47 protein-coding genes (2 of these 47 cut by a window edge) are annotated in these 57,671 nt (G+C 57.1%); 12 read left to right on the plus strand and 35 right to left on the minus strand.

Translation table 11 applies throughout. The annotated features are described in order from the left end of the window. Positions 1–293: the 3' portion of an Rv3235 family protein gene (locus IDL90_RS11905; RefSeq protein ID WP_223175172.1), read on the plus strand. The gene continues 214 nt to the left of window position 1, outside the view; 293 of the gene's 507 nt are visible here — the last part of the coding sequence; its start codon lies off the left edge, out of view; the stop codon is at positions 291–293. 70 nt (positions 294–363) lie between these two features. Here IDL90_RS11905 and secA read toward each other — a convergent pair whose 3' ends face one another. The 6 genes from secA to mtrA form a co-directional block, all read right to left on the minus strand. Then, the gene (gene secA, locus IDL90_RS10030; RefSeq protein WP_182141835.1) at positions 364–3,240 is read right to left on the minus strand and encodes a preprotein translocase subunit SecA; all 2,877 of its coding nucleotides are present in this window, start codon (positions 3,238–3,240) and stop codon (positions 364–366) included. 168 nt (positions 3,241–3,408) lie between these two features. Then, positions 3,409–4,068: a ribosome hibernation-promoting factor, HPF/YfiA family gene (gene hpf, locus IDL90_RS10035; protein WP_182141834.1), complete on the minus strand. Its 660-nt coding sequence runs from the start codon at positions 4,066–4,068 to the stop codon at positions 3,409–3,411. Between the two features lie 209 nt (positions 4,069–4,277). Then, positions 4,278–4,964 carry a phosphoribosyltransferase family protein gene (locus IDL90_RS10040; RefSeq protein ID WP_182141833.1) on the minus strand — a complete coding sequence of 229 codons (687 nt, stop codon included), beginning with the start codon at positions 4,962–4,964 and terminating at the stop codon, positions 4,278–4,280. Between the two features lie 99 nt (positions 4,965–5,063). Further along, a complete protein-coding gene (locus tag IDL90_RS10045) occupies positions 5,064–6,737 on the minus strand; it encodes a GerMN domain-containing protein (protein ID WP_187994408.1) in 1,674 nt (557 codons plus the stop codon). Beyond that, the gene (gene mtrB / locus IDL90_RS10050; RefSeq protein ID WP_262509022.1) at positions 6,734–8,344 is read right to left on the minus strand and encodes an MtrAB system histidine kinase MtrB; all 1,611 of its coding nucleotides are present in this window, start codon (positions 8,342–8,344) and stop codon (positions 6,734–6,736) included. Before mtrB ends, IDL90_RS10045 begins: the two co-directional genes overlap by 4 nt. Beyond that, positions 8,341–9,021 carry an MtrAB system response regulator MtrA gene (gene mtrA, locus IDL90_RS10055; RefSeq protein WP_187994409.1) on the minus strand — a complete coding sequence of 227 codons (681 nt, stop codon included), beginning with the start codon at positions 9,019–9,021 and terminating at the stop codon, positions 8,341–8,343. The genes mtrB and mtrA overlap by 4 nt, the downstream gene beginning before the upstream one ends. Before the next feature lie 60 nt (positions 9,022–9,081). Here mtrA and IDL90_RS10060 point away from each other — a divergent pair, with 60 nt between their 5' ends. From IDL90_RS10060 to IDL90_RS10070, 3 genes are read left to right on the plus strand one after another with little or no spacing between them, the layout of a single operon-like run. Further along, a complete protein-coding gene (locus IDL90_RS10060; protein WP_187994410.1) occupies positions 9,082–9,651 on the plus strand; it encodes a hypothetical protein in 570 nt (189 codons plus the stop codon). Beyond that, a complete protein-coding gene (locus IDL90_RS10065) occupies positions 9,648–10,829 on the plus strand; it encodes an IS30 family transposase (protein WP_259349513.1) in 1,182 nt (393 codons plus the stop codon). Before IDL90_RS10060 ends, IDL90_RS10065 begins: the two co-directional genes overlap by 4 nt. Before the next feature lie 22 nt (positions 10,830–10,851). Then, positions 10,852–11,352 carry a glycerophosphoryl diester phosphodiesterase membrane domain-containing protein gene (locus IDL90_RS10070; RefSeq protein ID WP_187994411.1) on the plus strand — a complete coding sequence of 167 codons (501 nt, stop codon included), beginning with the start codon at positions 10,852–10,854 and terminating at the stop codon, positions 11,350–11,352. A 28-nt stretch (positions 11,353–11,380) separates the two neighbouring features. On the opposite strand, the gene IDL90_RS10075 is transcribed toward IDL90_RS10070, so the two are convergent. Further along, a complete protein-coding gene (locus tag IDL90_RS10075) occupies positions 11,381–11,782 on the minus strand; it encodes a DUF3499 domain-containing protein (RefSeq protein WP_182141827.1) in 402 nt (133 codons plus the stop codon). A 99-nt stretch (positions 11,783–11,881) separates the two neighbouring features. Between IDL90_RS10075 and IDL90_RS11580 the strand changes: the two genes are divergently transcribed. After that, positions 11,882–12,367, plus strand: a complete 486-nt coding sequence (locus IDL90_RS11580; RefSeq protein WP_262509023.1) for a metallopeptidase family protein — start codon at positions 11,882–11,884, stop codon at positions 12,365–12,367. Between the two features lie 21 nt (positions 12,368–12,388). Here IDL90_RS11580 and IDL90_RS10085 read toward each other — a convergent pair whose 3' ends face one another. The 3 genes from IDL90_RS10085 to IDL90_RS10095 are packed head-to-tail and all read right to left on the minus strand — an operon-like array spanning position 12,389 to position 17,523. Further along, on the minus strand, positions 12,389–13,810 hold the full coding sequence (locus IDL90_RS10085; protein ID WP_182141826.1) for a DUF5719 family protein: 1,422 nt from the start codon (positions 13,808–13,810) through the stop codon (positions 12,389–12,391). After that, positions 13,803–17,207, minus strand: coding sequence for a glycosyltransferase (locus IDL90_RS10090; RefSeq protein WP_187994412.1), 3,405 nt, complete (start codon positions 17,205–17,207; stop codon positions 13,803–13,805). The genes IDL90_RS10085 and IDL90_RS10090 overlap by 8 nt, the downstream gene beginning before the upstream one ends. A 16-nt stretch (positions 17,208–17,223) precedes the next feature. Further along, positions 17,224–17,523, minus strand: a complete 300-nt coding sequence (locus IDL90_RS10095) for a WhiB family transcriptional regulator (protein ID WP_182141824.1) — start codon at positions 17,521–17,523, stop codon at positions 17,224–17,226. Between the two features lie 183 nt (positions 17,524–17,706). Between IDL90_RS10095 and IDL90_RS10100 the strand changes: the two genes are divergently transcribed. After that, positions 17,707–18,528, plus strand: a complete 822-nt coding sequence (locus IDL90_RS10100; RefSeq protein WP_187994413.1) for a TIGR03089 family protein — start codon at positions 17,707–17,709, stop codon at positions 18,526–18,528. Here IDL90_RS10100 and IDL90_RS10105 read toward each other — a convergent pair whose 3' ends face one another. Together IDL90_RS10105 and rfbB are read right to left on the minus strand one after the other, a co-directional pair. Beyond that, on the minus strand, positions 18,529–19,473 hold the full coding sequence (locus tag IDL90_RS10105; RefSeq protein WP_187994414.1) for a glycosyltransferase: 945 nt from the start codon (positions 19,471–19,473) through the stop codon (positions 18,529–18,531). A 9-nt stretch (positions 19,474–19,482) separates the two neighbouring features. Beyond that, on the minus strand, positions 19,483–20,490 hold the full coding sequence (gene rfbB / locus IDL90_RS10110) for a dTDP-glucose 4,6-dehydratase (RefSeq protein WP_182141821.1): 1,008 nt from the start codon (positions 20,488–20,490) through the stop codon (positions 19,483–19,485). A 129-nt stretch (positions 20,491–20,619) separates the two neighbouring features. Between rfbB and IDL90_RS10115 the strand changes: the two genes are divergently transcribed. Next, positions 20,620–21,603: a glycosyltransferase family 2 protein gene (locus IDL90_RS10115; RefSeq protein ID WP_187994415.1), complete on the plus strand. Its 984-nt coding sequence runs from the start codon at positions 20,620–20,622 to the stop codon at positions 21,601–21,603. On the opposite strand, the gene IDL90_RS10120 is transcribed toward IDL90_RS10115, so the two are convergent. From IDL90_RS10120 to IDL90_RS10165, 11 genes are all read right to left on the minus strand, one after another. Continuing rightward, complete coding sequence (locus tag IDL90_RS10120; RefSeq protein WP_187994416.1) at positions 21,600–22,538, minus strand: DMT family transporter; 939 nt, start codon at positions 22,536–22,538, stop codon at positions 21,600–21,602. The two genes, IDL90_RS10115 and IDL90_RS10120, sit on opposite strands and share 4 nt — an antisense overlap. Next, positions 22,535–24,331, minus strand: coding sequence for an NTP transferase domain-containing protein (locus IDL90_RS10125; RefSeq protein WP_316930292.1), 1,797 nt, complete (start codon positions 24,329–24,331; stop codon positions 22,535–22,537). Before IDL90_RS10125 ends, IDL90_RS10120 begins: the two co-directional genes overlap by 4 nt. A 122-nt stretch (positions 24,332–24,453) precedes the next feature. After that, on the minus strand, positions 24,454–25,563 hold the full coding sequence (locus IDL90_RS10130) for a glycosyltransferase family 4 protein (protein ID WP_187994417.1): 1,110 nt from the start codon (positions 25,561–25,563) through the stop codon (positions 24,454–24,456). Between the two features lie 39 nt (positions 25,564–25,602). Next, the gene (locus tag IDL90_RS10135; RefSeq protein WP_259349546.1) at positions 25,603–26,802 is read right to left on the minus strand and encodes a lipopolysaccharide biosynthesis protein; all 1,200 of its coding nucleotides are present in this window, start codon (positions 26,800–26,802) and stop codon (positions 25,603–25,605) included. Positions 26,803–26,864: 62 nt separating this feature from the next. Continuing rightward, positions 26,865–27,734: a phosphorylcholine transferase LicD gene (locus IDL90_RS10140; protein ID WP_182141816.1), complete on the minus strand. Its 870-nt coding sequence runs from the start codon at positions 27,732–27,734 to the stop codon at positions 26,865–26,867. Between the two features lie 44 nt (positions 27,735–27,778). Continuing rightward, on the minus strand, positions 27,779–28,177 hold the full coding sequence (locus tag IDL90_RS10145) for a DUF2304 domain-containing protein (RefSeq protein WP_187994418.1): 399 nt from the start codon (positions 28,175–28,177) through the stop codon (positions 27,779–27,781). Continuing rightward, positions 28,174–28,923, minus strand: coding sequence for a glycosyltransferase family 2 protein (locus tag IDL90_RS10150; RefSeq protein ID WP_182141814.1), 750 nt, complete (start codon positions 28,921–28,923; stop codon positions 28,174–28,176). Before IDL90_RS10150 ends, IDL90_RS10145 begins: the two co-directional genes overlap by 4 nt. A gap of 37 nt (positions 28,924–28,960) precedes the next feature. Continuing rightward, positions 28,961–29,779 (minus strand): glucose-1-phosphate thymidylyltransferase RfbA, encoded by an 819-nt coding sequence (gene rfbA, locus IDL90_RS10155; RefSeq protein WP_259349594.1) that lies wholly within the window; start codon positions 29,777–29,779, stop codon positions 28,961–28,963. Next, positions 29,691–31,322: a DUF2142 domain-containing protein gene (locus IDL90_RS11585; protein WP_316930277.1), complete on the minus strand. Its 1,632-nt coding sequence runs from the start codon at positions 31,320–31,322 to the stop codon at positions 29,691–29,693. The genes rfbA and IDL90_RS11585 overlap by 89 nt, the downstream gene beginning before the upstream one ends. 49 nt (positions 31,323–31,371) lie before the next feature. Then, complete coding sequence (locus IDL90_RS10160; protein WP_187994419.1) at positions 31,372–32,616, minus strand: ABC transporter ATP-binding protein; 1,245 nt, start codon at positions 32,614–32,616, stop codon at positions 31,372–31,374. Continuing rightward, positions 32,616–33,539 carry an ABC transporter permease gene (locus tag IDL90_RS10165; RefSeq protein ID WP_223175173.1) on the minus strand — a complete coding sequence of 308 codons (924 nt, stop codon included), beginning with the start codon at positions 33,537–33,539 and terminating at the stop codon, positions 32,616–32,618. The genes IDL90_RS10160 and IDL90_RS10165 overlap by 1 nt, the downstream gene beginning before the upstream one ends. Before the next feature lie 184 nt (positions 33,540–33,723). Here IDL90_RS10165 and IDL90_RS10170 point away from each other — a divergent pair, with 184 nt between their 5' ends. Continuing rightward, the gene (locus IDL90_RS10170) at positions 33,724–35,418 is read left to right on the plus strand and encodes a rhamnan synthesis F family protein (protein ID WP_187994421.1); all 1,695 of its coding nucleotides are present in this window, start codon (positions 33,724–33,726) and stop codon (positions 35,416–35,418) included. Further along, positions 35,415–37,262 (plus strand): rhamnan synthesis F family protein, encoded by a 1,848-nt coding sequence (locus tag IDL90_RS10175; protein WP_187994422.1) that lies wholly within the window; start codon positions 35,415–35,417, stop codon positions 37,260–37,262. The genes IDL90_RS10170 and IDL90_RS10175 overlap by 4 nt, the downstream gene beginning before the upstream one ends. Here the strand turns inward: IDL90_RS10175 and IDL90_RS10180 are convergent. Beyond that, entirely contained in the window at positions 37,259–39,244 is a 1,986-nt protein-coding gene (locus tag IDL90_RS10180) for a DUF6541 family protein (protein WP_187994423.1), read from the minus strand. The two genes, IDL90_RS10175 and IDL90_RS10180, sit on opposite strands and share 4 nt — an antisense overlap. Beyond that, positions 39,245–40,534, minus strand: a complete 1,290-nt coding sequence (locus IDL90_RS10185; protein WP_187994424.1) for a nucleotide sugar dehydrogenase — start codon at positions 40,532–40,534, stop codon at positions 39,245–39,247. A 121-nt stretch (positions 40,535–40,655) separates the two neighbouring features. Between IDL90_RS10185 and wecB the strand changes: the two genes are divergently transcribed. After that, a complete protein-coding gene (wecB, locus tag IDL90_RS10190) occupies positions 40,656–41,729 on the plus strand; it encodes a non-hydrolyzing UDP-N-acetylglucosamine 2-epimerase (RefSeq protein ID WP_187994425.1) in 1,074 nt (357 codons plus the stop codon). Positions 41,730–41,767: 38 nt separating this feature from the next. Here wecB and IDL90_RS10195 read toward each other — a convergent pair whose 3' ends face one another. The 3 genes from IDL90_RS10195 to IDL90_RS10205 form a co-directional block, all read right to left on the minus strand. Then, positions 41,768–42,844, minus strand: a complete 1,077-nt coding sequence (locus IDL90_RS10195) for a D-glucuronyl C5-epimerase family protein (RefSeq protein ID WP_187994426.1) — start codon at positions 42,842–42,844, stop codon at positions 41,768–41,770. Positions 42,845–43,013: 169 nt separating this feature from the next. Continuing rightward, the gene (locus IDL90_RS10200) at positions 43,014–43,376 is read right to left on the minus strand and encodes a CrcB family protein (RefSeq protein WP_187994427.1); all 363 of its coding nucleotides are present in this window, start codon (positions 43,374–43,376) and stop codon (positions 43,014–43,016) included. Beyond that, positions 43,373–43,810 (minus strand): CrcB family protein, encoded by a 438-nt coding sequence (locus tag IDL90_RS10205; protein ID WP_182141805.1) that lies wholly within the window; start codon positions 43,808–43,810, stop codon positions 43,373–43,375. The genes IDL90_RS10200 and IDL90_RS10205 overlap by 4 nt, the downstream gene beginning before the upstream one ends. Before the next feature lie 139 nt (positions 43,811–43,949). Here IDL90_RS10205 and IDL90_RS10210 point away from each other — a divergent pair, with 139 nt between their 5' ends. After that, complete coding sequence (locus IDL90_RS10210) at positions 43,950–44,927, plus strand: glycosyltransferase (protein ID WP_187994428.1); 978 nt, start codon at positions 43,950–43,952, stop codon at positions 44,925–44,927. On the opposite strand, the gene IDL90_RS11745 is transcribed toward IDL90_RS10210, so the two are convergent. Beyond that, positions 44,920–46,131, minus strand: a complete 1,212-nt coding sequence (locus IDL90_RS11745; RefSeq protein WP_187994429.1) for a glycosyltransferase — start codon at positions 46,129–46,131, stop codon at positions 44,920–44,922. The two genes, IDL90_RS10210 and IDL90_RS11745, sit on opposite strands and share 8 nt — an antisense overlap. Before the next feature lie 9 nt (positions 46,132–46,140). Beyond that, positions 46,141–47,208, minus strand: coding sequence for a glycosyl transferase (locus IDL90_RS10220; RefSeq protein ID WP_187994430.1), 1,068 nt, complete (start codon positions 47,206–47,208; stop codon positions 46,141–46,143). Between the two features lie 236 nt (positions 47,209–47,444). On the opposite strand from IDL90_RS10220, the gene IDL90_RS10225 reads away from it, so the two are divergent. Next, on the plus strand, positions 47,445–48,554 hold the full coding sequence (locus tag IDL90_RS10225) for a hypothetical protein (RefSeq protein WP_187994431.1): 1,110 nt from the start codon (positions 47,445–47,447) through the stop codon (positions 48,552–48,554). Positions 48,555–48,592: 38 nt separating this feature from the next. Here IDL90_RS10225 and IDL90_RS10230 read toward each other — a convergent pair whose 3' ends face one another. From IDL90_RS10230 to IDL90_RS10250, 5 genes are all read right to left on the minus strand, one after another. Next, on the minus strand, positions 48,593–49,777 hold the full coding sequence (locus tag IDL90_RS10230) for a hypothetical protein (protein ID WP_187994432.1): 1,185 nt from the start codon (positions 49,775–49,777) through the stop codon (positions 48,593–48,595). 6 nt (positions 49,778–49,783) lie between these two features. Next, positions 49,784–52,057 carry a hypothetical protein gene (locus tag IDL90_RS10235; protein ID WP_187994433.1) on the minus strand — a complete coding sequence of 758 codons (2,274 nt, stop codon included), beginning with the start codon at positions 52,055–52,057 and terminating at the stop codon, positions 49,784–49,786. 1 nt (position 52,058) lies between these two features. Then, positions 52,059–53,888 (minus strand): ABC transporter ATP-binding protein, encoded by a 1,830-nt coding sequence (locus tag IDL90_RS10240; RefSeq protein ID WP_187994434.1) that lies wholly within the window; start codon positions 53,886–53,888, stop codon positions 52,059–52,061. A gap of 48 nt (positions 53,889–53,936) precedes the next feature. Continuing rightward, on the minus strand, positions 53,937–54,761 hold the full coding sequence (locus tag IDL90_RS10245) for a hypothetical protein (protein WP_187994435.1): 825 nt from the start codon (positions 54,759–54,761) through the stop codon (positions 53,937–53,939). A gap of 535 nt (positions 54,762–55,296) precedes the next feature. Further along, positions 55,297–57,671: the 3' portion of a cell wall-binding repeat-containing protein gene (locus IDL90_RS10250; RefSeq protein ID WP_187994436.1), read on the minus strand. The gene runs 664 nt beyond the window's last position; only the last 2,375 of its 3,039 coding nucleotides appear in the window; its start codon lies off the right edge, out of view — the gene reads right to left on this strand; the stop codon is at positions 55,297–55,299.

Here is a 57,671-nt window from a genome sequence, read left to right on the forward strand (position 1 = left end):
TGGCTGTCGTTGACGTCATTGCCGGGAGGAAGGACCCTCGAAGTCTTCAACGGTGGATGACAGCGGACGTTTACGGATACCTTCGCGCCAGCACTAGTGCCAGTACCAGTGCTTCTCGGGGTCGAGGCGGCTCACTTCCGGCCCTGGCGATGACGTCACGCATTTGTCCGGTCTCAAATGAGACATTCGAGTTTGCGGTAACGGTGTGGGATCAGAACCGAGCAAGGGCAGTTGCCGGACGCCTGGTAAGGCTGCGAGATCGATGGCAGCTTTGCGAGCTCGAAACACACTAGAGTCCAGGAAACGTAAAGCGGTTATCACGCGCGATCATCAATCACTGGGCCCCGCACTAACGGCGGGCAGCTACCCCTTCTTCTTGCCCTGAGCCCGTCGCTGTGCCCTGTTAAGTGTTTGGGCCCCTGCCGCCGCAGGTACCGCGGGCCCCCTGTTCGTTCCTGCCACTGGCTCTGACTGCTTGGCCGGTCCCTGCATGGTGAGCCTGTTAGGTACAGACTGACGTCCCACATCTCCCATGACGGTCTTGGGAGTCGATGCTTTTTTCTGAGCTTTGATCTGGCTCTTCGCAGGCTTCACTGCCTTCTTAGTCTGTGGAGCTCCACTGGCCTGGCCCGATGCCGCGGCTTCCACTGCTGCAGAGTTATCGCCACCTCCATTGGCAATCAGCTCCTCGCGCTGCTCATTAGCTTTCTCAAACTGGTAGTGGTAGGCAAAGAGTTGCTGGACTGATTCTTCGCGGATCCGTTCCATCATCGCTTGGAACATCTTCGAGGCTTCATCCTTGTATTCAACCAAGGGGTCACGCTGACCCATCGCACGAAGACCGATTCCTTCTTTCAGGTAGTCCACCTCGTAGAGGTGCTCGCGCCACAGGCGGTCAACCGTCGACAGCACGACGCGCCGTTGGAGTTCGTCGTTAGCAGAGTCACCCAGTTGAGAGATCGCAACGGGATTGGCGTCTAAGGCCTCAACAGCCGCGGCGTATGCAGCATGAATATCGCCCTGAAGCTCGAACTCCACATTCTCCCGCGTCAGATTCGCCCGTCCACCGTACTCAGCTTCCACGTCTTCAATGGACACAGACACGGGATAGTATCCACGTAGTTCTGTCCAGGCAGACTCCAGCTCCCAGTCAGCAGGGTCGTCGGCGACAGTGAACTGCCGGACGATGCCCGCAACCAGCTGGGACTGGAAGTGATCGATCTGCTCCGAGAGGTCTTCACCACGCATAACTCGCGCACGCTCATCGTAGATAAGTTCGCGTTGACCGGTCATCACATCGTCATACTTGAGGACGTTCTTGCGGATCTCAAAGTTGCGCGCCTCGACCTGGGATTGCGCTGATGCAATCGACCTGGAGACCATCTTTGACTCAAGCGGAACGTCCTCGGGATACGCACCCGAAGTCATGATTCGCTGTGCCATTCCGGAGTTGAACAGCCGCATTAAGTCATCTTCCATGGACAGGTAGAAACGCGACTCACCGGGGTCACCCTGACGCCCGGAACGACCACGCAGCTGATTGTCGATTCGCCTCGACTCGTGCCGCTCCGTTCCAAGAACGTAGAGCCCTCCGGCCTCAGCAACCTCATCGTGTTCTTCGGCGACGGCGCGGCGGGCATCCTCAAGTGCCTCAGCCCACGCCTCCCGGTACTCTTCCGGGTATTCCTCGGGGTCAAGCCCTCGACTCTTCAGGTTTGCCTGGGCAATAAACTCCGCGTTGCCACCAAGCATGATGTCGGTGCCGCGCCCAGCCATGTTAGTTGCAACGGTGACTGCACCTTTGCGTCCGGCCATGGCGACCACTTGGGCCTCCCGCTCATGTTCCTTCGCGTTCAGTACCTCAATAGGCACGCCCTTCTGCTTCAGAAGCGAGGCCACTTGCTCTGATTTCTCAACAGATGTTGTGCCAACAAGGACCGGCTGCCCCTTCTTGTGACGATCGACAATATCGTCGATGATCGCATTCAGCTTGCCCTGCATTGTCGGATAGACAAGATCCGCTTGATCTTTGCGGATCATCTCCCTGTGGGTGGGGATCGGAATGACACCGATCTTGTAGGTCGACGCAAACTCGGCCGCCTCAGTTTCGGCTGTACCTGTCATGCCAGCGCGAGACCCCTCGGGGTACAACCTGAAATAGTTCTGCAACGTCACTGTTGCCAGAGTCTGGTTCTCCGCCTTGATTTCAACGCCCTCTTTGGCTTCAATAGCCTGGTGCATTCCGTCGTTGTAGCGGCGTCCTGAAAGCACGCGGCCCGTGTGCTCATCAACGATCATCACCTCGCCACCCTGAACAATGTAGTTGTCGTCGCGGTGGTAGAGCTCTTTGGCCTTGATCGCGTTGTTCAGGAAGCCGATTAGCGGGGTATTTGCCGCTTCATAGAGGTTATCAACGCCCAGCTGATCCTCAACTTTTTCGATACCGGCTTCCAAGATGCCCGCATTGCGCTTCTTCTCATCAACTTCATAGTCGACATCACGCTGGAGTATCTGCGCGATCCGCGCGAACTCCTTATACCAGTGGTTGAGGTCACCCGCGGCCGGACCTGAGATAATGAGCGGAGTCCTCGCCTCATCGATGAGGATCGAGTCAACCTCATCCACAATCACGTAGTTGTGTCCACGTTGCACCATATCTTCGGGTCGCTGCGCCATGTTGTCGCGGAGGTAGTCAAACCCGAACTCGTTGTTGGTGCCATATGTGATGTCGCAACTGTAAACCTCATGGCGTTCAGCAGGAGTTTGCCCGGCAAGCACACACCCAACGGTGAGCCCCAGGAAGCGGTAGACGCGCCCCATCATCTCTGACTGGTACTCAGCCAGATAGTCGTTCACCGTAACGACATGGACGCCTTTTCCTTCGAGTGCGCGAAGGTATGCGGGCATCGTCGCCACAAGCGTCTTACCTTCACCGGTCTTCATTTCGGCGATGTTTCCTCCGTGGAGCGCAGCTCCACCCATCACCTGCACGTGAAATGGGCGCAAACGCAGTACGCGCCATGCTGCTTCACGTACCGTCGCGAAGGCCTCAACCATGAGCTCATCAAGAGTCTCGCCATCAGCAACCCGCTGCTTGAACTCTTCGGTCTTCCCGCGAAGCTCCTCGTCCGTTAGCTTCTTGAAATCCTCTTCGAGGGCGTCGACCTGGTCCGCTATACGGTCCAGACGCTTAATCTGGCGTCCCTCGCCAGCCCTGAGGATCTTGTCAATAATCGACACGGGTACTCCTTGATTTTGCCTACGACACCCAAGTTTTGGATTGCGGCGTGCCCTTCAGTTTACGCAACTTACACCCACAGTGTGGTGGGCCCCAAGCCATATCGGCATGGGGCCCACCACACATCATAGGTTGCGGCAATCACGTCCCGATAGAGACCGATGCGTTCTCTACTCCGCACCCTCCGGCATACGAGTGTTCAGTCTGAGGATGCCGTACGTCCACCCCTTGCGGCGGTACGCAACGCAAGGTTGCATCGTGTCCTTGTCGACGAAGAGGAAGAACGGGTGTCCGACAAGCTCCATTTGGTGCAATGCTTCATCCACGCTCATCGGCGGAGCCTCATGAACTTTCTGACGCACAATCACGGGAGAATCCCCCAATTGTTCTTCGCGCACCTCACCTGGTTTCAGATCCTGTGCGGAACGCAGCGCCCAATCTTCTGCATCGCGCAGATCCGCATCGACGCCCGGAGTGATCGGCTGGTCGAAGTTCGGGTCCGGCACACCGTCGTACTGGAACCGGCGATGATCCTTTACTCTGTCGCGCTGGCGACGCAGTCTTTCGAAGAGTTTTGCGCTAGCAAGGTCGACTGCCGAATATCGGTCAACTGAATCTGCCTCAGCCCGGATCACCGGGCCCTTCCCATAAACGGTTAGCTCTACGCGCTCTGCACTAGCGGCCAAGCGTGGGTTACGCTCACGCGTCAGAACCACATCAACCCGTTGCGCACGAGGATAGAACTGGGTGATTTTCTCGAGTTTACCCTCGACAAATTCACGGAAATTAGGATGAATGTCGGCATTGCGGCCGGTGACGACGATGTCCATGGGGATCCTCCAGGAGCCTTTGGAATGAATATGCACAGCAAGCACAATTTGCTTGCTTCTTGTAAAAAACCCTCCTTAAGCCAAATGAGCCGGGCTACCCTCTTGCCCACTGAGTGAACGAAAGAGAGTCCCTCAAGTCTACGTCACTGAGACGCCCTTCACATGCTGTCGGCGCTGAGCGAACGCCACAAGCTGACAGTCGAGTGATGTCAAGCGGCAGCCAAAGCAACTGCCATGACACCATGACCACCCAGTGCGTCGAGGACACCGCGCATAGTAGTTCCAGTGGTGACCACGTCGTCAACCACAACCGCAAGGCTTTGCTCCGGAGGTGGAATCACAATGTCCATTGCACCCAGTCGAGCGCTACTCCTGGATCCCGCTGACCTTCCGCTCTGTCCACCAACCCCACGGTGCAGCGCGACAGCTGGCACAACTACAACCCGGGCAACCAGTTCGCGGCGAACTCCTTCTGCCACCCCATCCGCTATCTTCGGAACAACTTCAGCTCTGCGCCGCCTGCGTGCGTGTGAGGACGGGGCGGGGACAATCCACAAGGGCGTGAGCATCGGCTGCTCAGCCACTGCCGCTAGGCGTTCACCCACAGCGCGCCCCAGGTGGGTTCCTGCCTCGAAGAGAAAATCTGAGTAGTCTCGATACCGATCATGCTTGGCGGTAAGGATGATGGAGCGAAGCACCCCGGCGTAGTCACCCAAGCACAGCAGCTCAGTTGTGGGGTACCCCGCAGCGTCCTCAATAATCTTAGAAGCAATCGGTTTTGTCGCAGTACCTCGACAATCCTCACATAGTTCGCTATCCCACTTTCCACACCCCCCACACTGGACCGGAAACAGGAGATTCTTCGCCCCCTGCAAAAGATCTGCTTGCCGTCTCATTGTGGAAGCATTGCGCGACGGACACCCCGGATCAACCGGCTCTCTCAGCGAATGTGGAAAGGACCGCCTTAGTCGCGTTGGGGATAGACCCGGACCTAGCTAGCCTGCGAAAGAAATCTCTTGGATAGAGTTGTCCAGTTCAATCCAGGCCGCACCGGCGCGTTGGAACGCTGTTCCATCCGGGCGTTGAACAAGCAGAGACCCCAGCGTTGAGCCCGCCGTAATTCTGGAGACATCCGGGGGTGCCGACAGAACCTGTGGCCACCCTCCTAGACTGAACACTTCAATTGTTGATTCTTCACCTTCTGGAACCAGGGCGGCAACAGTCGTCTCACCAACCCACGTCAATCCTTCAACAATCGGGGGGAAAAGGTCCAGCTCCGTGACAGCTTCGAAACTGTACTGAGCCTCCACATCGTTACGCCGAATCGTTGCGAGCCAAACTTGGGATCCCGCACCACCGCGGGTAAGCAACAGCGCCCTCGACCCATCAGGAGAGACCCGCACCGCCGCGACCTCCCCGTCGAACGGGACCGGAACTTGCAGAGGCTCCCGACCCGGCGCGACAGCCCAAACCACACCCGGTGAGTCTGTGGACGATACCCACACCACACCGAACCTATCGACTGAAGGCGCCGTAGCACCTGCGATGGGAGTATCACGCGGCTGTGCTGAACCAAGCGTCATTACCGCAAGGCGACCCGGTTCGCTGTTCACCCACGCCACTGGCGCACCCTCGACAGGACCAACCGCAGGGTTTTCCACCCCAACACCCGCCGCTTCCGGGTTGGCAACCTCTGTGGACAGTGACGTAGACCCAAGCACTACTGATCCATCAAGCAAACCAATAGCTCGATCCAGGCGATATGACGGACCGGAGGGGACGTCCGACTCATCAAGCTCAACACCATTGAGTCGAATCTCTACCGACTGAACAGAAGCCACCTGGGTGACGGTCTGGGAGATCTGCCAGATCAGCGCACTCCTTTCTGCTTCTGACGAAGAGGAGTTCCCCTCAAGGTCGATCATCGCGACTCTATCTTGCACTTCAACGCCTGCGGTTGGCATCGTCAAATCGGCTGCCAGGTCCCCAACGACGGCCGGGGCGAGGCTCTCAACAGGACCTTCGATCAACCCCTGCATCAGGTAGGCAGCCACACGCGAGCGGGGATACCACCGCGGATCTGGCACCAGGCCCGACAGGTCAGAAGAGGGGAAGAGGAGATTGACGTTCTGGTAGGCGTTCGTGAATGCTGACTGTGAGAGGATGACTCCGTCCGCCAACTCCGCGATGCGCCATTCCCCGTCCTCGTTCAACGTCAAAGTGAACTCCGTTGACACGGAGCCCGGGGTGACAGACACACTGAGGACGCCGGATTCGTTCACCGTACCCACCGTTGAGAGAGACAGTGAGACCTGAGCCGATTTGCCCTGCCTATCCTTCAGTTCGGGCGAGGGCGAAAAGTCAGAGGAAAACACAGCCACCTGCAGATTCGGTCGCCATGTCGCTGAGGCTTCCGGCTGCAAGTAGAGGCGCGCTGTCGCAAAGTCGTCATACATGCCGGCGGCAGTTGCTCGGAGGAAGTCTTCAACCAACAGCGTTGGGCTGGACCCCACCTGGGGAGCTGACCCGAACTGACGGACAGGATCACGCTGGGGCGCTTCAATTGCGAACTCATGGGGTTCACCAGTCTGCGGCAAAGATGAACAGGCAGAGGGTGCCAAGAGTGCTACGACCCCCAGACAACCCCAGAGAATCTTGCGCAGTCTCATGCGTGATCCTCCCAAACGATCAGCGGAAACTCGGTGACGGCACTCCCTGCTACGCGCGGCAGTGTTACGACGAAGGAGCTCCCGCGGCCCGGTTCACCCCAGGCATTGATTACTCCGTTGTGTAGAGTGACGTCCTCTTTTGAAATTGCCAGTCCCAAACCAGTGCCGCCGGTGCTGCGAGTTCGCGCGGGGTTGGCTCGGTAGAACCTGTCAAATACACGTCGCACCGTGTCCGCCTCCATACCGACGCCGTAGTCCCGCACTCGGATGGCCACGGAGGTCTTCCCTGCAGCAACGGTGACACGAACTGGCATTCCTTCTGAGTACTCACATGCATTGACCAGCAGATTGCGCACCACACGCTCGATACGAATTGCATCCACAGGCACTGAGCAACGTTCCGGCCGGGGCCCAAGTTGGACCTCAACGCCGAGGTGGTCAGCAAGCTCCGCGTTGGCGCTGACCACCTTCTCAACGAGGCTATAGATATCAGCGGACTCGGGGTCGAACTGGGCGGATTGGGCATCGTAGCGAGAGATTTCCAGAAGATCCGCAAGCATTTGCTCAAAACGTGCCACTTCGACGTGAAGGAGCTCCGCAGATCGCTTGGATGCGGGGGGAAGTGCATCCCGGTCATCAAAAATGACCTCATCCGCCATACGAATTGTTGTCATGGGGGTACGTAGCTCATGTGACACATCCGAGACAAAGCTCTGTTGGAGTTTTGACAACGAGTCGTAGTCGGTGATTTTGGATTGCAGGGACTCCGCCATGTCATTGAAGGTGGCCCCCAACTGTGCCATCTCATCACGACCGGAGACACGCAACCGACTTGAGAGATTCCCAGCCGCCAGGGATCGAGCCGCGCCCGCCGCCGCTCTGACAGGGCTCAGCAGCCTGTACACGAGGACGAAGGAGACCAGACCCATCAGAAGCAGGACGGGAACTGAGCCCACGGTGAAGACTTGAATAATCGAGGTCAACGTAGATTGTTCTTGCTCTAGCGAGTACACGACAAACATTTCATACGGACCCGCGGAGGGCACGTCGATCAGCGCCCCAACGACGATGCCAGGGATCGTGTCCGCGCCGTTTGCGAGGGCGACTGACTGCCAAAGTCCGACATCGTGAGCTAGTTCGTCGCGGATTCCCCCACCGATAACGGAAATGTACTCAGGATTCACATACTCGTTGATCCGAAAAGCTTCCGAGGAATCGGGAGAACGCAAGAGAAGGACCTCAACCGCCCCGGCACCCGCGGCGGACTCACGAATCGCGGTGAGGGTCTGCGTGACCGCGTCTTGAACCTGGTCGGTCGTGACTGCGGTGGATTGGTCAAGCGTGTTCTGGACCTGAGAAAATCGCACGGCGGCGTCGGCAAGAATCATGTCGCGCCTGGTTGAGAAGAGGTCGGAGCGCAATACGTTCGTTGCCACGAAGATAAACACCAGCAGGATCACCGTCAGGACCAGAGACAGTGTCACTGCGATCCGCAGAGACAGGGATCCCCCCAGGAACTCCCACATTCGTCGCCTGCTGGTTTGATCCCCTTCAAGAGGGTGAGCGCTAGTCTGTGAGCCAGCGTCACCAGCCTGAGTATCGCTCAAGACCCCGTGCCGGCACGGTATCCGACACCCCGCACCGTAATCACTAGGGAGGGACTCTCTGCATCGCGCTCAATCTTGGAGCGGAGCCTCTGGACATGCACGTTGACAAGGCGCGTGTCGGCCGCATGTCGGTAGCCCCATACCTGTTCCAGCAGTTCCTCCCGCGTGAAAACACGCCACGGTGCCCGCGCGAGGGCGACAAGGAGGTCGAACTCCAGCGGTGTCAGCGGGACCACTTCATCACCGCGGCGCACCTCATGTCGGGACTGGTCGATTGCGAGGTCGCCCAGCACCAACTGCTCTTCTCCGGCATCATTCTGACTTCGTAAGCGGGCACGAATCCGAGCAACCAGCTCTTTAGGTTTGAACGGCTTCGGGACGTAATCGTCAGCCCCCGCCTCAAGACCGGCAACAACATCCGCGGTATCCGACCTGGCGGTCAGCATGATGATGGGGACGTTTGAAACCTGTCGGATGGCCTCACAGATCTGGATTCCGCTGCGCCCCGGCAACATCACGTCCAACAACACCAAGTGCGGGTCGCAACTCTCAAACACTTCGAAGGCTTCCGCCCCATCGAAGCACTCAAAAACCTCAAACCCCTCGGCGCGCAAGACAATTCCAATCATCTCCGCAAGCGAGGCATCATCGTCGACAACTAAGATCCGTGGCGTCATAAAGTGATCGTCCCATGATCGTGGTCGCCTGTCACGTCCACAGACCGGCACAATAGAGATATGAGTTCTTACCCGAATACTCCGTGGCCCTCCGACCCGAACCAGGAACAGTGGGGTGGACCGGCTCAGCCGAAGCCTCCCGTGATACCGTTCCACCCGCTGAACCTGGGAAATCTCTTTGATGGTACCTTCGCAGCGATACGCTCGAACCCCAGAGTGATGTTTGCGATCTCCCTCGGCGTCATGGGAATCGTCGGCATGCTGTCAGGCATTGTTTCCGCCCTCGTACCCGAGACGAGCATCGACCAGGTGACATTTGGCAGTGACACTGAGTTCGCAGTCGGGGTGTCCGAGTTTTACCCGGCTGTTTCCGATCTGGGACTACAGGGGATCGTCGGACTCATCAGCGCTGGCGCCTCATTGCTTGTGACGGGGATGCTGGTCCTGTCTGTTACCAATGCTGTGGTTGGGATCAACCTTGATCTCAAGTCAACGTGGGAAGCTCTGAAGCCCCATTTCTGGCGTCTGGTTGGCACCGCGATTCTCGTTTGGTTGATTGTGGGCGTGGTTGCCGCAGTTATCTTGGCGGGTTCTAGCGGTGAGTGCAACACCCTGAGAATAGGAGGGTGAGTACGATGATTGGTTTTTCGGAGAGGTTGCTGCCGGAGGTAACGAACAGGATTTGGGCGTTACGTAAACAAGGACGTTCCGCTAAGGAGATTGGCCAGGTTGTGGGCTGGTCTGAGAGAGCAGTGCGGGGGTTCATTAGTGATCATGGGGGGATTGACCCTCGGAAGAAGACTCGTGCGAGGTCTTTGTCTTTTGAGGAACGTATTGAGATCCAGGCGTTGTGGAAGGCAAAGATGGGGATCCGAGCGATTGCCAGACAGTTGGATCGTTCCGCGTCAACGATTAGCCGGGAAATCAAACGGAATGGACACTTCCAGTGTGAACGATCAGCAACGCTGTCCTATAGTGCTACGCGCGCTCAGGTGGTTGCTTATGAGAGAGCCCGAAGACCAAAGCCCAGTAAACTTGCTACACAGCCTGAGTTACGCGCCTATGTTCAAGACCAGCTCACTTTGAGGCGATCTCCGGAACAAATTTGTGGGAGGTTGCGGCGGGATTTCCCAGACCGGCCGGAGATGCGAGTGTCACACGAAACGATTTACCAGTCGATTTATCTCTTGGCTCGAGGCGGTCTCAAACGTGACCTTGAAGTGCGGCTACGCACGGGTCGGAAGATTCGCCGTGCGAAACGTCGTAGTACTGAACGTGTGGGTCGTATCGCGAATATGGTCAATATTGTGGATCGTCCCGCCGAGGCTGATGATCGAGCCGTTCCTGGCCATTGGGAAGGGGACTTGATCATTGGTAAGGATGGGAAGAGTGCGATCGGGACCGTGGTTGAACGGCATTCAGGCTACCTGATCCTGGTATGGATGGATCCCACCAAGAATCGTGTCGAGGCACTCACTGACGGGCTGATCGCGAAAATGAAAGACCTCCCCGACGTGCTGCGTAAAACCCTGACCTGGGACCAGGGTAAAGAGATGAGTGCGCATCAACAGATCGCGATGGCTGCTGATCTCGACGTGTTCTTTTGTGACCCACACTCACCATGGCAAAGGCCCACCAATGAAAACACCAACGGGCTTCTCAGAGAATACTTCCCCAAGGGCACTGACCTGAGTATCCACAGTCAGGCTGACCTAGACTATGTAGAGTGGGAAATGAATGACCGACCACGGAAGCGGCTCGATTTCCTAAAGCCCGCCGAAGTGATTGAAGAAATCCTGTTGCACTGACCCCTAGAACCCGCCCTTCATTGTGCCGATAGTTCTGATTGCCGCGGTTGCTTTTGCGTCGTCCTCGGGAGACTCACTGTGGTTCCTTAGCTTCCTTCTTCTCATAATTCCACTCGGGATCGCCGTCACGGTGTGGGTTAGCGTCCGACTGTACTTCGCAACTTTGATCGCTGTGGTCGAGGGCGCGACGCCCCCAACGGCACTTCGCCGCTCATGGGCCCTGACCAAGGGCGCGTTCTGGCGCATCTTGGGCAGGATGCTTCTTATGAGCATCATCGTCTCAATCGTCGTGGGACTTCTTGGCGGGACTATTTCAGCGGTGATCATGTTTGCAACATCTGTGTTGCCGTGGGCTGTGACCGCTTTCCTCTTGGCTCTGGTCTCTGCCCTGATCTCAGGTCTGGCCATGCCGTTCTCTGCGTCGTATACCTCGCTTATGTACGTGGATGAACGCGTAAGGAAAGAGAACCTGGGACCTGTCCTCGCGCAGGCGTTTGAAACCTCACGCGGTTCGCAGGCCTGAGACAGTCTCTCCAAGAAAGGGTGGGGACCTAGCGAGTGTCTCCACCCTCCCCCGTGATTACTGTGAAGTGATCCCGACGGCGCAGGGGGGCATATTTATCCTCCCTGCTTCCCTGGTCGATGACCACTGGTTCGCGAAGCATGTCGGGCACCTCCGGGTCGTGTTCAACTCCCGCCACGTCACGAATCACTTCGACGAGGGCGAGGAGGTCGTCACTGGATGGCGGCGCCGGCTCAAAACGTGTCTGGAGGCGGACAACCTGCCACCCTCGAGGGACGGTGAGCGATTCAGCATGCACTTCACAGAGGTCGTACGTGTGCGGCTCTACGGAGGTGGCGAGGGGCCCAAGGACCGCAGTTGAATCCTGGTAGTCATACGTCAGGGTTGCTACGGCACCACGAGTGCAACTCGGTTTGGAACACAATCTCACGGGATCTCCTCAAGTCCAGCCGTGGCAGCCAACACCACCAGCTTGCCACGGTTACCCAGCCTACCTTTGTCGGCGACGAGTTCGCGCTAGCCTAGGCGTATGTCCGATGGCTTCGTCTCCCCCCACTCCGATTATCTGCGCCGCGCCGCCGTCGCAGCCGGCATTCCTCCGGTTGCAGACTCGGGTGTCAGTCGGCGCCGGAAAGATCGTCATGGCCGCGGCCCTCGGGGACCCCGTTTCCATCCTGCGCTTCCTGTCTGGACAACCCGGAGGGAATCCTTTTACGAAGAGATGCAGTTGGCGTTGGCGCAGATGGCGGCCCGGGAACCGGGCATTGCCGATATAGAGTTCGGCGTGGAGGAAGTGCCGCCCTCAAATCCGGCTGAGTGGGAGTCACATGATGTTGTCTTGGCTCGCTCGTTTCCTAGGGATCGGCGCAGAGGACTTCGGGATCGCATTGTGCTGTATCGCAGGCCAATTTGTGCCCGGGCTACAGAGGAAGAGATTCCTCTTGCCCTTCGAGTGATCTTGGCGGAGCGCATTTGCGACATTCTTGCGCTGCGCCCGGAGGACCTTCTCGACTAGGCCCACCGAGATGTTTGGCTGCTAGTTTGCTGGGAAGAGGGACACTAGGCGCGATTGGGCAAGCACACCTTCGGTCCCGAGGCTGGTCACTGAGCGAACCGCACCGGCAGGGGTGTCAGCCGTAACCACGTATGAGGCGTAGACCGCTGAGGTAGCAACCAGGTCGGCATCGTTCATGCTGCCGATCAGCGGGTACAGCTGCGAGGAATGCGGCGAGAGGGTCTTGGCCGCCCCTTGGAGTTCCACTTCAATGGTTTCGTCTGTGGGATTGGCGAGCGCAACCGCCACTTCGATGTTCGTGAACCCAAGCGACTGCGCCGCCGCAATGACTTCGCTCTTGTCTACGAGGCCAGTTCTCATCACTTGACGCGCACCTCCCACCACGGTTCGTGATGAATATTTGGCATCCCGAACATCCGGGTGGTCGCTACCCTCCGTCACTTCGGTGACGGTTGCGGCCAACGGTTGCCCTCCTTCAACAACAATGGCGTTGACATCGCTGGGGAGTGCCGACAAGTCGATGCTCACGGTGGATTGCGCCGGAAAAGGAAGCCCATCCGCCCCACTGAGGATCTGTTCACCGTCACTCCCGAGTAACCTCACGGTCACCCGCGTGTTCTCGGTTCCGAGGTTGCCGACGCGGAGAGTCGATTGACGTGAGGCAGTCACGCCTGGAATAACGACGGTCTCCGCCGGGCGTGTTCCCTGGATGCGGGCCAGACCCTGCGGGACCTCACCGTTCAATCCGGATGTTTGAAGCCAGGCGGCAACGCCAAGGCCTTCCGCTGTCAGTGTGATGACGGGATTCTCTTCTGCCTGTGCCCAAGAGCCAGGCAGCACGGACAGGGTTGAACCCGCAGGAATGGTCAGTGTCGCTGGAGACTCAAGTAATGCTCCCGCTTCCGAATATACCTGGGCCTGAACGCTCAGTGCCATGTCTCCCGGATTGGCGAGGACGAGGACGGTGTCCTCACCCACGGTGGTTGAGCCGGCAGCAAATGCAAGGTTCTGACCCGGTATCGCACAGGACTCAATGTCTAGTGAGAGAAGGTCCCCGGACTCTCTGCCAGCAAGCGAAACACCGGTCACATCCCCACTGCTGGCCTCACTACCAAGTAGGTGTAGTTCCCCGCCGCCCGCGAGGGCTGTAGCGTGGCCCGGGGCCCAGGTTGCCAAGGCTGCTTCTGTAACCGGTTCAGCGTCGGAAGCTGAGGATGCCCGCAGGGGGACAACGTCCTCGGGAGCGATGATTCCAGGCGGGCATACCAGCGGTATCTCATCCATGATCACCTGTACGGCCTCGGTCTTCGCTCGGCTCTGAGTTGTGGTGGCGCCCTCGGGGGTCCCCAGCGCCAGAGAGCCAACGGTGAGCCCAACGCACGCGCACAGCCCAATGCCAAGTGGGACCCACCGGGCCCGACCCACTCCGTCTTGTCTACTCATGTGCTTTCCCCTCGGTGAAGCTACCCTCCGAGGGGTCTGAACCAGCGTCCTGGTCACCCCATGGTTCAATGCTGCGGCGGCGGAAGCTACGTGGAAGTGCCATCAGCGCGACAATCATCAGTGTCAGGCCCGCCCCAGCCCACCACCAGTAGAGGTAGGGAGCGCGGTATGTAATCTCCAGTTCGCCGCCACCATTGGGTAGTTCGAATGCCTGCCGCCACCCCTCCTCCGAGGAGGGATCCTCGACGGTCGTAAGAGGAACTCCATCCAAAGAAGCTATCCACCCCGGGTCAGCTGCTTCTGCCATGACGATGAAGCCGGTCGCATCCTCAGCGATTGTGGTTTTCACCCCGACGGAGCCAGAATCCACAGGGCTGGTTGTAACTTCCCCTCCCTCGCCTGCGGTGAGGAGCGAAACGCGAGCAGGAAGTCGCCCGTCAGGTCGGACTCGCCACATCGTGGAGCCCTCGAGGTTCCCGATCCTTTCGAGCCCCCCTGTTGCGTCAAGGACACTCTGGATGGCGGAGAAGTCCTCAGAGTGGGCCGACAGCATGACTATATCGATCCCGTGATCAGCCAGCCCAGATGACGTGCGGGCCGTTGGTCGAGCAGTCATGGTTGCAACAATGCTCGCCAGACTTGAGTGTGCTTGTGTGACAGCCGACGTCACTGTGCTGGTCGGGGCTGGGAAGACACGCAGATCAGCCTGCTGAACCGCCACTCCCCTCATCAGGTCTGCTTGAACTTCACCGTCAATGAGTGTGACAGTGAGGAAACGGGCAGCTCTGGGCCCATTCTGCGATTCTTGAGCAATTACCGGTATCAGGGGGGAGGGCGCAGGCTGCACAAATTGTGATCCACTAACTGCGGACCCAACCGGACCTAGGACCAAGAGGCTGACAGCAGAAAGAAGTGCCGCAACCGAACCAATCCCGGCTGGAAGACCCCTGGCCCACCTGCCGGCGTAGTCCGTCACCGGTACCAGCTGGGAGACAGTGAGCGAGTAGTTCGCATACGACGCACCCACCGCGACAACAAAGGACAGCGACGTCCCGGCGATAAGGAGTGGGGATACCCGCGCTGCCTCGGCCCCCAACCACGCCTGAAGTAGGGCGAGGACGGAGAGGGTGAGCCCGAAACCCCAGCTGCCCACGACCATGGGACTCATCTGCGAGGGTTTCCACGAGGCGTGGATGACGGCTGCGAGAGTCCAGACCGTAAGGGCAATGCCCGACAGTGATCCTCCCACAATCAACAACGCAGGGAATGAACCTGCAGCCACCGCTTCCAAAAAGCCGGAGTCTGCACCCGCGAGTGGAAGTGCGGCCGGGAGCCCCGCGAGGAGCCCCAGATCGGCATTCCCCAATGTTGTACCCAGAGCCCATCCCAGGAACGCCTGCGGGTCACCACGAAGCAGCTGTGTGACAAGCGATGGAGCAATGACAACCAGGCCGGGTACGGTGACCGCTACAAGCGCTGCCCAACGCATCACACTTCGCGGGCGCTCAGTGCCGCGCCACGCTCCAATCCGCAGCCACTGCGAGTCGGTCCCCACGAACAGAAGCAGCGCTACGACCGGCAGAATCATCAGTGCAATGGGAGCAGCTACCACAACGAAAACTGAACCTAAACCAGCAAGGCCCAGCCAGGACACAGTGTTCCTAGGCGCGACGGCCACGAGGTCCTCGATGCCGTGGGCAACGAGTGCGACCGGGGGTCTAAGCCCTCTGACCAATCCCACGACAACCGCCGGGAGTGACAAGTACGCACAGAGCACAGCCAAGTTCCCAAACATTAGCGGCATCAGAGCGGAGCCAGATGTTGCCCACAACGCTGCCAACCCAACGCGCACAGTTGTGGATCGGGTGAACGAGGACGCAACGGACCATCCACCCCATGCTGCTAAAGGAAGTGCGGCAAAGACTAGGAGATATGCGAAGGTCTGGGGTGAAATGCCGAGCAGCGCAAACGGGGCAGCGACGATGCTGAGGGGCGCCAAGAGCGGTGATGACGGGCCAACAAGTCCATCGCCAGTGATCTGCCACCCACTCCAAGCCTGAGCGGCTAGGACACTCCACTTGGAGGGTAGCGCCCCCCACTGCCCTCCGATGAGACCCTCTCTGAACGGGTACCAAGCGAAGACCGAGACAATGATCGCGGCGCTCATCAGCCCAATAAAGCCACCTGCGGCCCGCGCGTGATGTCGCTTCAGGGCGGCCAGAGCTGCCGGGTCAAGAATGACCTCAGTATCAACACCTTTGGCGCGGATCTTACGACTGTTGCGCCTGTGTTTGGTGATCTCCAACGGACTGGCTTCGAGTGTTGAGAGGGCGCTTCTTGGCACGGTTGCCACACGTTGGAGCCGCGCCCGCCCTCGTAGGAGGGCAGGCGTCATGCCCACTAACCGCACATAGGCGGCGAGTTCACCAAACGCCAAGCTTGGAGTCCTGCTAAACAGCCGCGCAAAGGAGCGTCCCAGGGAAAGAAATGGAGCCCCCACGATGAAGGCAACAAACTGGAGCCGCGTAAGAGCCAGACCCCAGTTGTACATTTGCGCGGTACGCCGGGCAGCGAAAGAGGAGCGACCCTCAGTGTCGTGACCGTAAGATGCCTGCGCGTGCTCTACGACAGCCCTGGGTGCCACGACAACGCGGTACCCGCTTTGCCACAGTCGGCGACCAAACTCGAGGCCATCCCCGAACGGCCCCAGCGCGGGGTCCAACCCCCCAACGGCATTCCACGCGGCAGATCGGACCAGCATCCCAGCCGTTCCAACGGCTAGGACATCATCGCGACGATCGTGTTGCCCCTGATCAATTTCATCTGGCTCCACCACGTAAACGCGGCGCCCCTTCGATGTGGCATCGATACCGATCTCCAAAAGCTGATCGGGTGCGCCATAATGGACCTGCTTTGGGCCAACTGCACCAACACTCTCTCCCGATTGCCCGGCGGCGAGCAGCGTCTCAAGTGAATTGGTGTTCGCCACCATGTCGTCGTGAAGAAGCCACATCCAAGAGCACTTCCGCGCCCCGGGTATCGCATCGAGGGCTTCCCGGACCGCAGAACCGAAACGTTGAGCTCCCCTAGAGTAGAAGCGAATGACGCGTGGGCTCTCTTCATGCGGAAGACCCCCACCATCCTTCGCATCTGGGAAAAGGCGAGGAAGCACCTGATCAGAGACGTCCTGGACCACTTCTGTTTCGAGCGTTGCATCCAGAGAGGTCTCAACAACTATGACAAGCCGCGGCGGCGTTGCTTGTCGTAGTACAGACGCGAGCGTCTCCCACCTTCCAACGACGCGTTCACCGCGTTCTTTGGGGGCTAGGACTATCAGTGCCACAACGTCGCTTAGCGATGCCTGCACCGCGTCTTCGGCGGGAAGAAAGGACGACATTTGTCCTATTTTACGCTCAAGACGCAGCTCGTCGTAGGCGCCGCCGCTCACGTTCGGACAGTCCGCCCCATATTCCAAAGCGTTCATCGTTCACAAGGGCATACTCCAAGCACTCAGCCCGAACTTCGCAAGACGCACAAACACCTTTTGCCTCCCGGGTGGAACCGCCCTTTTCCGGGAAAAACGCCTCCGGATCCGTTTGCGCACACAGCGCATCTTGTTGCCAAGAAAGTGGGCCTTCATCGGAACTATCGAGGGCTTCAGCGCCCTGGACCACGGTAAACGTGATGGCGCCTTCACCAAAGATGTTCCACATGTGTCCCCCGCTAAAAGAATGGCCGTCACGCGTCGCAACGTCCCCTAATTACATGCGTGTAGTCCCGCCCCTGTCAAGTGGAACGGACAAAAACCGCCCGAAAACAACGGTTCATCCCGCGTGTCGCAGTCCGGGGGGCTCGGCTTGGAAGTATCATCCCTTGCGACCAGCTAGTCTACGAGGATGAAACAGCTTGATGCCACCTCACTGACTGCTCTCCTTTCTCCCCGACCGGGTCCAGTCCTGACTTGGTTCCTTGATCCGGGCAGCGCCTCGAATCCCCCCGGAACCCCGTCCATTCGGGAGCGGGTCGAACTGTCTGGACCTGTGGCGCGTCGATGGCTTGCCAAGACCGACAACTTCCTAGCCAATGAGTTCCCATTCGGAGCGTCGTCGTTTGCGGAGTACTTGACCACCCACTGGCGAACGCCCCTGTGGATCGCAGCGTGCTGGCTCCGCGGGTTGCGCCAGCGCCCCCCGCGCAATCTGGGCCAGATCGATCTGGCAGTTAGCAACGACCTGGACTTCTTGATGACCCTGCAGGATGAACTTGGCCCAGACGTCCTCGTCGCCCAAACACCCGAGTCATTCGCATTCTCTTGGCCAGGTGACCTTCCTTTCGGCATCACGGATGGGACTGCCGACGTCATGTCTTATGGGGACGAGGTCGATATGCCCCACACCGGACCCGGCGCCACAGTGATCGTTGGGGATGACATCGATTGGCTCCCACCCAACCTCTTGGAAGACCCACAGAAGGCACCCCTGCACCTCGACGACCTCCTCACTCGTGACTACCTGGGTCTTGAAGGGGAACTTAGCAACCCCGCAAGCCGCCTTGACCAACACAGGGTGCTGGTTACCACCGCGAACCCCACGCTCTTCACCGCGCAACTCATCCAACTGTGGATTCGCGGAGCATCGGTTGTGTGGGTGCCGGGCGGGGTGGACGCGGAAAGTATCGCGACAACTGAGAAGGTGACCCTCACGGTGCCGAACCGGTAACTACCACACCCTAAGCAGGCCCGACACAGCAAGCTTCACCTGCTCGATAGGGCGCCTGCGCATGCCGCGTGCGTGACACAAGACCGCAACCCGACCCCGCCAAGAGGTATCGCTAAGCCACTCTTTCCATTCTGCGAGGCCGCGGAGGAACCGATCATCCCGACCTGCGGCGTGGGCCGCCCGATTCGCCACCTCGGTCATCAGCAAGAACTGTCTACGGTAGTGGCCTGAGCGGAGCAGTTGCCAGCGGTTCACGGTTGCTTGCAGGCCTTTGTGGGCGCCCGCTACATTGCGTTCGTGCTGGCGGTAGGCCACATGTGGTCGCGGGTCAATAACCCAGGACATCCCAGCCCCGCGCAGCACCGCATAAACGAACCAGTCGTGGACAGCCACGCCCTCGGCCCCCCACACGTCAAGATAGTCGACCAGGGTCTTCCAGGCCTCATAACCAAAGACGTAGGTTGAACCGGCACCCGGAGCTTCGAAAAGGAAGTCCCACTCCACTTGCGGCTGATCCTTGCGAATGAGGGTCCGCTTCACCTCGCCGTCTGACTCCACCGTGAATGCCATGACGTTGGATGACACTGCGTGCGCTCCGGCCTCGTCCATGAAGTGGATTTGTTCGATGAGTTTGCGCGGCTGCCACAGGTCATCCTGGTCACTAAAGGCCGCATACTCGCCGGGGCGGACGTCCAGGTGGGCCAGCGCGTATAGGAAGTTCGCGGCCACTCCGGCCTCACCGTCACGCTCAGGTAGCACCACCACCCGCGAGTCACGTTCCGCCAAACCGCGGGCCCAGTCCTGTGTCCCGTCGGTCGAACCATCATCGGAGATGACCAGACGCACCTCCACACCGTCCTGGTCGAGGACGGTTGCGACCTGGCGACCAATCCACGGCTGCCCGTTGTAGGTGGCCATCGCCACGTGAACGATGGGACGCGTCATGAGCAAACCCTAGTGACCCTTCTTGGCGTAGTCCGCTTCAACCCGCTCCTTTTCGCCCTTCCACCAGTCCTCGTGATCCGTGTACCAACGCACGGTTTCTTCCAAGCCCTCACGGAAGGAAGTGAATGAGGGGTACCATCCCAGCTCCTCGTTCAGTTTCGTGGCGTCGATCGCGTAGCGCAGGTCATGTCCCGCACGGTCGCTCACATGGTCGTAGTCGTCCGCAGGGTGCCCCATGATCTCATTGAGCATGTGGACAACTTCTTTGTTTGAGGTTTCTCCGTCCGCCCCGATCAGGTAGGTGTCCCCCAGGGTTCCGCGCTGCAGGATCTCCCAGACAGCGTCGTTGTGGTCGAGGACGTGGATCCAGTCCCGCACGTTCGCGCCCTCGCCGTAGAGACGAGGACGGATACCAACCAGGCGGTTGGTGATCATGCGGGGAATGAACTTCTCGATGTGCTGGTAGGGCCCGTAGTTGTTGGAGCAGTTAGAGATGGTCGCGGGGATCCCAAAGGTGCGGATCCATGCGCGCACCAGCATGTCGGAGCCGGCCTTGGATGCCGAGTAGGGCGAGGACGGGTTGTAGGGCGTCTCCACCGTGAACTTCGCGGGGTCGTCAAGCTCCAAGTCTCCGTACACCTCGTCTGTGGAGACGTGGTGGAAGCGGGTGTCATGCTTGCGCACTGCCTCAAGTAGCGTGAACGTCCCCACCAGGTTTGTCTGAATGAACGGGGCTGGTCCACTGATTGAGTTGTCGTTGTGGGATTCGGCGGCGAAGTGCACCACGGCATCCGCGTTCTTGACGACCTCATCCACCAGGTCGGCGTCAGTAACTGAGCCCTTGATGACGGTGAGCCGCTTGGCTTGCTCGGGCGTTACATCGGTCAGTGACTTTTCATTTGCCGCGTACGTAAAGGCGTCCAACACCTCTACATCCACCTCTGGATGATCATTCAAGAGTGTATGAACGAAGTTGGCTCCGATAAAACCTGCTCCGCCGGTTACGACAATGCGCATTTGTGCTCCTTCAATGAGGCCGGTCAGCGTTCCGCCAAGATCAGGCAGGAACTAAGTATTACTCCCACTAGGCTTGAGGTAGGTCGTTCCCAGTCTAGCCGGGCTTACGCGCCGGGAAATGGAGGTCTGATGACCCAGGGCCAAAATGTGATTGCAGTCGTGGTCACATACAACCCAACGATGGATGAACTTAGGTCGTTGCTGGGCTCACTTTCCCCGCAGGTGGACGACGTGGTGATCGTCGACAATGGCTCTGCGAACCACAAGGATGTGGAGGAGGAAGCAAGGGAGTTTGGAGTCCACTGTCTACCTCTAGGTATGAACCGCGGGATCGCTGCGGCACAGAATCAGGGGATCATCTGGGCGCGCAACGAGGGCGCCACCTATGTTCTGCTTTCTGACCAAGACTCAACTCTGGCGCCCAACATGGTCGAAGAGCTTCTTGACTGTTTTGAGGAACCTCCTCTGCCGGGTCGGCCAACGCGGCTCTCTCTGCTTCAACCAAATGATGGTGAAGCCATGGCATGCTTCCCATCCTCAGCCGTTGATGGACCCGTGGCGGCTGTCGGCCCGGTACCTCTGGATGGTCGTGGCGGCGATGTCGGGAACGCCCTCGTCTATTCCTTCACCAAGTGGGGGGCGATCCGCACCCGCGTTCCTCAACGCGGAGAAGCCCTGGCGGTACCGTTTGTTCTCGCCTCTGGCTGCCTGATCTCCATGAGTGCACTGGACGATGTCGGGCCCATGAACGAAGCGCTGTTCATTGACCACGTTGATCTAGCATGGTGCCTTCGCGCAGTTGAGAAGGGGTACCGCATCCTGGTTAGCGGCAATGCCCCCATCTACCATTCGTTGGGAGACGAGGTCGCTCAAGTCCCAGGACGCAAGAAGCCCGTGCACGTGCACTCTCCCATCCGCAACTACTACATGATGCGAAATACCCTGCTTCTGCAGTCAGCCAGTTTCCTCCCGAAGAGGTGGAAGCAGCGCTACCTGTGGTGGATGACAAAGTACATGGGGTACTACCTGCTCACTCCCGGCCGCACCACGCGTGTCGTCCCCTTCTCGCGGGCTTTGCGCGATGGGCTCCGCGGTGTGGGAGGGCAGTACTAGGCCGGTTTGGAGATCCCCTTGAAGCTCAAGTCCTTCCAGTTTGGGGATGCCGCCAATACTGTGCCAATGAGAATTGCGATGCATGCGAAGATCTGCAGGAAGCCCGGTACCGTGCCCATGAGTATCAAGCCGAAGATGACGGCCCATGCGGAGTAGGAAATGTTCAAGGCCATACCTCGCGACGCCCCCACCGTCGCAATTGCCTTGTAGTAGAACAGGTACGAGGCCGTCCCCGCCAGTGCAGCAACGGCGAGTACGCCCATTGCCGGGGTGATGCTCGCCTTCAGGGCAAAGCCAAGAACGCCGAACACGGGAGCCACCACCAGCATGTAGACGAGGGCGGAGGTAGTCTGGCGGATCTGCAAAGCTGTCTCGTTATCTACGTTGTCATCACGCATACCCCACGCGAGGATGACCGCCTCTGACCCCCACCCGAACACGCACAGCAGTGCGGCGAGGATACCCAGCCAGGCATTCCCTGGAAGGTCCGCGGTCGCGGAAGAGTAACCAATCGCGATGATTCCAGACAACGCAACCGCCAGTGCAGCTACTTGGCGTGGATGCATGCGCTCCTTAAGGAAGACAACCGCCAAGACAGTTCCAACTGCGGGATAGAAGGAGGAGATGATAGCGGTGTAGCCCGGCCCAATATTGTTGATAGCGATCAGATATCCGGTCATACCTACTGGTCCACCCAACAGTGCCGCCACCATGACGGCGCGTCCGCTCTTGGTACGAGCAGCCGTGAGAGTGTCACGGAGGCGCCCTTTGAACCCCATGAAGACCAGAAGGAGCAGCGCACAGACGGTGTCATGTAAAGCAGCACTTGCAAGAGCTGCATCGGGAGATCCCAGGAAGGGGATGAGCAAAAGGGCCATGCCAAGAATGACAGTGTCAAGGCCCCAAAGTGCCCCACTTGCGAGTCCAAACTTCACGGCGCAACCACCTCTGACACGTCCTCGTACTCACTAAGGAGACGGTCAACATAGGTAACAGCATGCTTGTAGTAGATGTACAGCCACTCTCCGACGTTGTCGCCCTCCGCTTCCTTGACGAGAGCCCAGATGTACCAGCACCATCCCGCGAAAACAACGTAAGACCAGAAGTGGCGCCGCTCGCGAGGAGAGGCTTCACGTCCGAAGTAGTACTCCAACGCCTGGTTGGCTTGGTCCTCAGTTAGTTCCGAGCAGACAGTGAGTGTCCCAAAGTCATTTGCTTCGTCCGACATTCCCGCATACTCCCAGTCGATCAGGTGCATTTCATTGCTTGATTCAACGAGGAAGTTGAGGTGGAAGAAATCGTTGTGGCCCGGCACCAGGGGGAAACCGTCCGCATCTGCATACTCCTTGAGCCGCAGGACTTTGGTCCGCAACTCCTGGTATCCGGGCAGGTCAATCGGCCCGTGCTGTAACAGGAGACTCTCATACCTTAATCCCTCGTCAATAAAGTCGAAGTGCCGGTCCAACGTCGCATCGGAGTGGTGAAGCGTCCGCAGCATCTTCATTGCGTTTGAGAGCTCCTGCGGGTTTGATACATCGAGGTTTCGTGCCTCAGGGATAAATCGTGAGATTTTCCAACCTCGCTTCGCGTCCATGTGCATAAATGTCGAGTCCAAACCAAGGTCGCTGGCTAGTTCAAGGGCGGCCTGCTCAGCACCACGGTTGATCATCTTGTCGGTCCCGACTCCTGGATAGCGGTAGACGTACTCCTCGTCACCCACGCTGAAGTGGCATGACAGATTGGTGATCCCCTGTTTCAGCGGATAGAAGTTGCCGACCTCTGATCTCGTGGTGTCGAGCACTTCAACGATGTTGTCGAATACCTCAGAATCGACGTTTTCAATGAAGAGCGGGTCGAAGCCTTGTAACTCATCCAGTGAATCGAACTCGTTGATCAGCCCCTCCGGGTACGGGCGAACAACCATCGGAAGGACATCAAGGTGGTCTATGAAGATCTCTTCCCACAGCTTGCCCACTGTCTCCGGGCGGGTGTAGACCGTTTCGAGAATCTCTCGGAAATGCTTGGAGAACTCCCTGTCGAAGTAGGCGTGTCCGAGCATGATCCAAGAATCCTCGCCACCGATCTCGACTCCGGTGATCAAACCGTTCTGAGCAGTCTCGATGCACCACTCATCCGTTGTTCCCTCAACAAACTGCGCAGAGTAGTACGACTGGTAGACGTAGGTTTCGAAGGGGTTGGATGTGAAGTAGTTGTCTGAAGAACAAATGTATGTGTTGGCAAGCCTGTTTCGAACTGCCCAGAGTGTGCCGTTGTTGTTGCGAGTTGCGTACTCATCATTGATGACGATCTCCACACCATACTTCTCGGCCAGGTAGAAGAAATACTCCTTTTTGTACCCAACAACAACTGAGATGTCCATGATCCCAGCCTCATGGAGCTGTTTAATCTGTCTCTCTATCAGCACGTCGCCGCGGACACGAAGGAGGCCCTTCGGTTTCTCATAGGATATGGGTGCAAACCTCTGGGAAAGCCCCGCGGCCATTATCACCGCGTTCTCAACCCGGTACGGTTGCAACGCTTCGAGACCTTTCGAGGACAGTTGGCGGTCAACGATGTATCCGAGGGCGGCGCACTCACGGACGACCGCGTTGACTGTTCCCAGAGCTAGTCCCGCATTCTCTGCTATTTCCCGCTGCGTAAGACCTTCGTGCGTCTTCTGGAGGGCAAACAGCACTGAAAACTGATTTTGTGACAACAAAGAGGACACCTCGTTCACCAGAATCGAATATCGAACCACGTTCGAATATAACGCATTTGTGAACAGAATCGAACATCTAGGTTACGACACTGTCACAGACTCGCGAGATTGTCACAGTTCATTCCGGATGATCACCGGATAGATGTAGGTGCAACGTCAGCCAAGACACCGGAGAATTCTCTCAGCCGCTCTTCCCAGGTCCAGGGAGAAAGGGCCCCAGCACTCGCCGCTGGCGGCGGATCATCGAGCAGCAATTCGAGCGTCTCAACCAGCGAATCGGTTGACTTTTGCGGAGCTATCAACACAGGCATGCCCTGCGTTCGAAGCAGCTTCGCGCCTGGGACATCGAACGTGACCACACGCCCGTCCTCAGCGAGCGCTTCCAGCATTGTTGTTTGGAACCCCTCGGACAGCACAGTCGGGTTCACGAGAGTAGCTCCGCTGATCTCGCTCCGAACATGCTCGGGTGAAACTCGTCCACGGAGCTGCACCACATCGTCCACTCGGAGCTCCTCGGCGAGGCTTCGCGCTGCGTCAAAGTCAGATCCGTCTCCCAGGATGATTCCTTCAATGTCGCGACCATGGTCGCGGAGGCGAGCGACAGCCCGTAGGAAGGTATCCCATCCTTTCCCATCAACGAGACGCCCAACGAAGACTAAGCGTTCCGGACGATCCGGGACTTCGGCCGGGGAGAGACGCGGCCCAATCGCGTTATAGAAAACCTTGGGCTCCTTCGCCCCCAATCGTCGCGCAAAGGAAGCAGCCTCTTGCGAGACACCAAGTACTCGCTCCGCATGGCGCAAAACGTATCGACCAAGCGTGTTGTCCACGACCCTGCTTGCTAGGGCGATGATTGTGGAAGAGCTCGCAACGTAGCCGCTTCCATGTTCGGTGTGTACCACGGGAATGCAAGCCATATGCGCAGCACGCAGACCCACGAAGGTCATCGGGAAGAAGCGAGTATGGACGGAGACCGCATCAAATGCGCCCTCACTGAGAAACGATGCCAATCGCCTCGTGGTTCCGAGTGTCGGGAAGCTAATGACGCCGGAAATCGGCAAGTGTGCTTTACCGATCAGGATCCGCACGCCATTCTCAAGTCGAGTTCCGGGTTGCTCGTCGATGGTTATCACCGTGACGTCATTGCCTAGCTTTGCCAAGCCAGTTGCTAGCTGTTGCAGATGTTGCTCCAACCCACCAACCCTCGGCGGATACGTGTTTGTGATGATTGCGATTCTCATGGGGCTCCTCAATGACCACCCAGACGAAATGCCTGCCCGTTACAGTTTTGGGGGCGTCTGCGCCACTCCCCGGGGCGCCCCTCGATTCATGAGCATAAATGATAGAGCGAACACAAGGGCTAGAACCATCATGGCCAAGGAGTATGAAAGAGCAGCTCCCATAATCCCGCTAGTTGGCACAAGGACTCGGGACAACACCCATACCAGACCCGCGCTGGCGAGATACCCTCCCAACAATAGATGTTGCTGCCGCATAGTTGTCAGCGCGTAGTAGAAAATGACTGCTAGAGAGTTCATGGCGCCACCTACGACTATGACTAGCAACTCCCGGCGATACTCGGAAAGGTCTACGCTGTAAAGCAGGTTCAGTATTGGCACGCCAAGGAAATAGACCACAATGAAAGTTAGGGCAAAAGCTAGTCCCACACCCAGAATGCCCCTCTTGACTAGCCTTGTGAACCCTGCACGATTTCCCGCGGCCCAGTATGTTGCCATACGAGTGAGTAGGGGACGGAACACAAACATGGCAAGAATGTTGATTGCCAATGCCGGCATGAAAAGTATGGCGTAGTAGCCCTGCTGTGCTGAGTCCATGAATGCCTCAATGGCGAAGCGTGGTGCGTTCGTCAAGTACATTGCCAGGAAGGCTGCCAAGAAAAGAGGTAGGCAGGCGATCAAGAGAGAGCGCACCGGACCCACACTAAATGCAGGCCGCAGTGGAAACAGGCCCTTGGCCGGAGGCACAATCAAGAAAGCAACGGCCAAAGCGGTCACAATGATGGTCACAATGGTCGTAGTCGCAAGGTCGCGCGTAACGAAAATCAGGACAGTGAACACCGTTGTGGTTACCAGCACTCGGAAGAAGTTGGCACGCCCCGCGATATCGAGCCGACCGATCCTCTGAAATTCCCCATAGAACACATCCTCGAATGCGTCGAACACACGAAGTGAAGCAACGAGGATCACCACGATGGCGCTCTGTTGGCCTTTGCCGGTCACCAGAGCATAGGCCACAATTCCCACGACCATTACAACGAGAGTGACCAGGCGCGTAGCATAGTAGGTTCCGAAGGAAAAGCGGTGGCGAACATCGGTTGCCTGGTAGGGGCGAACTTCATAGGCGCCCACGGTTTGGAATTGCTGACCCACCGCTGTCGCCAGAGAGTAGACGCCAGCGGCAGCGATACCGGCCGCCCTCGTCACCACGATGAGCATCAGCACCATCGATAGCGATCCCATGAGGCTGCTCGCCGTGTTCCAGAAATAGTCCCGTCCCAGTTGGGACTTGCCGCTAGATCCCACTAATCCGGGTCGACTTCTGCGTAGCGGCCCAAGTCCACGTGGTATGGCTGGTGGTTCTTTCTCTTATTCTCTGGTGGTAGCTCCATGTAATCGCCGTAGCCGCGGGTCAATATCGCCTCATAGTTGTTGGGGAGCTGCACCTCGATGTCCCCAAATGGAGCTGACACTGATGGAAAGAGATCACCTTCTGCGACCTCCCATGCCATTGGATTCATATCCGTGAAGTCGGTGTGCCTGTTCCCAGGCTCTTGCTCGAAACGTCTCGCTGCCTTCTCCCATCGGTTCTGCAGGACTGTGGGACCCACGTGAAGGCCCTTTAGTGCCCGATACACAAGGCCCGTCACAGAATGCACTGCCCTTGTTACGGCAGGCTCGAGGCTCAAGTACGGGCGTGGAGTCCCCTGCAAGTACATCATGCGCCCCCAGAACCAAGCCTCCCGAGCTTGCAATCGGTACCGCCATGTCTCCCGCGGAACCTTGTCGAGGGGGAATATATCGATCGAGAGCCGCATCTTGTACGGACTGTCTTTGATGAATTCGGAGATGAACTCCGTGTCTCGGAGTCCCAGAACAGAGAACATGTTGGGAAACTCAGCGTCTACGCGAGAGTTCGAGAGTACATACTCTGGCTTTAATACGCCCGGAGCATGCGAAAGGAACCGCTCGTAGTCGCGTCGCAGCATACATACGTCGACGTCATCATCCCACGGGATAAATCCGCCGTGGCGAACCGCACCCAGAGCGGTTCCCCCGTAGACGACATAGGGAGTCCCAACCTCTGCACATACACGATCGAACTCTTTCAAGATCCTCGTCAGTAACTCTTGGATGCGCCGAAGCAAATCCGGGTCATCATAATCCTTAAACACGGTTCCTCCTAGCGGGCACTCCCACGTATCATCTCGAACTGGGCCTAGAACCCCGCGTCGGGCTCCTCCTGGCCGTTTTCCTCCTCGACGTCCCGCACCTCCTCTAGCACCCTCACCCTCTCGGATACCAGTGCGATCTCCTCAGCCAGCCTTCTGTCCGAGTCCGAATTCTTCGACAGGTCGACACTGAACTGCAGCGTGATGAGCAACAATACGATACCTCCGGCAAACAACCCGAGGTTGAAGGGGACTTCGACACCGAGATGTCGTGAGAGGAAGGAGAGTATTTGAGGGAACACGGAAATCAGTACCACGGCGATGCCGATCACAATCCACCAGGTCGCGTATTTCTCCTTCATGCGTCCTGAGCGAAGGTTAACGAAAATCGCTGCGAAGACTACCAGCGAGAACACAATGCCGAAAATGTAGCTCGTGCTGCTCATTTTCCTGCGCCCCCCACAGATAGAGGTCTCTGCGTGAGCGCTATCGCGAGCGCAAACCACGCTCGAAGTAGGAAACGCGTTGACTTTAGTGCACCGTGGGACGGCTCACCGCCCGCCCTGGGCCTCATCTCCACTGGAACCTGAATGATCTTGAGCCTGCGTCGCGCGGCGATTGTCAAAGCACCGATCGTGTCTCCCAGGTACTCTGCCGGGTAATCCACCGAGAACAACTCAATTGCCTTCTTGGAATTTAGCTTGAACCCTGACGTGGTATCCGTCAATTTGGCTTTGGTGACCGGCGAGAGGACAGCTGACAACAAACTCATTGCCCATCGACGAGGGCCCTTAGTCTGGTAGCTTCCAGTGCCCGCGAACCTCGCCCCGATCACAATGTCTGCATCCGCCGCTCTTGCTGCATCCAGGAGGCGAGGAATATCAGCGGGATCATGTTGACCGTCTGCATCCAGCTGTAGGGCCCAGTCATAGCCATTGCGACGCGCATATAAGTACCCCGTGCGCATGGCCGCACCAACCCCCAGGTTCAACGGTAGCTCGAGCACCTTCACACCACCGTCCCTAGCGATTTTCGCCGTGTCATCCACAGAACCATCGGAGACGACAACGACGTCTGCCCACGGTACTGCTGTACGGAGCTCAGTGAGAACGTCACCGATCACGCTGGCTTCGTTCCAAGCTGGAATCACGACCAAAAGTCGCTCTCCGGAGGCAATCACCTTCTCATTCATTTGATCCCCAACACCGTCGTGAGACGCGCTTGGGCCCCTAGTCCCGGCCCTGCTCAATCAGGTCGAGGAGGTATTCTCCGTAACCTGACTTGACCAGGGGAAGAGCTACTTCTCGCAGTTCCTCATCCGTCAGAAATTCCTTACGCCAGCCCACTTCTTCGGGGCAGCCAATCTTCATTCCCTGACGATCTTGAACGGTACGAATGAATACCGCGGCATCTGACAGATCGTCGAAAGTTCCGGTGTCAAGCCATGCGGTGCCCCTGGGAAGGACCTCGACAGCGAGATCCCCCCTATCAAGGTAAACCTTGTTGACGTCCGTAATCTCGTACTCGCCGCGGGCAGATGGCTCCAGATCCTTAGCTATCTGGACAACCGTGTTGTCGTAAAAGTACAGACCCGGGACCGCGTAGTGCGAGCGAGGCGCAGCCGGCTTCTCTTCCAAAGAGACCGCTCTGTTGTCGCGGTCAAACTCCACGACCCCGTATGCCGAAGGGTTGGACACGCGGTACGCAAAGACGGCACCACCCTTGATATCTGTAAGGCGTGAGAGTCGAGACCCCATACCGGGACCATAAAAGAGGTTATCGCCGAGGACGAGCGCAACCTTGTCATCTCCAATAAAGTCCGCCCCGATGACGAATGCCTGTGCAAGACCATTGGGAACAGCTTGTTGCGCGTAAGTTATCTTGATGCCGAACTGGGACCCGTCTCCCAGCAGCCTCTCAAATCCGGCAGCGTCATGAGGGGTGGTAATTATGAGGATCTCATTGATTCCCGCCAGCATCAGTGTCGTCAGCGGGTAATAGATCATCGGTTTGTCGTACACCGGCATCAGCTGCTTCGATGTGCCCAGCGTGAGCGGGTGTAGCCGCGTGCCCGACCCGCCTGCCAGAATGATTCCCTTCATTGCGACCCTTCCTCGTACTCTCGGTTGATCCACTCAACTCTACCAAGGTGTCTGTCACGAGATTTGACTGATGCGCGACTAACGTCATCAGGACGAAGATACCAACAGTCATGCACAGGGCTCCGACGATCCAAACGACTCGAGGTCCTATCGCCCATGGCCACCAGGGTTCCCCTGCCGCGGAACTCATACCGTCCGAGGTGACCCCGCTTGCAAATCTGAGAATCGTGGTGGCAAGAGCGGATGCGTTTGCCACCGAAGCAATCCCCGCGATCCCGATCGTCTGTCCCAAGGAGAGTCCCAACGGCTTCTTGGTGCCTGGCTGGACCCACACTAGCAATGCGAAAGCGAGAAGTGGCAGCATATAGCGACCTTGGTAGTACGTTACCGGCGCCACGTGCCGAAGCGTCATGCTTACCACGGGAATCCCGTAGAGAGCTCCGAACACGACCATGGCGGCGAACCCGTTTCGCCACGAGATGTCATGAGCTCCTGCAAACAAGAGAGCACCAAATACTATGACCATTACCAGGGTCGCCCAGCCGGTTAGGGGAACATCCAACCAACCCGGGCCCATCCCCAAACCCCAAAGGGATGCTGCGTACGCAGGGAGAGAGGCTATGTTGTCCACGAGCACTTCTAGTGTGGAGGCATTCAAATCCACTGGCCATCCTCCGTCCCCCGTGAGGTTGTCGGCTTGCGTGGATGATAGGAGAACAAGGAGTCCCAGTCCCGTAGCGATGCCCGAGAGGATGACCTCGGGCATCAGGTTCTTCCTGAATGGCACCAACAGCCAGAGAGCCAACGTCACAATCAGCAGGTAGAAGGCGGCGTCAGGACGGCTCATCATCGCCATCCCGGCGCCCATAACCGCGAAGGCGAGTAAGGTCCATCTGCGCCAATGGGAAGAGCCTGCGGCTGAGACAAGCGCACCCCCGTAGATCAGAACGCCGCTGATGGCCCAACTGCTGGGGTTGTTCGACGCGACGAAGTACACCCCCATTGGAACCCATGCCGCAACGGTGGCCAGAATCAGATTCTGTCGAGCCCGCGGTGCAGACAATGCCCCGACAGCGACAACACCACCGAGACCAAGGATAACGTTGGCAAAGCGCATCATCACGACCGACCTGTGAACGTCTGGGCCGACTAAGGTGTGGTGGAAGCGGTAGTATCCCGGAGGGTATGCTCCATCATCAAATCGGTATGAGGGGACATATACGTCATCGGCAAGATCGTCCGTGCAGGCTGCCGACGTCTCGGGATGGAACGCCCAACAGTCTTGAGACATGTACACCGTCTCAGGTACAACGATCTTGGTTACCTCACCATTCGACACCACCACATCGCAAGAGCCGCCCTCAACTGGATTAGGACACCAGGTGCTGCCCAGATGGTAGTCATCGTCCGGGGAGCCTCCCACAGGTGAGACTAGCGCCCATGTCAGAAACCCAACGAGAATACATAGTGTGCCGACAAGACCAGCCACCAAGCTCCGAACGCGTGTAGTGTCCTCACTCTTCAACAATGAATTCCAATCACTTGGCCGGCGGTAAAGAACCGACTACTTTCGAATAGACCGTTCCTATGCTCTCAGAGCCAGACCGGGCTTTGAAGGCTGCGGTACCTTCGCTCCTAGATGTCTCGCGTTGGAAACTATCGTAAAGCACTGTTGTCAAAGAGTAACCGCCGTCGGTCAGCGACAAGCTCGGGAGCACGAATCGAACCGTCTGGTGCCCCTCTAGGACCGCACCTTTGAGTCCGGCGGCGTGTGCGCTGGTAATGAGGATCGTTGATCCCAGGGAATTGTTGACTGAGAGTGTCAGATCCCATTGTGACACTTGGTGTGGCACGAACAGCTCTACATCAACGGTTAGATCATCACCTGGGGTCAGTGCTTTACCTTCTGTTCGAGGAACGACAGAGACGATGACAGGTTCGTCACCTTCCTCAACATCATCGCGGCGAGTGGCGACTGAGACTCCCTCTGAGCCCTCAATGAACAGACCTGTCCTCATGACCTGAACCGCTTCAGTTGGGTCCCCATCAAAAGCAACCGTGCCTTTGTGGAGGACAACCGCCCTGTCACACAACGAAGTAATATGCCCCATCGCATGCGAGACGATAATGATAGTGCGGCCCTCTGCCTGAAACTCCTGAATTTTCTTGAGGCACTTTTCCTGGAAGGCCTCGTCTCCAACCGCAAGAACTTCATCAACAAGGAGAATATCCGGATCGACATGGACTGCGACTGCGAAGGCCAAGCGCACGTACATGCCGGAGGAGTAAAACTTCACTTGAGTATCAATGAACTGCGCAATACCTGAGAAGGCAACGATGCTCTCGAACTTTGCGTCTGTCTCTGCTCGTGACATGCCGAGGATCGATGCGTTCAAGTAGACGTTCTCACGCCCGGTCAGATCCGGGTGGAAGCCAGCTCCAAGCTCAAGCAACGCTGCAAGTCGACCACGGGTCTCAACCATGCCTTCATCAGGTTGGATGATACCGCCGATCATCTTCAATAGTGTTGACTTACCCGAACCATTTGGCCCAATCAAGCCAACAGTCGTACCCGCCTTGAACTTGAGTGAGATACCTTTCAGCGCCCAGAACCTATCCTCGTGCTTCTTTGACTCTCCCGGGTGGAGGACCCGATCCTTGACCGATTTATCCTTACGGAGAACAAAGAACTTAGAGGCGTCCTTCACTATTGCTATCTCTGGACCAGGTGGTAGGTGTGAGCCTTCGTCATGACCCTCTGTAAACGGGATTTCTTGAGTCATCAGAGTTCCTGCGCAAAGTTTGGTTGAAGTCGGGCGAAGACACGCTGTCCCCACCAGAGAACAAAGACGCCGATCACGCTCGCGATACCCATGCGGAATGCCAAGTCATCAGGAATAACCCCATCGCTTGCACCCGCCCAAAAAGCCTCTTGAAAACCAAGAACTGCGAGCGTTACTGGGTTGTTGATGTACACATTTGTGAGCCAGCCAAGACCGCGCATTGAGAACGCATCGGCCACAAAGGTCCAGGAGTAGACAATCGGGCTAAACCACATCAGCAACATGACAACAACCTCGACCATGAACTGGATATCTCGGAGGTAGACATTCCAAGCCGCAAGGAAGAGTCCCAGCCCAACACCGTAAAGGAGGACAATAAGCACAGAGAGCAGTGAGAAAAGAAGGTTAGCGCCGAACACGATTGTTCCGACGAACGCCGCAGCAACCAAGAGAATAACCATCTGCAGCCCGAAATTCACGAGTGCAGCACCCACGGCGGCAATTGGAAAAATCTCCCTGGGAAGATAGATCTTCTTGATGAGTCCGGAGTTCGCGATAATCGAACTGGTCATCGTGTTCACGACCTCGGAGAACAAGCCATAAATGGTGAGGCCCGAGAAGATGAAGATCGCGAAGTTGTTTATGTTTCTCGCTGCACCTAAGAACTCCCCCATCACCAGGTAGTAGATGAGGAGCTGAGTCAGTGGACGAATCATCGACCATACAAGACCAAGCGTGCTGTCCTTGTATCTTCCAACCAACTCCCGCCGTACAAGAAGCCCAAGTAGTTCGCGACGGGAAAAAACTTCACGAATGGCGCCGAAGAACCCAGTTACCGCATTCTCCTTGCGGCGGTAACTCACGAGCGGAAGATTTTCAAGACGCTTATAGCGCGCATCTACGATCTTGGAGTCCTCAGACACAGCGGACTCCATCCTGAAAAGACCGCGTACCACACAGTTCTGTCGGTGCCATGAAGACAATGATAACCATCTACGCGCGTCTCCCGAATTCGGTCTGGCTGCATTCAGTGTCTAACGGCCATCATTTCTGTAGGCTGTGAACAATCAAGTGGCATGGAAGCGTGTAATAAGGAACGGTGTTGGTGTGAAGACTGAACTAAATAGAACACTGGTATTCCTGTTGTACGACGCAGATGGCGTTTGCGATACCTCCGTCCTTCACACCCTTCGTGGATTCCGTTTCTTTGTGGAGAACATACTGGTTGTTGTGAATGGGTCCCTACAGGCGAGCTCACTCGAGGCTGTCAGGGCGATCGCAGACGACGTCCTAGAGCGTGACAACGTGGGATTCGATGTTGGCGCCTACAGAGACGCACTCGAGTTTCTCGGATGGGACACGCTTGCAGGTGTCGACGAGCTCTTCCTAGTGAACTACACATTTTTTGGCCCGGTGGGATCTTTTGAGCCGCTTCTGGACCGTATGGACTCAGTTGACGTTGACTTGTGGGGTATCACCGATCACCCCGCAGTCTCGCCTCATCCGTACACAGGTCGCGGAACGATGCCGGAACACTTGCAGTCCTATTGGTTGTCGATACGGGGGCCCATCCTGCGCAGCCCCGAGTTTCGACGCTACTGGAAGTCATTGAAGGACCCGACTTCCTACTCGGAGGTCGTCACTCAGTTCGAATGCGAGTTCACCAGGTACTTCGCGGACCTCGGATTCACCTGGCAAGCCGCCTTCCCGGCTGCCAACTACGGAGTCTCAAACGCCACCATGGAGGCACCTGTTGGTCTTCTCCAAGATGGTTGCCCACTATTCAAGAAGCGTCTCTATTTCCATGATGTGCCCGCTCTAGTTGACCAAGGCATAGTAACCGCCGCGGTAACAGAGGAAGCAAAGCGTCGAGGATACCCCGAGGACCTAATAGTTGAGGGTGTCGTTCGACGAACAACCACGAGAGAGCTTACTGAAGGAATCGGCGCAAGCTACATCCGGGTTACGGACCCTCTTGAGGAGAGCATCCAACCCAATGTGATCGAACTCCAAGGTGACCGTGTAGCACTCAGAAGTCGAACGTCACATCCATGGAAGACCCTCGCTGAACGCGGAATCGACGCACTCATGGGCGAGGCAGACATCCTCATAATTGCTCCCAGACCTCCTAGGCCCGGTTTGCGCGCAGACGGGATACAGCTCCGATACCAGAACGTCACTGAGGCCATCACAGCTGATCCAGAATTCATCGTCGGACTGTTCGATGCTCACTCAAAACTTGGAGCCGTTTACCCGTACGTGCAGGTCGTCGGTACTGCAGTGCGAGGGCGAAGTTGGTTTGGTAGCTCACTCCTTTCAATGAAGTTGGCGGACCAGCTCGAGCTGACGGGGAAGTTCAGCCAGACATCTCCCGTGGCGCCCTACCGTGGAGCAGCGGCCTACCGCCGAGAGGTGGTGGAACTCCTGAGGGAGGCAATAGTTAGGGGTGGAGGGTGGAAATCACTTGTTGACCTCGTAGGTGATGACGAGGTACTTCACCAAATGTTGGACATGCTGACGGGGGACATAGCACGCAACGGGGGCTTCTTCGTTGGTGAGACAGGGAGTCTTACAGAGGCCCAGACGAGTTTACTTTTCGTCGTAGATCTCTACTCGCATACTCCCAGAATCTTCCGCGACTACACGCACTACCCGTATTCGGGACATGTGATTGCTCCGACCCTGAAAAATAGGATCGGTAAAGCGATCCAGAACCTATCCCCAGGAACATTTGATCGCGTGCATAATCTAGAACTGCAAGCGAGATCCGCGATTTCGGGCATGAGGCGGGTTGAGAAATGACGGCCTATCGTCGTGCGACGCGATCACGGACACTGGTTTTCGCAGCAGCTGACTCAAAAGCCACAACAGAGGACATTGACGCTGCTGGCCAGTATCTCCTTTCAGCGCTTCGTCCCTACTGCTCGTCGACCCTCATTGCGGTACCAGCTAACCGCGCCAACTCATCGCTCAGAGTTTCAGACTCGGGTATGACTCACCTGCCTTATGACCGAGATCGCGGACTCGCGGGGATCCTCGCATCGCTTGCAGCAGCCTCACCCTCTTTGACACACCAGCTCGGGGAGGAGATTCTCATCGTAACCGATGGCCTCATCGGTCCACTTTCCGACCTTGACGATCTTTTCTCACGCCTTGATGCCCCGGGGAGATCGATCCGTTTCCTCACCAAGCCCGATCCAACGTACGACGGAGAACAGGGCACTGAGTCCCTGGCGCTTGAGCCTCAGTTCTTGCAGCTTTCCCACAACACGCTTCGATCCTCAGAGCTCCTGGTGGCCCTCAACGGCGCGTCTAGTCTCCGTGATCTTCTGCTGGCACTAGCACCGGCAGGTCTCACTCCCGGTTGGCTCTATGGAAACTCCGACGAAGACTATTTCTTGCGTTCCTCCACGGCTGGCATCCCACTAATCCCTTGGGCAACGTTCACTTCTGATCCGCTACTCTTGGAACGGTGGGCCGTGAGCGCGCGCACCGCATACAGTGAAGTAGTGAAGAGCGGATACCCACTCGACATTTTCTGGAGCCACCTGACCCATGCTGTTCCACCGCAAGTCTGGTATACAAATATCGCACTTCTGGATATACCCCAAGGTGTAGCGCCCAAGCACAAGAACACCCTGAAGACTGCAGTATGCGCCCACGTGTTCTATCCTGACATGCTCCGCGAGATGGTTCGCTATGCCTCAAACATCCCGTCACCCGTCTCTCTCTTTATCACAACTGATTCCGCTGAGAAGCAAGCGAGGCTCGAAGCATCCCTGAAGGAACTCCCATATCAAGCGCATTTCGACCACATTGAAGTCCGCACAGTCGCTACAAATGACGGGCGTGATATCTCAGCGTTCCTGGTGGATTGCGGTGATGTCATCCGGGATGTAGAACTCGATCTGGTTGTCAAGATGCACTCGAAGCGATCTGTCCAGGACCCTCAAAGCGTCAGCTCGTGGTTCCGCAGCCACCTCTTCGAGAATCTTTTTTCTTCCTCCAATCACGTCGCTCACATCTACAACCGTTTCACGAATGAACCGCAGCTCGGAATGGTCTTTCCTCCCGTGATCCACATGGGGCTCCCGACGATGGGCAACGGGTGGACAGCTAATCGCCTCCCCGCCGAAAGATTGGGGAAGCGACTCGGGATAGATATCCCCTTCGACACACACACTCCCCTATCGCCATACGGCAGCATGTTCATCGCGCGGCGCGAAGCACTGCTTCCGCTTGTTGATGCCAATTTCAGGCCCAACGAGTTTCCAAGAGGCGACAACTACCGCGACGGATCCCTGGCACACGTCCTCGAACGCCTATACAGCTATGTCGTCTACAGCCAGGGTTACTACTCTCGTTGCGTTCAAACTCCAGAATTGGCAGAAATATCGGCGGTTACTCTCGAGTACAAGCTAGACACAAGCTCTTCGTATATTCATCCACACGTTCTTGAGCAAGTGAAAATGCTTGACGCCGGAGCTTCCGGCGTCCCTCCAGTGACATCCATTCGATCACTAGTACAGCGACGCGTCAGCGCACGCTTCCCTAGGTTTGGGGAGTCTCTAACCGCTGGATGGATGGCTGGGAAGAAAACTAGGCGCGCAATCAGGTCAAAGATCGCATCTATAAGAGGCGCCTAGTTCGTATCATCGCATGCAGTTATGCGCCACAGTGATATGCCACCTGATTGGGCAACAAGCTCGAACCCTGACCCAACATCCACGTTGTAGAAGCCCGCATATGCGGGATCTCGCCGATTCACCGGAGTTCCACTGTCAATCATCAGGCCCACGATACCGTGACGCTCAATCGCCTCACACACTTGAGGGTCGGTGAGAATCTGATCAAATTCAGTCGCGAGCAGACTCTGGTCTCCCGAGCTGTACAAGGGGCGTGGGTAGAAAGAATCGACCCCACCGAATACTGACACGAAACCCACACCACTGGAGTAGGAACCTACCAGCACTTCGCCGTCCTCAAATGCGGCACTAGCTGCTTCGAGCACAACGACCCTGTCTTCGTCCAAGACTGACGGCACGCGAGGATCGAGACTGTAGCCGAGCTTTGCGTATCCGCCTAGCGTTCGTCCCGTGGAAAGGGCAGCCGGCAAGACAATTACCACGACCAGCAGCAAGGAGGCGAACCCAACCAACCCGAACCAACGTCGACGATCTTCAATTGGAGGGTCGATGAGTCGGCATACTACTCGGCTGGCCCCTACCGATGCGAAGACGAGCGTCACTATGAGGAAAGGCACGAGGAGGCGTGTATCGTCCTTCCACCACGGACCAGTCAGTGCGCGTAAGCGGTTTTCGGGTCCACCGGCGAGTACAAATAGCAACCCGTAGGTGAGTCCTGACGCCAGCAGCACGCGAGCCGCTCCAAAGTTGCGCATCGTCCATATCCCAAGTATTGCGAACCCAAAAACACACAACCACAGAAGCACTAACGAAACATTCGGAAACAATGGGGCTGACGCTAGCGTCCCACTTAAGAGCGTGGCGACAACCTCTGTATATGCCTTTGACTCACGGCTGAACATTCCGAGGTTGTTCACATAGTCACTGCGCAAGACCACGGCAAATAGCGTAAATACTGCCAAACTAGCAATGATGACCACCGAGGAAGACGCCATCTTTGCCCCCCGCGACCACAGGGTGGCGGAGAGCTGCAAGATAGCACCCAAGATCGAAATCCCCACTACCACCATCAGCAGCAGCCCAACGCTCGGGTGCGCTGCGAAGAGACCAACTGCCGCCAGAACTCCGAGGAAATAGGCCGCAGGAGAACGCGCATTATCGACAATCAGAAGCACGATCGCAATTCCGGCTGGCAGGAACGCCAGGCCCAACCCCAGCGGATGAATGGAAGTTCGGAACACCAAGTTTCCGGGGAAAACTGTGCACAGTAGCGCAAATAATGGTACGAACAGGGTTACAAAGCGAGACTTTGGCGCCGTTATAAGTCCCAGCATCGCAAGCGACCAGGGCCAGAAGACTGAGCCCGTCGCGATCACTGCAGCATTTGAGGCGAGCACTATTCGATCTCCGAAGGAGAATAGCGATACCAGTGAGTGCCACAAGGTTGGGTAGTAAACCGCACCCTGCCCACCAGGATCGTACATGGCAGATAGGCCGCCAAACGGGCTGGTACTTGCACCATCAAGCAACAGTTGGATTCCGTTGTAGTGGAACTGTGCATCACCGAATGATTGGATCGCTGCTGCTCCCGGCCAAGTGATGACGAGCGCTACGGTTTGTATAACCGCAAACAATAAGATGCCGACAACCACCAGTCGCGCGGTGCGTCCACTGATCTCCGGAACACTCAATCTTGGCCCTCGAGCAGCGTCCTTCCATTCCGCTAGGAGGAATGCTGCTATGAGAAGTACGAGGGTGATACAAACCTGCCACCAGGACCACCTCCAGCCGACTACGCCATTGACCAGAGTAAGAAGTCCGAGAATGCCCAATCCCACTGGTGGCGACAGAACAACAGCCTGCGGGCTCCGGAGACCGAGAATTCGCAAAGGGAGGTACCCGAGTGCCCCTATGAGAACCACGATCCCAAGGACCAAACCCAACAGGGTGAACCACTCCAGCACCGATATACCCCCCGCCATCTACTCCCCAATAACCAGGCGAGGCGTACCAACCCAGTTGTCCGGGTTCGTGATGCGGCGCCCGTCAAAGAGGAGTTTGATGCCGGGGAAGTCGCGTGGGGAAAGATCCGCGTAGCTCTTGTGATCGGCTTGTACGATCACCACGTCAACGTCCTCACCAACGTGGTAGGGATCCCAGCCAAAGGCGGCCAGTTCTTCGTCCTCGTACATGGGGTCTTCAACAACTACGTCGACGCCCTCACGACGCAGCGCATCAACAGTTTCAAAAACGCCGCTGAACGCGGTCTCTTTGACGCCGCCACGGTAGGAAGCACCCAACACGGCAACCTTCTGGCCCTTCAAAGGACCAACCAGGCTCTTCACCTGGGACACCACGTAGTCGGGCATTGCCGCGTTGAACTGGCGCGCGGTCCGCACGATCGAAGCATCGGGATCCGTCGACAGGTAGAGGCGTGGATAAACCGGAATGCAGTGACCACCAACCGCAATTCCGGGGCGGTGAATGTGACTGTAGGGCTGGGAGTTGCAGGCGTCGATTACGCGGTTGACGTCAATGCCTTCCTTGTCTGCGTAAACGGCAAACTGGTTAGCCAAACCAATGTTGACATCGCGGTACGTTGTCTCAGCCAACTTGGCCATCTCCGCGGCCTCGGCGCTGCCCATGTCCCACACTCCATTTTCACGGGGAAGGTCGGGACGCTCATCAAAAGACAGCACCTGCTTGTAGAACTCAATGCCTGCCTTGGTTCCACGGTCCGACAGTCCGCCAACCAGTTTGGGGTACTTGCGCAGGTCGGCAAACACGCGACCGGTCAGGACACGTTCGGGGCTGAAGACGAGGTCGAAATCCACGCCCTCTTTCAAACCGGAGATCTGCTCAATCATTGGCTTCCAACGGTTGCGTGTTGTTCCCACCGGGAGGGTTGTCTCGTAGGAAACCAGGGTTCCGGGGGTGAGGTGTTCCGCAAGCGAAGCGGTGGCCGCATCCATCCAGCCAAAGTCGGGCTCCCAGGTCTCATCATTTACAAACAGAGGAACGACCAGGACGACAGCGTCCGCACCGGGAATGGCCTCTGCGTAGTCGGTTGTGGCCCGCAGTCGTCCGGCGGGAACGAGGACGGACAGCTTCTCCTGTAAGAAGTCTTCCCCGGGGAACGGCTCAATACCCGCATTGACCAGATCAACCGTGTGCTGATTAACGTCAACGCCCACCACTTCGCAGCCTGCGTCAGCAAACTGGACTGCCAGTGGCAAACCGATCTTTCCAAGAGCAACAACTGCTACGCGCATGAAGTGTGCCTTTCATTCCGTGCAAGTATCCGCGGATCAACCGGGGTCAAGTCTACAGTTGGGGCTTCGGCAGCAATCCTGCTTGTGACCAGATAAACCCGCTCTTGCCTATAATCACACCATGCGAGTTCTTTCCGTGGTCGGCGCACGCCCTCAGTTCGTCAAATTGGCACCAATCGATAAGGCCTTCAAGAAAGCGGGCATCGAGCACGTCATCGTGCATACCGGTCAGCACTACGACCTGATGCTCTCTGATGTTTTCTTTGAGGACCTGGGGATCTCGGCACCAGCCGAACACCTGGGGGTTGGTTCGGGATCACACGGGAAACAAACGGGGGCAATGATGAGCGCCCTCGACGACGTCTATGCGAAGCACAATCCCGACTGGGTGCTGGTTTACGGGGACACGAACTCGACGCTCGCAGCGGCGATCTGTGCGGCGAAGATGCACATTCCCCTGGCTCATCTTGAGGCTGGCCTCCGCTCTTTCAACCGGCGTATGCCGGAGGAACACAACCGTGTTCTTACCGACCACGCCTCTGACCTTCTGCTCACCCCAACAACGGTTGGCGCCGATCACCTTGCCCATGAGGGCATTACCGAGGGTGTTGTGATCACGGGTGACGTGATGACGGATGTCCTCTACGAGACCCGGGATAAAGTGAAGGGCAAGAACTCTCCGTTCCAGGACAGTCTGGATCTGATGCCGGGTACCTACTCGGTTGCCACCATTCACCGTGCGGAAAACACGGATGACCCGACCCGCTTAGAAGCGATCCTTGAGTCGCTGGGCAACGTGGACCATCCAGTGGTGATCCTCGCCCACCCACGACTCCTAGCCAAAGTTGAGGAACATGGGTTGACTCTTGCCCGCGGGAACCTGATTGCCCACGCTTCCATCCCCTACCCACAACTTGTCTCTGCCGTCATGAACTCCCGCGGCGTCATCACTGACTCGGGAGGACTGCAGAAGGAAGCGTTCCTGCTCGGTGTACCTTGCACCACGGTGCGCCCAGAGACCGAGTGGGTCGAAACAGTGGAACTCGGCTGGAACGTCCTCGTTGAACCTGGCCCCGCCCTCACCGCGGCAGCAACGCGTCCCCGTCCCACCACTACCAACGCCGCACCGTACGGGAACGGACATGCTGCCGACGCGGTGGTGGCGGCGCTAAAGGAGCACAGTTCAGCCGACTAGCTAGATCGAGGCCGAAATACCGGGTGGAGTTGGCCAGATCAGCTGCCGCTCGCTACGGCAGCATCTTCTTCCAATGTGTCTGCCATGTTTAGAAATGTGCGGTCGCCTGTCATGAGTGCAAGGTCCGTAAGTTGGTATGTTACCCCGCGATGATAGTTCTCCGGCCTCAGGTCGATATCCTTACAAACCTGACCCGCACAGTAATACGACCATTGATTCTCATATCTCCACTCAGAGAATGAGTCGCGAACCGTCGTCGCACCAGCGTCGAAGAGCGCTGCGGCCTGCTCATTGTCGAACTGAATGGCGTAATCAAATAGTCCCCACATCGCGTACATATGCCCATTCACCACGTGGCTGGCCGGGTAGTCAGGCTGTACGTACTCCTCAAACCACAGATTCCCTTCATCGATGTTTAGGAACATCCTGTCAGCAGACGCATCCTGGGTAAACGAAGCGAATGTCTCGTCGGCCGCGACTTTCCATTTATCGTCCCCTGTCGCCTCGTACATGCGCGTGAACACGGAGAGCGCCATGCCCTGCGCCATGCCCGAGTACCATGGCGCCTCCAGAGGAATGACGCCGTGAAATGTGTGGTCGAAGTCGTAGGGGAACCATCTGGCACCATCGACAAGTTCTGAATCATCAAGCAGCTTCTGGGCGTTGAGCTCCGCTCTGTTCAGGTACTCGAGCTCGCCTGAAGTGAAATAGGACTCTATGGCATACACGATGTACCAGGACAAACCCACTGGGTGCGTCACGAAGCCCTCGTGATCCGGCCATGACTGCACGACTACGCCGTTCTCATCGTACTCACGCCGTGCATCGTCAAGATCAGCTAGGTTATCCAGGCTCCTCCCGTAAGGACGAATGACCAGCGGGGAAAGAGTGACACCAGACGTTGCCACCCCATCTGGGAGAGAAGCGGCAGCGACGTCTCCATATTGAAGCGATGTGGAGCTAGATTGGGCTGTAATTCTTGGTGCACGCTCCGTACCGTGGATTACCAAAACCACGAGGACTACGCTCACCAATACGACGACAGTTGCTGCGAGCAAGCGCCAGTACGTATCTGGCTTACTCTTGGATACCCGTGTGGCATGGCGTGGTGACATTCGATAATCTTGGCACATCCATTTGGAGGGAAGTGTCAGATTGCTTTGTCAGTTCTATAACACGTTTTTGTAGTGCCGGTCCGGTGTGAAGCGCAGGACTCTTTACGCGGGGCGAGCTGATGACCGCTGACACCAAGACCGTGGGGCTCTCGACTAGATCTCAAGTCGTCTAGACCGTCAGGTTGACTCCGCCCAGCGCAGCAAGCACGCTGACTACCAGGGTACCTAGCCCGTAGAAGAGAGCTGTCCCCCAACGCTCGTCCTCAGCGAGCGACACTGTCTCGAGGCTGGCTGCGGAAAAGGTCGTATATCCGCCGAGCAGCCCAACCGTAAAGATCGGCCCCCACACCACACCAGTGAGCGGACCAGCGATGAGTCCGAGGACGAATGAGCCTGTGATGTTGATGAGCCAGGTTCCCCAGGGAAAGCGTGCTCTAGCCTTCGCGGGAATCGACATGTCGATGACAAACCTCAACGTCGCACCCAATCCTCCGGCGACGGCAACCAGAAGCGCGAGAAGCAGGCCGTTCATCGTGTTTCCCCCAGGACCCGACCGAGCCTGCGCGCACGCACAGCGCGCCTTCCCGCCAACACCCCGGCCACGCTGAGCAGTGCACCAACCAGAACTGTCCCTAACGAGTACACCAGCGCGCTCGTCCAGCGTCCATCACCTAGGTTGTGCGCAGTTTCAACCGCAAGCGTCGAGTATGTTGTGAAGCCTCCCATCACGCCGGTACCCAGAAACAGTCGCAGACGTAGTTCATTCCGTGTCGGCTCCCCTGCCCCCGTAATCCACCCCACCAAGAACGCCAGTATGAACGCACCGACAACGTTGATGATGAAGATGTCGAGGGCGAACCCAGAGACGCGAACAGATGCAACATCAATCAGGTAGCGCAGAAGAGTGCCGAGCGCACCACCACAGAACACCAGTGCCGCACCGGAGTACCGACGGTTGCTTCCCATGGTCCCACCTAACCTTCCACGCAGAGCCGACTTCTATAGTTTCTCTCGCCAGTCGCTCCCGCCCAACTGCCGCTAACCGGCAGACGCTGGTACCGTCAGAACCGGAAATGCTCTTACACCCAACCGCACCTGGAGTGACATGTACAGCAACGACACCAAGGTACTTCATCTGGGCGATGTTGCATCAACTGGAACCAACCTGGTGCACACAGCTCGTGCCAACGGCCGCAGCTGGGCCCTGCGCAATCTCCCGGCCGCACCCTCACTCACGTCGCTTTCCGCTTGGGCTAGACGCGGCACCGATGCGCTCCGCTACCTGAGCGATGGAACCAAGCCGGAGGTACAGCACATTCACTACGGTCCTAACGGATACTACGGCTGGCTAAAAAATGCACCCTACGTGTTGCACCTCCACGGCACCGATCTGCGCCAAGACCTCCACCGCCCCCTGATAGGACACGTCGAACGTGCAGCCGTGAAGCACTCGGCACAACTTGTCGTAGCAACACCAGATCTACTTGAAGCCGCACAAGAGCTGGACTCCTCTGCAACTTATGTCCCCAACCCACTCCCACCAGAAACGTACCGCCGCTCCATGCGGGCTCAGGAGAGTCCCAAAGCACCGACCGGTCGAGTCTTCTTCTCCGCACGCTGGGACGATTCCAAAGGCGGGGAAAGCCTGGTCGACCTCGCGGGAGACCTTGTGGCAGATGGAATCGAGGTCGTAGGGGTGGACTGGGGAACGCATGCCAAAAGCGCGAAGGAGGCGGGCGTGAAGATGCTCCCAAAGATGACTTCAGAGGATTTTGAAGGCACGCTGAAATCTGCTGATGTTGTCATCGGCCAGTTCTCCTTTGGCTCCCTGGGAATGTCAGACTTGCAGTGTCTCGCCCTCGGTCGCCCATTAGTTGGGTGGATTGATCCGGCTCTGGAAGTCGGGGTGCCGGGTCCTGGAACCCCAATTGCTAATGCACGTGAGCATGTCGAGGATCTGTTGAATCACCCGGAGCATGCTGAAAGTAGCTCACTGGAATGGCGTGACTGGGTGCTTGCGGAACGTTCACCTCAACGCGGCCTCCATGAGCTTGAGGAAATCTACAAGACAATTCTTACCTAGTTCGACCAATACTGAGCAGGAAATCTGCCGCCTTCTGCCCCATTCGTCCCATGGAGCGGTTCTTCACTACCCAGTCGCGAAGCATCTCCTTGGGAAACCGCTGGGTATCGGCTTTGAGAAGTGAAGTCATCCCCTCAGCTGCGCTGACGGGGTCATGGCTCGTTGCAATCCCCAAACCAGCAGTATCGATGTCATCAACAACGGGTCCCCTTCCGGCAAACAGCACCGGCTTTCCTGCAGAAAGTGATGCGAGAACCTTGGTCGGGTAGGCGAAATCGTACCCCTGGCCGGGAACTATTGAAACCAGTGCACCTTCCGCACCCGCGAGCAGGTGAGCCACGCGCGAAGGCGAGCAAGGTGGAACCTGGATGATCACGTCTCTACCATGCGTTGTCTGGAGTTCTGCTGCGATCTCCCTAATCGCATCCCACTCTGTTCCCTGACCGACAAACACCACTTGCAGGTTGTGGTCGGTGGAGGCGAGACTCCGCATGGCCTGCGCAAAGACCCTGGCGCCTTGCCATTCCGATGCGGTACCTGCGTAGATGAGATAAGGAGAGACTATTCCTAACTCTGCTAACTCGTCTGTGTCCAGTGGCTGCACGTCCGTTGTGTAAACGTCGGTATCAATCCCGTTGGGGATTACGCGGATGTTCGTCCCACCAAGCTCTGCCACGCGTTGAGCAACCCCGTCGCTGACAGCGATCACGCCAGATGCACCGCGAATCGCAAATCTCTCAATGAAGCGAAGGACGCTGACGATGATTGGTGGTGCACCAGTTACCTCTGTTGCATCAGACCACACATCTGCGGCGTACCAAACGTAAGGAACACGCTTTAGTGCGGCTGCAACACGGGTGACCGCGCCGGTTGTCGGAGGCGGCTCAACGAGAATCACGTTGGGACGGCGCTCTACAAGCAACCGGAAAAACAGTGGAATGTCGAAGGACATATAGGGCAAATACCCACGCACGTAGCCCGTCTTGTCCCGAAGTGCCGGCCAGCGTTTGATCTGAGGTGATGCCGTCGCCAAAACCGTCTCAGAGGATGGGGCAGGTTGCGTAGTCAGCACGGTCACCTCAGCACCATCTTCAATGAGGGCGCGATGAACAGCCCCTAGTCGGAAAGACGCCGCGGCGGGCTCCGGGAGGAAGATACGGCTAACGATTGTCACCTTTGGCCCGATGAGACGGTCCTTCTTCACATCGCTCTCCTATCTGACTAACGCGGAAGAGGCCATGAACCGAAGTGGGGCCTCCCGGTCAAACAGGGAAGCTAAATCTTTCGGGACAAGAGCAGAGGGACGAAGGAAACTACGGCGAGCTTTGGCAAGCCTGTTTACTTCTGCATCGGGAACTGCAGTATCTCTAAGTGCGGACAAGAGTCGGCGGTCCGCGACCGAGAGCGGGCACAGGGCTGACGGGGCGCGTCGCAAGACCATCTCAATGGCCGCAGCCATAGTTTCACGGTCTCCAACACCCCACCTTTCATTGATCGCCCGGTAGTACGCGGCGCCGAAGAAATGGATTCGCAAGTATTTAACGGCCAGCGCCCTCTGCTGCGCTCCGGTGAGGGCGCGCGCCCAACCAGTGTGTCCCCAGGCGCGTTCGACATGGCTCAACTCATCGCTTAATGGCGCCAAACGCATTGTGACCCTGTCTGAAGCGTCTGCACCTATGACGTACCCGGGTCCTGCAGTCTGGACAGCAACCCGACCCTCAGACCACAGTAGCGTCGAAAGGCGCAGGTCGCCTCCGGCCTTTAAGTCAGGGTCCCACGCGAAGTCATTTGCCTCCAAGTATTCACGTCTCATGAGACCAAGTGGAGCGCTGCGGTAGTAGAGACGGTCCCGAACGGCATCCCGCTCTGATCGCGTAAATGGCCTCACAGGGGGGGTCCTCACGACACCTCCGCGGTCATACAGAAGCCGCGTAATGACGGCATCTGCTCGCGCCGACTGTGTCAACCAGTCGGCTACCGCACCGGGTTGCAGAAAATCATCCGAACCCAGCAAGCTCACCCATTCGGCGGTGACTTTACTTGTGCCGAAGTTATAGGGATTGGCTGGCGATCGTGTCCCGTCAGCCAACTCAAGCCAACGTACTTGCGTTGCGTGCCTGGGCGTCAGAGAGTCCCGAAGCACGCTTGCGGATATATTGTGGGCGACCACGGTAACGGTGGCTAAGTCACCATTCCCTTCTAGAACCGAGGCGACGGCACGCCCGAGCGGCCGTTCCGCAGAATGGCAAGCAATGACGACCTCAGCAACATTCCGAGACAAACGTCCCACCTCCAGTTTGGGCCTTGCCGAGCCACCGATCGCTATTGTCACAAGCTTACGAGATTACAGTCGCACATTCTAATAACGGTAAGCCTTCGAATATCCTGTAACCACACCGATGTCACGGCCCACCATGACACCCCTTGAGATAGGTTTCAGAGGAAATGCGCACTTCTGCCCCAAGAAGCAAAACTGCCCTTGTTGTTTCGTACTCCGACATCCCCAGAGACCCTAGGGTGTACCGACAGACAGAGTGGCTAACAAGCGATGGTTGGGATGTCGACGTTATTGGGCTGGGAACTGAACCTCCCGTAAGTGTGCGCGATACATTCACCCTCTCAGCTCCGGCAAAGTGGCTCACCAGCAAGATTGGATACGTTGTTGCAGGAGCTGTTTTGCCCCGCAGGTTCTCATTCCGGCGGCAGCTATTGGACAGGGTTCCCGAAGTCGCACGAGAACGCGTCAAACGCGGTGAGTATGATCTGATTGTCCTGAACGAGGTCGAGTTCCTCCCCTGGCTGGCAAATACCAAATCGCTAGGGGCGGCACTTGGAAAAGCCCATATACATGTTGACCTTCATGAGAAGCATCGTCCCGACCGCCGTCGAAACACACTTGGCGCCAAGTTGGCGTCACCTTACTATCGCTGGCAATACCGCCAGATAGCCAACCCTCACATCGATACGAGGACGGTGGTCAATGAAGAGATCGGTAATCTCTATGTAAAAGAGCTGGGGATAGAAACCCCCACGCCAAGTCGTAACGTGCCCGCGTATGAGGATATTCAGCCGGTCGAACGAGGCGATGGAAAGATCAAACTCCTCTTCCATGGAATGGGGAGCACTGAGCGCGGCCTGCAACAGATCGTTGATGCGATGTCTCTCCTCCCCAAGAACTTCGAAGCATACTTCATGATTATGCCTGACCCCGCTACACATGCCTGGCTCCAATCACTGATTAAAAGCAGTCCGGCTCGGGAGAGGATGGCAGTGGTACCTCCCGCGCCCATGCTTGAGATCGCAAAGAGAATCAATGAATATGACGTCGAAGTTGTCTACCTTCCACCACTCAAGGACAACCTGAAGTACGCCTCTCCCAACAAATTCTACGAAGCCGTGCAAGGGCGTCTGGCGCTAGCGGTGCGCGACGACCTCACAATGGCGCCCTGGGTGCGAAAGTGGGGCAACGGTATCGTAGTCCCCGGGCACAGTGGGCGGGAGCTAGCTGCGAGCCTCAAAGAGCTCACCCCCGACGAGGTCCTGCGTATGAAGAGCTCCTCTCACGTTGTCGCCCAGAGCGTAAACGCCGAAGCAGAGGGTCGCCGGTTCTTGGAGATAGTTAGCTAGCCCTACCCATCAAGTTCATTGTTGTCCGGAAGGCTCTATCAGCTTCGAAGAAATGGCTCCAACACCTTCGCGGCTCGTGCGAGGGAATGGACTTTGGATGCGTAAATTCGCCCCTCCCCAGCTAGCTTGTCCCGCCGCAACATATCTTCGGCCAGCCCTCGGAGGACGGTCTCCACGTTAGAGGGGTCAGCTTGAACTACGGGAGTCGTGAGGCTAGTTGATGAAAGGATTTGATCCCGAGCAGACTCCCACACGTTCGCCACGGCCACTTTCTCAAGCAGCATCGCCTCTACGGAAACAACGCCGTACATCCCCAGTGATAGAGAGTCCACCACGATGTCACTCTGCTTCATCACTTCGCGGAGTTCTTCCCGTGACAAGCCGGAAGCTTCCCGATAATCAATCAATCCTTCAGCCTGCAACGTGACGGCTGCCCTCCGGACATGATCAGTTCCTTTCATCAATGCCTTGCTTGGGGCATGTAGCACCACCGGTATGTTCGAGGCCCTCTGGTTCTGATCTGGCAGATAAGCCTGACTATCAACAACGGTTGGTAACCACGTTGCACTTGGACGGTACTGCAGCAGATCTGGCGTAGAGACGAACTCCGGGATACCAAGCTCATCGGCGGCACTGTGCGCCCACATCGTTGTTGCTCTAATGGGCTCCAATAGGTCTGTCTCATTGAAGGGAGAGTGCTTCTCAATTCGCCCATGCACTTCAGGCTGGCGTACATCACTGCCATGCCAAAGTAGGCCTACGACCAGTCCTAGGTCCTGGAGCTCACGCACGTGCGCAGCGAGCACTTCTCTACGAGCTGCGGAGTAGAGGGGAATCCCAGACTCTAGGAGCACGTGCGTGAAATAAGAGAGAGCTCGACGCTGTCTGGCGGCCCACCGCGGCGAGAAGTCGGCAACATTTGGGACAACACCGAAGTCTGTCGCAAAACCGCCGGGGCCGTTTCCTCCGATACGTTCGAGGTTGACGGCTGACACTCCGGGAAGAGTCTGCGCCGCCCGCGCCCATTCGTAGCCCTGTCCAGCGAAGTTTGCCGGCCCAACGAGTAGCCTCGTGTTTCCCGGGCGCGCGACTGCGACTGTCGCCTCGTCTGAGTCCCCCCAAACTAGGCGGCCGCCTGGCAGCTTGACCCGAACTGGAGTGGGTAAGAGCGCTCCAGCCTGAAGGATCTTCTGCCCGATTGACCGAGCTATCAGTCCTGCCACTGTCGCCTACTTTCTACGTAGTTGACGAACCAAAGTACGTCCTGCCAAGTGGTAGGCCAACGGCGCTTGCGCAGAGAAGAGGTTTCGCATCATGACAGGCAGGAGGGACCCAACAGAATGAACGTTGAGAGCTGCTCCCAATAGACTCTCCAAACGAGAGGAATCCTGTTCTCCACGTAGCAGAGCCGCAATTAGCTCTGCTTCAGACTTTGAGAGAAATCCGAATGCATCCGGCTCCATGTCGAAAACCTGGATCAGCAACTCCTGCATTTGCCGTGCAGCGGTCAGGTCCCACTCATCTGGCACCCGATTACGCACCGCATCAATCACGTTCTTGCGAAGCATCTTCACGATAAACGCCTGTCGGTCATGCTTGCTGCGCATCCAGGGTTTGCTCTTATCTAGGACGCTGCCCGCCCAGATGAACTCGTCGTTGATGCTGCGAAGGGTCGTAGTGACACGGACACCTTGGTCTTCGTGGACTAGGTATCCCGGGCTCCCGAACGCAAACGCAATGTTGGCTCCGGAGAACCAAAGATGATTGGAGAACTCAATATCTTCACCTGAGAAGACACCTTGCGGAAAGCGAAGCTTCCCGAAGGTTGCCCGGCGCAACAGTCCGAGGGGTGCAGCGCGGTAGGACAACCGATCCTTCGCACCGTCGAGCCAGACTCGACGCCCGGCTCGAACCGGAGGTACGGCGGCAGTGATCCCGGAGGTATCAGAACGATTCGCAATCACGAAATCGGCAGGGTTTTTCGCATCATTTGCGATCGTTACCCAGCGATCGATTGCTCCGGGCTCGAGGGTGTCGTCAGAACCCAGCAGGGTAGTAAAAGGAGCCGTTGCCAGGTCAAATCCATGATTCATTGGGCCAGATGGACTTGGAATGTGGTCTACCAGGCTTGAGAGTAGAACCCGAGGATCATCAGCCCAGCTCCCCAGGGCCTTCTCTATGACAGCGACATCGATATTGTGAGCAATAACAATCGCGCGGGTCTTTGTCTTGTTTCCTTCGAAGAGCGAGGCCACTGCACGAGCAACCGGACGATCAGCGCGGTGAACCGGGATGACTGCATCAACCTCGATCTCTGTCCTCGCATCACTAGCAATCGTATCGACGGCATCCTTCCACACACACAGCATGCTGGTGACATCCAACTTTCGAGCGGCAACTTCAGAGTTCCGCTTCCAGTCTTCAACCTGAGATGTTGAAAGACCATCTAGAGTCTCTACCAGGCTCTCCAGCTGAAAGTCTTTAGTGACCGCGCCAATGTTGAAAGTGTTGATGCGTCTCGACATCTCCTCGGTTGGGCCAACAATCAACCCAAGGCCCGCCTGTACGAAGTCGAAGAACTTGTTTGGTAGGGCCAACATATTGTTTGTTGCCGTGGCCGGAAGAATATGTATTCCCAGGTCGTATTGGCTGAGAGTCGGAATCAAATCCTCGCTAACCACGGGCTGGTGAAGTGTGATGCGAGGCCCCAGCTCGGCAGCCAACGCCCAGAGGGAATCGTAGTACGGAGTACCAGTGCCGGTGAGATAGAGGTCAAGAGTAATGGAGTTACTGGAAGCCGCAGCGGCTCTCATCATGGTTTCTATGCTTCGGTTCGGCAGCGCTGCTCCCGAATGCGCCAACTTGATGGTGTCACCTACAGGTCCTGGCTTTGTTGCCATATATGGAAGCGCATTCTCAACTACAGCGGCAGTAAAGCCGAACTCCTTCTCATATCTATCCGCGATACCCTGGGACACTGTTGTAACTGAAGCCGCCTTAGAAGCCTGGTTCAACAGCATCCATCGGTAGTAAGGGTGGCGGAGTTTTACCCACGCGGGGTTCTGATCGTGCAGACCCGGGTAGTACTCGTGTAGATCAGCGTGTACTTTGTCAGCGCCAAAAAGCTCGATTGCGAGGCCCACTGGCTCGATGTCGTTGGTGAGGACCACATCAAACTCTCGTCCTTTTAGCACCTCTCGTGCCGCAATGTTGTTTGCTTCAAAATGCTGCGCTAATCGATACTGCTTTGCGTGTAGCAGGGCAGCCCGAATCCGCTCGGTGCGACGAGTGTCTGCACTGTCGTGCAAAAGCAGTTGGGCATTCGTATCGAAGGGCTCACCAAACCCATAAACCGTCACGTCATAGCTCTCAGTGAACAGGTCGATCTGCTTCCTGAGGCGCGCATCTTTCGCAATGTCGGAGTAAGAAACTATTAACAGCGTGGGATGACCTTTTGCGGGCTCAGCGCTCCGTGAGTCTTTGCCGTTTCCTGCCGTGATCATCTCAAGCCTCTCCGCTCTCCGATAGCAGTCCAGCCAGCGCGGCCTGCCTAGCAAAGTCTGGAACCTGGTGAACCACTTCCTCGAACGTGCCGTGGCCCAGGATTCGTCCTTGGTCGAGGTAACAGATCTGGTCGTAGTTACGAACAGTTGCTAGGCGGTGGGCGACAGTAATGAATGTGACCTCACCTTGCAAGCGCTCCATCGACTCGGTAACGCGTCGTTCCGTTGCGGTGTCAAGCGCACTGGTTGCCTCATCCATAACCATGACCAACGGATCCGAGTAAAGCGCTCGTGCAATGCCGATTCTCTGCTGTTGACCACCTGAGACGGCGCTGCCTCTCTCACCAATGTGCTCATCAATCCCGCGTCCACGGTGCACCAACTCCTCGAGGTCGGCCCGCTCAAGCGCTGCTACAACTAAGTCTTGGTCATAGTCAGGCGTCCAAGTAAGCGCAACATTCTGGGCAATAGAAGAGTCAAAAAGTGCCACGCGTTGGGGGACGTATCCAACGCGAGCACGCCATTGCCCCATTACTGATTTGAGGGGTATGCCGTCGATAGTCATTGAACCACGATCCGCTTCGCTCAGACCTAGCAGGATGTCCACCAAGGTGGACTTACCCGCTCCAGACGGTCCAACAATCGCTAGGGTTGATCCAAAAGGTACGGTCAGATTTATATCATCCAGAACGTCCTTCTCTGCCTTCGGATATCGGAACCCAACGCCGCTCAGTAGCAGCTCTTTAGGTTGCCCCGGCAAGACCTCTGTGTCTTCAGAGAGCCTAATCACCTCTTCAACCTCAACCTTGCGGAGCTCACGAATAACGTCTTTCGCATACACCTCGTTAGCAGAGGCCTGAGCCAATGTCGCCTGAACAGAGTTGAGTGCCGGGATCATGCGAAAACCAGTCACACCAAACAAGGCAATTGCGAACAGTGCCTGATTGATACCACCGGCCCAGTAGGCAAATCCGCCAACAAGAAGGAAGCCACCAATTAGTGCAGACTCCATGGCGTACTTTGGTACAACACCGAGGAACGAGATGTTTGCCCGTGCACGAGTAGCTCTACGGCGGTTCTGCTTAACGACGTCACCCACTTCGTCGAGCTTGCCGCGAAGAGTGACCTCTTTGAGCGCATCGACCATCTCGGTCATGATCGTCGCAACCTTGTATCCATAGAGGCGGTTGTGCAGTCCAGCAAGCCGCATGCGTCGGTTCAGAACGACCATGATCAAAAGCGCGACTACCCCTAGGTATATCAATGCAACTAGTGCAATCCACGGTTCTGCTATCACCAGAACAATCAACGTTGATACGAATGACACCACGTTGGAGGGAATCTGTGAAAGAGGGAGGATGAAACCAAGATTGGTGTTCGCCATCGAGGAATCGACGATTCGAGTTACTTCTGCTGTGCTGAGTTGAGACCTCTGCTCCCACGTCGACCGCGTGTATGCGCGGAAGAGATCATTGCCAACTTCCAGTTCATACCGGGCAAATCGACGAGTCGCAAACCAGTGCATCGTGACCGCCAGAACGCCTTTCAAGATGAAGATGACGCACATCGCGAGGACTAGACCAAGGGTCCAACTTTCGGGAACTGCGCCAATCAGGGGTAGAGCGACAGCAGTTCCAGAAACTATTGGAGTGATGACAAGCAGCATTAGCCCAAGTGCAGCCGTCTCCATGAGGCCAACTGCTCCGGATAAGATCGCGTACCAAATGTAGAAGGTCTTGGCTCCCGGAGGTAGAACCGTGAAGAGTTCCGAGAGAGTGTGGAGGAGATCTCGAAGACTCCCCTTCTTCTTAGGGTTTCCACGTTTCTTCATTGGACCAGCATAGCCGTGCCCCAAACGGTCACCCTGCCGATCAAATGCTCATTGACTCAAGAAATCTTCATCAAGCGTCCGCCCAACCCTTTGTGGCGTATGGACTTCCGACACGTACTTGCGACCCCTTTCTCCAATCTCTTGTCGAAGACCGTCATCACCTGCGAGCATACGTACAGTTTCCGCAATGGTTGACGAAGTTGCCTCAACAATTGGAACTTCAGCTCCCGTGAGTTCCAGGATGCGCTCCCTAGTGAATGTCCCCACCTCCGCCACCACAACTTTGCCCAAGGACATGGCCTCTAGGGAAGCGACCCCGAACAAGCCCATTCCAACTTGGTCAATAACAACCTCCGCCCCTGCCACGTGTTCGACAACTTCTGTCGGAGTCAGCCCCTGAAGTTCAACGTACTCAACCAAATCCGAAATTGTGGCGACTGCTTCACGGATGTGCGAGGTTCCCTTCAGTGCCGCGCGAGATGGAATATGAACCACCTTCAGTTTGGATGCTCCTGCGGCTCGGTTGGGGTGTCTCCTCGCTTCGGAGGACAGATCTACCCCCAAACCCCACAGTGCGGAATCATGCAAAGTCGGCAACCAGGTTGCATTCGTGCGGTACTCGAGGAGGTCCGGCGTTGAAACAAACTCGGACAGTTGAAGCTGATCGGCAACAGCCGCATTTGCCTCAGCAATCCTCTGGAGATTCGATGTCAAGCCACCAAGGTCAGACCTGAATGGCGAACCTGAGTGAGCCCGTGAATGATGGGACGGGAGCCGAATGTCAGAGCCATGCCAGATCAGACCCACCTTGACGCCCGCATCGCGCAACGCATCGACCTCCCGTGTGAGGTCTCGACCAAATCGAACTCCCATGATCGGAGTCGCGGATTCAATAAGCACGTGCGAGAAATTGCTGAGAAGCTCGCGGCTCTGCCTTCGAGACCACGTTGGCGAGTGCCTTGTTGCGTTGAGCGACGTGGTGATATCCGCAGGAAATGAGAGAGCACTCAAATCTCTCGTCGCGCAAAGGCTCACGGCTTCCAGTCCCGGAATCAGGGATGCGGAATCAGCCCATCGTTTGGCCTGGCCGGCGGTATTGAGTGGTCCTACTAGCAGAGATTTCCCACCTCGACTCCCGCGGGCAACGGAGCTGTCATCACGGCGTGTCCACGCATTCTCGTCTGGAACTATCACGCGTCGCACTTGCGGTGGTAGGCACGGTGCCATCGAGAGTACCGCAGACTTCATGACCGACCTTGAATCAGTTTCACTGTCCATGGGTTCAGGATATCTATCCTCGCAAATGGGCACTCCTGCAGAACCCCTAAGGCTCGGCATTCTTGGGATTAGGAACCGGTTGGTAGATCACGGGGACGCGTTGACAGACCCGGGGACGAGTGCTTGATAGCTAACTGCACTCGGTAAGGTTCTGCACTGAAGTCGGTAGCACCCCGTCACCACCAACCAGTCGCACTGTGGATACCTTGGAGGTACTGGCCCCAATCCATTGTGAGACTACAGGTTTCGGGAGGCAGCTTCCGTTGGCAAGCACCAGCCGTTGGTTTGCGACGCCTGCAGGTACTGCGGCCGACAGAGCATCTGGGAAGTCACGTCCCGTTGCGACCCACAAGCCCGTAGGCGCGGCGCCACCGTTCTTCGAGACATAGTCATTCACAGCGATGTTGGTCTTGTAGCGGTCAACGCCACTCACCCTGGTCATCCCGCTGTAGCTCTTGCGCAGGCTGGCCTCAAGTGTCGATGAGATGACGCCATCGCCTCCAACCAACACCACCTTGCCGGGCTTCTTCGAAGAGAGGAAACTCGCGGCTGCACCCGTAACACTCTTGGCTGCTTTTCCATCGACAAGTAGCACCGGCGCATTCAGGGCCCCACCCGCTGCGGCAGCTGTCAGGGCATCCGGATAGTCACGACCGGTTGCAATCAGAACCGTTGACACACTTCTTGACCTAAAGAACTGATCCAAAATCGCGGTTGAGGTTGCATATCTGTCCGCCCCTGAGACGCGGGTGACACCTACTCCGGGTGCTGCCGCCTTCAATTGGGACACAACCGCGTTCGACACTGCGCCAGTCCCGCCAATGATGTATATGTGGGAGGGCTTCTTGGTTTTGACCAGATTGAGACTCGCACCACTCATCGCCGAGGGGCTCGTCAGCATCAGGGAACCCCCTAATACGCTTACCGCGGGGCCAACCGATAGAGCATCCGCAAAGTCACTTGCCGTTGCAATGAATAGCGGTGCTCCGGCCTTCATCGTCTGACTATTAACGGCAACATTGGTTGCAACGCGGTCCGATCCAGCCAGGCGAGAGACCGCCAGTTGAGGTTTGGTGCCAACCGTCTCTGGGAAGAACCTCTTAAAGATGTCGTAGAAATTCTTCTGCCCGGTTGGACCACACCCGCTTACGGATGAGTTGCCGATGTAAGGCGTGTACTCATAGAGGGAGGCCGTAGCGACATTCTTATATAGGAGAGACTGTGAGCCGCAGGAGGGCGACGAATTGTGCGCGACCGTCACTGCACGGCCCGCTCTGAAAGCATCGACGTGTCCGGCCATCGACTTGATCTTGTAGGAAACCAGCTTGTCTGCCCCGTAGTAGACCTGCTTCTGGAAGCCACCCTGCGCCGGGTCACAACCGCTCCCATCAGGACAGCCACTACCCATAGCCTTGGCCCAGGTGGCAGCCGACTTGGGTTGAGTAAGACCAGACTGCTCTTTCTGCAGCGTTGTCAGGATGACTTGCGGGTTCAGGCCGCAGGCCTGAGCTGTCTTGGAGATGATGGTCCAGGGAGCCTGGCTGCCAGACATGTTCAGAGGCTGGCAACCGCCGCGCAAAGTCGTCAGGTTCACTGTGGGGAACTTGGTGTCCTTCAGGCAGGTGGTTCCGCTCCCTGGCTTGCAGGCACTCCCCTGCTTTTCGATTGCAGCTTTGATCTGCGCCTCTGTCATCGTGCCCGGATTGTAGAAGAGTGCGTCGCTGATGATGTTGGCGGCATCAAATGTTTCTGGTAGTCCAGTTGTTGCGGAGCCTGGCGTTCCCGGGGTAACCACTGAGCCGGATCCGGAGTTTGCCTTCATGTATGCCGCAACCGAGCTTCGAATGCTTGGAATCCGCGTGTAGAACGCATCTCCTGGGCAGTCGGTCCATCCGACGTCACGGTGCGCGGAAACAACTGGGACCGAAACGTACTTCCCACTCTGGTGCAGTACCGAGATTTTTCCGTCGACAGAGTTGATGCCGTGCAGCTGTAGCTTCCAAGCAATCGTCTTTGCAACTGAATCTTGTGCCGCGGCGATCGGGGCTTCTTTCATGAATCCGCCCATGACCGTGATCCCAAAGGTCGCGCTGTTTGCGTTTCCGGCGTGCGCCGCATGGATCTGGTTCGTCAAGCCCCCGGCACGACCTTCCCAAACTCCACCGAACTGATCGACAATGACGTTGTAACCGATGTCGCCCCACTTAAGTTCCACCGCATGGTATTCGTAGATATTGCGGATTTGCTGGGCTACCTGAGCCTGCGTGTAGTTGTTAGAGCTCTCAGTGTGGTGAATTACTGCACCCTGAATCTTGTTGGCCTTTGGCGTCCAAGTCATCAACGATTCGTTGGCACCCCACGCCTTTCGGGTGTTGATCTTCAAGCCTGCGTAACCGGTGTCAAAAACCGTGCCAGCTGAGTTCAAAGCTGCAGGAATTACACCGCCAACACTTGAACTGAGAACGGATGTCGATGCGCTGCGGAATGAGGCACCAGTGCCTTCAA

The organism is Schaalia sp. JY-X159 (genome assembly GCF_014525425.1).
Taxonomy (GTDB): domain Bacteria; phylum Actinomycetota; class Actinomycetes; order Actinomycetales; family Actinomycetaceae; genus Scrofimicrobium.

Bases quoted from the DNA above. Each gene is read 5' to 3' on its own strand.
- hpf (WP_182141834.1), bottom strand. From the start codon at position 4,068: ATGGACATCGTCGTCACCGGCCGCAATGCCGACATTCATCCTAATTTC.
- IDL90_RS10040 (WP_182141833.1), bottom strand. From the start codon at position 4,964: ATGAGACGGCAAGCAGATCTTTTGCAGGGGGCGAAGAATCTCCTGTTT.
- IDL90_RS10045 (WP_187994408.1), bottom strand. From the start codon at position 6,737: ATGAGACTGCGCAAGATTCTCTGGGGTTGTCTGGGGGTCGTAGCACTC.
- mtrA (WP_187994409.1), bottom strand. From the start codon at position 9,021: ATGACGCCACGGATCTTAGTTGTCGACGATGATGCCTCGCTTGCGGAG.
- IDL90_RS10060 (WP_187994410.1), top strand. From the start codon at position 9,082: ATGAGTTCTTACCCGAATACTCCGTGGCCCTCCGACCCGAACCAGGAA.
- IDL90_RS11580 (WP_262509023.1), top strand. From the start codon at position 11,882: ATGTCCGATGGCTTCGTCTCCCCCCACTCCGATTATCTGCGCCGCGCC.
- IDL90_RS10085 (WP_182141826.1), bottom strand. From the start codon at position 13,810: ATGAGTAGACAAGACGGAGTGGGTCGGGCCCGGTGGGTCCCACTTGGC.
- IDL90_RS10090 (WP_187994412.1), bottom strand. From the start codon at position 17,207: ATGTCGTCCTTTCTTCCCGCCGAAGACGCGGTGCAGGCATCGCTAAGC.
- IDL90_RS10095 (WP_182141824.1), bottom strand. From the start codon at position 17,523: ATGTGGAACATCTTTGGTGAAGGCGCCATCACGTTTACCGTGGTCCAG.
- IDL90_RS10100 (WP_187994413.1), top strand. From the start codon at position 17,707: ATGAAACAGCTTGATGCCACCTCACTGACTGCTCTCCTTTCTCCCCGA.
- IDL90_RS10105 (WP_187994414.1), bottom strand. From the start codon at position 19,473: ATGACGCGTCCCATCGTTCACGTGGCGATGGCCACCTACAACGGGCAG.
- rfbB (WP_182141821.1), bottom strand. From the start codon at position 20,490: ATGCGCATTGTCGTAACCGGCGGAGCAGGTTTTATCGGAGCCAACTTC.
- IDL90_RS10115 (WP_187994415.1), top strand. From the start codon at position 20,620: ATGACCCAGGGCCAAAATGTGATTGCAGTCGTGGTCACATACAACCCA.
- IDL90_RS10130 (WP_187994417.1), bottom strand. From the start codon at position 25,563: ATGAGAATCGCAATCATCACAAACACGTATCCGCCGAGGGTTGGTGGG.
- IDL90_RS10135 (WP_259349546.1), bottom strand. From the start codon at position 26,802: ATGGGATCGCTATCGATGGTGCTGATGCTCATCGTGGTGACGAGGGCG.
- IDL90_RS10145 (WP_187994418.1), bottom strand. From the start codon at position 28,177: ATGAGCAGCACGAGCTACATTTTCGGCATTGTGTTCTCGCTGGTAGTC.
- IDL90_RS10150 (WP_182141814.1), bottom strand. From the start codon at position 28,923: ATGAATGAGAAGGTGATTGCCTCCGGAGAGCGACTTTTGGTCGTGATT.
- IDL90_RS10160 (WP_187994419.1), bottom strand. From the start codon at position 32,616: ATGACTCAAGAAATCCCGTTTACAGAGGGTCATGACGAAGGCTCACAC.
- IDL90_RS10175 (WP_187994422.1), top strand. From the start codon at position 35,415: ATGACGGCCTATCGTCGTGCGACGCGATCACGGACACTGGTTTTCGCA.
- IDL90_RS10180 (WP_187994423.1), bottom strand. From the start codon at position 39,244: ATGGCGGGGGGTATATCGGTGCTGGAGTGGTTCACCCTGTTGGGTTTG.
- IDL90_RS10185 (WP_187994424.1), bottom strand. From the start codon at position 40,534: ATGCGCGTAGCAGTTGTTGCTCTTGGAAAGATCGGTTTGCCACTGGCA.
- wecB (WP_187994425.1), top strand. From the start codon at position 40,656: ATGCGAGTTCTTTCCGTGGTCGGCGCACGCCCTCAGTTCGTCAAATTG.
- IDL90_RS10195 (WP_187994426.1), bottom strand. From the start codon at position 42,844: ATGTCACCACGCCATGCCACACGGGTATCCAAGAGTAAGCCAGATACG.
- IDL90_RS10200 (WP_187994427.1), bottom strand. From the start codon at position 43,376: ATGAACGGCCTGCTTCTCGCGCTTCTGGTTGCCGTCGCCGGAGGATTG.
- IDL90_RS10205 (WP_182141805.1), bottom strand. From the start codon at position 43,810: ATGGGAAGCAACCGTCGGTACTCCGGTGCGGCACTGGTGTTCTGTGGT.
- IDL90_RS10210 (WP_187994428.1), top strand. From the start codon at position 43,950: ATGTACAGCAACGACACCAAGGTACTTCATCTGGGCGATGTTGCATCA.
- IDL90_RS10235 (WP_187994433.1), bottom strand. From the start codon at position 52,057: ATGATCACGGCAGGAAACGGCAAAGACTCACGGAGCGCTGAGCCCGCA.
- IDL90_RS10240 (WP_187994434.1), bottom strand. From the start codon at position 53,888: ATGAAGAAACGTGGAAACCCTAAGAAGAAGGGGAGTCTTCGAGATCTC.
- IDL90_RS10245 (WP_187994435.1), bottom strand. From the start codon at position 54,761: ATGGGAGTTCGATTTGGTCGAGACCTCACACGGGAGGTCGATGCGTTG.